The sequence below is a fragment of the Parablautia muri genome (assembly GCF_009917485.1).
Lineage (GTDB): Bacteria > Bacillota > Clostridia > Lachnospirales > Lachnospiraceae > Suilimivivens > Suilimivivens muri.
In genome coordinates this window covers 115,344-173,014 of the sequence record NZ_QZDT01000005.1, presented here as the reverse complement: position 1 = coordinate 173,014, position 57,671 = coordinate 115,344, and the positions used below count along the sequence as shown (strand labels likewise).

General features: G+C 42.4%; 52 protein-coding genes and 1 pseudogene (2 of these 53 cut by a window edge). 45 read left to right on the top strand and 8 right to left on the bottom strand.

Going from position 1 to position 57,671, the window contains the following annotated elements:
• The 8 genes from D5281_RS05540 to D5281_RS05510 all read left to right on the top strand — a co-directional run.
• Nucleotides 1–502: the 3' portion of an ATP-binding cassette domain-containing protein gene (locus D5281_RS05540; protein WP_330584856.1), read on the top strand. The gene continues 227 nt to the left of window position 1, outside the view; 502 of the gene's 729 nt are visible here — the last part of the coding sequence; the start codon falls outside the window, past its left edge; its stop codon occupies nucleotides 500–502.
• 14 nt (nucleotides 503–516) lie between these two features.
• Nucleotides 517–1,179, top strand: a complete 663-nt coding sequence (locus tag D5281_RS05535) for a hypothetical protein (RefSeq protein ID WP_277935190.1) — start codon at nucleotides 517–519, stop codon at nucleotides 1,177–1,179.
• 145 nt (nucleotides 1,180–1,324) lie between these two features.
• Nucleotides 1,325–2,359 (top strand): S66 family peptidase, encoded by a 1,035-nt coding sequence (locus D5281_RS05530; protein WP_160559134.1) that lies wholly within the window; start codon nucleotides 1,325–1,327, stop codon nucleotides 2,357–2,359.
• A 63-nt stretch (nucleotides 2,360–2,422) separates the two neighbouring features.
• On the top strand, nucleotides 2,423–2,968 hold the full coding sequence (locus D5281_RS05525; protein ID WP_160559133.1) for a DUF2441 domain-containing protein: 546 nt from the start codon (nucleotides 2,423–2,425) through the stop codon (nucleotides 2,966–2,968).
• Nucleotides 2,969–3,214: 246 nt separating this feature from the next.
• Nucleotides 3,215–3,409 (top strand): hypothetical protein, encoded by a 195-nt coding sequence (locus D5281_RS25470; RefSeq protein WP_277935189.1) that lies wholly within the window; start codon nucleotides 3,215–3,217, stop codon nucleotides 3,407–3,409.
• Nucleotides 3,388–3,672 carry a M20/M25/M40 family metallo-hydrolase gene (locus tag D5281_RS25465; protein ID WP_277935188.1) on the top strand — a complete coding sequence of 95 codons (285 nt, stop codon included), beginning with the start codon at nucleotides 3,388–3,390 and terminating at the stop codon, nucleotides 3,670–3,672. The genes D5281_RS25470 and D5281_RS25465 overlap by 22 nt, the downstream gene beginning before the upstream one ends.
• A 424-nt stretch (nucleotides 3,673–4,096) precedes the next feature.
• A complete protein-coding gene (locus D5281_RS05515) occupies nucleotides 4,097–5,140 on the top strand; it encodes a helix-turn-helix domain-containing protein (RefSeq protein WP_160559132.1) in 1,044 nt (347 codons plus the stop codon).
• Nucleotides 5,141–5,176: 36 nt separating this feature from the next.
• Nucleotides 5,177–6,532 (top strand): MATE family efflux transporter, encoded by a 1,356-nt coding sequence (locus D5281_RS05510; RefSeq protein ID WP_330584855.1) that lies wholly within the window; start codon nucleotides 5,177–5,179, stop codon nucleotides 6,530–6,532.
• A 163-nt stretch (nucleotides 6,533–6,695) separates the two neighbouring features.
• Here the strand turns inward: D5281_RS05510 and D5281_RS05505 are convergent, their stop codons facing one another.
• A complete protein-coding gene (locus D5281_RS05505; RefSeq protein WP_160559131.1) occupies nucleotides 6,696–6,989 on the bottom strand; it encodes a helix-turn-helix domain-containing protein in 294 nt (97 codons plus the stop codon).
• A gap of 352 nt (nucleotides 6,990–7,341) precedes the next feature.
• Here D5281_RS05505 and D5281_RS05500 point away from each other — a divergent pair, with 352 nt between their 5' ends.
• The 15 genes from D5281_RS05500 (at nucleotide 7,342) to D5281_RS05430 (ending at nucleotide 23,375) form a co-directional block, all read left to right on the top strand.
• The gene (locus D5281_RS05500) at nucleotides 7,342–7,929 is read left to right on the top strand and encodes a D-glycero-alpha-D-manno-heptose-1,7-bisphosphate 7-phosphatase (RefSeq protein WP_160559130.1); all 588 of its coding nucleotides are present in this window, start codon (nucleotides 7,342–7,344) and stop codon (nucleotides 7,927–7,929) included.
• Nucleotides 7,901–8,473, top strand: a complete 573-nt coding sequence (locus D5281_RS05495) for a D-sedoheptulose-7-phosphate isomerase (protein ID WP_277935187.1) — start codon at nucleotides 7,901–7,903, stop codon at nucleotides 8,471–8,473. The genes D5281_RS05500 and D5281_RS05495 overlap by 29 nt, the downstream gene beginning before the upstream one ends.
• The gene (locus D5281_RS05490; RefSeq protein ID WP_160559128.1) at nucleotides 8,470–9,462 is read left to right on the top strand and encodes a bifunctional heptose 7-phosphate kinase/heptose 1-phosphate adenyltransferase; all 993 of its coding nucleotides are present in this window, start codon (nucleotides 8,470–8,472) and stop codon (nucleotides 9,460–9,462) included. The genes D5281_RS05495 and D5281_RS05490 overlap by 4 nt, the downstream gene beginning before the upstream one ends.
• Complete coding sequence (locus D5281_RS05485; RefSeq protein WP_160559127.1) at nucleotides 9,452–9,928, top strand: adenylyltransferase/cytidyltransferase family protein; 477 nt, start codon at nucleotides 9,452–9,454, stop codon at nucleotides 9,926–9,928. Before D5281_RS05490 ends, D5281_RS05485 begins: the two co-directional genes overlap by 11 nt.
• Nucleotides 9,929–10,069: 141 nt before the next feature.
• On the top strand, nucleotides 10,070–11,137 hold the full coding sequence (locus tag D5281_RS05480; RefSeq protein WP_160559126.1) for a glycosyltransferase family 9 protein: 1,068 nt from the start codon (nucleotides 10,070–10,072) through the stop codon (nucleotides 11,135–11,137).
• A gap of 16 nt (nucleotides 11,138–11,153) precedes the next feature.
• Nucleotides 11,154–12,131 carry an ADP-glyceromanno-heptose 6-epimerase gene (gene rfaD, locus D5281_RS05475; protein ID WP_160559125.1) on the top strand — a complete coding sequence of 326 codons (978 nt, stop codon included), beginning with the start codon at nucleotides 11,154–11,156 and terminating at the stop codon, nucleotides 12,129–12,131.
• 17 nt (nucleotides 12,132–12,148) lie between these two features.
• Nucleotides 12,149–13,384: a glycosyltransferase family 9 protein gene (locus tag D5281_RS05470; RefSeq protein WP_160559124.1), complete on the top strand. Its 1,236-nt coding sequence runs from the start codon at nucleotides 12,149–12,151 to the stop codon at nucleotides 13,382–13,384.
• A 36-nt stretch (nucleotides 13,385–13,420) separates the two neighbouring features.
• Nucleotides 13,421–14,206, top strand: a complete 786-nt coding sequence (locus D5281_RS05465) for an ABC transporter permease (RefSeq protein ID WP_160559123.1) — start codon at nucleotides 13,421–13,423, stop codon at nucleotides 14,204–14,206.
• The gene (locus D5281_RS05460) at nucleotides 14,207–15,490 is read left to right on the top strand and encodes an ABC transporter ATP-binding protein (protein ID WP_160559122.1); all 1,284 of its coding nucleotides are present in this window, start codon (nucleotides 14,207–14,209) and stop codon (nucleotides 15,488–15,490) included.
• A gap of 27 nt (nucleotides 15,491–15,517) precedes the next feature.
• Complete coding sequence (locus D5281_RS05455) at nucleotides 15,518–17,164, top strand: glycosyltransferase family 9 protein (RefSeq protein ID WP_160559121.1); 1,647 nt, start codon at nucleotides 15,518–15,520, stop codon at nucleotides 17,162–17,164.
• A 24-nt stretch (nucleotides 17,165–17,188) separates the two neighbouring features.
• Nucleotides 17,189–18,157, top strand: coding sequence for an FkbM family methyltransferase (locus tag D5281_RS05450; RefSeq protein ID WP_160559120.1), 969 nt, complete (start codon nucleotides 17,189–17,191; stop codon nucleotides 18,155–18,157).
• Nucleotides 18,154–19,260: an acyltransferase family protein gene (locus D5281_RS05445; RefSeq protein ID WP_160559119.1), complete on the top strand. Its 1,107-nt coding sequence runs from the start codon at nucleotides 18,154–18,156 to the stop codon at nucleotides 19,258–19,260. Before D5281_RS05450 ends, D5281_RS05445 begins: the two co-directional genes overlap by 4 nt.
• A gap of 267 nt (nucleotides 19,261–19,527) precedes the next feature.
• Nucleotides 19,528–22,308, top strand: coding sequence for a glycoside hydrolase family 3 protein (locus D5281_RS05440; RefSeq protein ID WP_160559118.1), 2,781 nt, complete (start codon nucleotides 19,528–19,530; stop codon nucleotides 22,306–22,308).
• A gap of 27 nt (nucleotides 22,309–22,335) precedes the next feature.
• A complete protein-coding gene (locus tag D5281_RS05435) occupies nucleotides 22,336–22,839 on the top strand; it encodes a GNAT family N-acetyltransferase (protein WP_330584854.1) in 504 nt (167 codons plus the stop codon).
• A gap of 167 nt (nucleotides 22,840–23,006) precedes the next feature.
• Nucleotides 23,007–23,375, top strand: a complete 369-nt coding sequence (locus D5281_RS05430; RefSeq protein ID WP_160559117.1) for a RidA family protein — start codon at nucleotides 23,007–23,009, stop codon at nucleotides 23,373–23,375.
• A 45-nt stretch (nucleotides 23,376–23,420) separates the two neighbouring features.
• On the opposite strand, the gene D5281_RS05425 is transcribed toward D5281_RS05430, so the two are convergent.
• Complete coding sequence (locus tag D5281_RS05425; protein ID WP_160559116.1) at nucleotides 23,421–23,963, bottom strand: Uma2 family endonuclease; 543 nt, start codon at nucleotides 23,961–23,963, stop codon at nucleotides 23,421–23,423.
• A gap of 223 nt (nucleotides 23,964–24,186) precedes the next feature.
• Here D5281_RS05425 and D5281_RS05420 point away from each other — a divergent pair, with 223 nt between their 5' ends.
• Complete coding sequence (locus D5281_RS05420; protein ID WP_330584853.1) at nucleotides 24,187–26,511, top strand: hybrid sensor histidine kinase/response regulator; 2,325 nt, start codon at nucleotides 24,187–24,189, stop codon at nucleotides 26,509–26,511.
• 56 nt (nucleotides 26,512–26,567) lie between these two features.
• Nucleotides 26,568–27,617, top strand: a complete 1,050-nt coding sequence (locus D5281_RS05415) for an NAD(P)-dependent alcohol dehydrogenase (protein ID WP_160559115.1) — start codon at nucleotides 26,568–26,570, stop codon at nucleotides 27,615–27,617.
• 154 nt (nucleotides 27,618–27,771) lie between these two features.
• On the opposite strand, the gene D5281_RS26880 is transcribed toward D5281_RS05415, so the two are convergent.
• The 3 genes from D5281_RS26880 to D5281_RS05405 are packed head-to-tail and all read right to left on the bottom strand — an operon-like array spanning nucleotide 27,772 to nucleotide 29,384.
• Nucleotides 27,772–28,620, bottom strand: a complete 849-nt coding sequence (locus D5281_RS26880) for a 4Fe-4S binding protein (protein WP_160559114.1) — start codon at nucleotides 28,618–28,620, stop codon at nucleotides 27,772–27,774.
• A 13-nt stretch (nucleotides 28,621–28,633) separates the two neighbouring features.
• Nucleotides 28,634–28,801, bottom strand: a complete 168-nt coding sequence (locus tag D5281_RS25460) for a CD1871A family CXXC motif-containing protein (RefSeq protein WP_277935186.1) — start codon at nucleotides 28,799–28,801, stop codon at nucleotides 28,634–28,636.
• Nucleotides 28,779–29,384 carry a TlpA family protein disulfide reductase gene (locus tag D5281_RS05405; RefSeq protein ID WP_160559113.1) on the bottom strand — a complete coding sequence of 202 codons (606 nt, stop codon included), beginning with the start codon at nucleotides 29,382–29,384 and terminating at the stop codon, nucleotides 28,779–28,781. The genes D5281_RS25460 and D5281_RS05405 overlap by 23 nt, the downstream gene beginning before the upstream one ends.
• Nucleotides 29,385–29,671: 287 nt before the next feature.
• Between D5281_RS05405 and D5281_RS05400 the strand changes: the two genes are divergently transcribed.
• The 6 genes from D5281_RS05400 to D5281_RS05375 all read left to right on the top strand — a co-directional run bounded on the left by D5281_RS05400 (nucleotide 29,672) and on the right by D5281_RS05375 (nucleotide 37,052).
• On the top strand, nucleotides 29,672–31,054 hold the full coding sequence (locus D5281_RS05400; RefSeq protein WP_160559112.1) for an MATE family efflux transporter: 1,383 nt from the start codon (nucleotides 29,672–29,674) through the stop codon (nucleotides 31,052–31,054).
• Nucleotides 31,055–31,252: 198 nt separating this feature from the next.
• Nucleotides 31,253–32,611, top strand: coding sequence for a sodium-dependent transporter (locus tag D5281_RS05395; protein ID WP_330584852.1), 1,359 nt, complete (start codon nucleotides 31,253–31,255; stop codon nucleotides 32,609–32,611).
• Nucleotides 32,612–32,655: 44 nt separating this feature from the next.
• Nucleotides 32,656–33,261: a protein adenylyltransferase Fic gene (fic, locus tag D5281_RS05390; protein ID WP_160559149.1), complete on the top strand. Its 606-nt coding sequence runs from the start codon at nucleotides 32,656–32,658 to the stop codon at nucleotides 33,259–33,261.
• A 276-nt stretch (nucleotides 33,262–33,537) separates the two neighbouring features.
• Nucleotides 33,538–34,578 (top strand): AraC family transcriptional regulator, encoded by a 1,041-nt coding sequence (locus D5281_RS05385; protein WP_160559111.1) that lies wholly within the window; start codon nucleotides 33,538–33,540, stop codon nucleotides 34,576–34,578.
• A gap of 134 nt (nucleotides 34,579–34,712) precedes the next feature.
• On the top strand, nucleotides 34,713–36,059 hold the full coding sequence (locus D5281_RS05380) for an MATE family efflux transporter (RefSeq protein WP_160559110.1): 1,347 nt from the start codon (nucleotides 34,713–34,715) through the stop codon (nucleotides 36,057–36,059).
• A 36-nt stretch (nucleotides 36,060–36,095) separates the two neighbouring features.
• Entirely contained in the window at nucleotides 36,096–37,052 is a 957-nt protein-coding gene (locus tag D5281_RS05375) for a phosphotransferase family protein (protein ID WP_160559109.1), read from the top strand.
• Between the two features lie 25 nt (nucleotides 37,053–37,077).
• Here D5281_RS05375 and yaaA read toward each other — a convergent pair whose 3' ends face one another.
• On the bottom strand, nucleotides 37,078–37,368 hold the full coding sequence (gene yaaA, locus D5281_RS26875; protein ID WP_160559108.1) for a peroxide stress protein YaaA: 291 nt from the start codon (nucleotides 37,366–37,368) through the stop codon (nucleotides 37,078–37,080).
• 208 nt (nucleotides 37,369–37,576) lie between these two features.
• On the opposite strand from yaaA, the gene D5281_RS05365 reads away from it, so the two are divergent.
• The 10 genes and pseudogenes from D5281_RS05365 to D5281_RS05320 all read left to right on the top strand — a co-directional run bounded on the left by D5281_RS05365 (nucleotide 37,577) and on the right by D5281_RS05320 (nucleotide 51,453).
• Nucleotides 37,577–38,998, top strand: coding sequence for an ABC transporter substrate-binding protein (locus D5281_RS05365; RefSeq protein WP_160559107.1), 1,422 nt, complete (start codon nucleotides 37,577–37,579; stop codon nucleotides 38,996–38,998).
• 167 nt (nucleotides 38,999–39,165) lie between these two features.
• The gene (locus D5281_RS05360; RefSeq protein ID WP_160559106.1) at nucleotides 39,166–40,062 is read left to right on the top strand and encodes a carbohydrate ABC transporter permease; all 897 of its coding nucleotides are present in this window, start codon (nucleotides 39,166–39,168) and stop codon (nucleotides 40,060–40,062) included.
• On the top strand, nucleotides 40,055–40,903 hold the full coding sequence (locus D5281_RS05355; RefSeq protein WP_330584851.1) for a carbohydrate ABC transporter permease: 849 nt from the start codon (nucleotides 40,055–40,057) through the stop codon (nucleotides 40,901–40,903). Before D5281_RS05360 ends, D5281_RS05355 begins: the two co-directional genes overlap by 8 nt.
• Nucleotides 40,904–40,962: 59 nt before the next feature.
• Nucleotides 40,963–41,871, top strand: coding sequence for a helix-turn-helix transcriptional regulator (locus D5281_RS05350; protein ID WP_160559105.1), 909 nt, complete (start codon nucleotides 40,963–40,965; stop codon nucleotides 41,869–41,871).
• Complete coding sequence (locus tag D5281_RS05345) at nucleotides 41,861–43,909, top strand: alpha-L-fucosidase (protein ID WP_160559104.1); 2,049 nt, start codon at nucleotides 41,861–41,863, stop codon at nucleotides 43,907–43,909. The genes D5281_RS05350 and D5281_RS05345 overlap by 11 nt, the downstream gene beginning before the upstream one ends.
• Before the next feature lie 67 nt (nucleotides 43,910–43,976).
• Entirely contained in the window at nucleotides 43,977–44,888 is a 912-nt protein-coding gene (locus tag D5281_RS05340; protein WP_160559103.1) for a D-psicose 3-epimerase, read from the top strand.
• A gap of 25 nt (nucleotides 44,889–44,913) precedes the next feature.
• On the top strand, nucleotides 44,914–46,683 hold the full coding sequence (locus D5281_RS05335) for an L-fucose isomerase (RefSeq protein WP_160559102.1): 1,770 nt from the start codon (nucleotides 44,914–44,916) through the stop codon (nucleotides 46,681–46,683).
• A 270-nt stretch (nucleotides 46,684–46,953) separates the two neighbouring features.
• A pseudogene (locus tag D5281_RS26870) lies at nucleotides 46,954–47,955 on the top strand (ABC transporter ATP-binding protein); the annotation flags it as partial.
• A gap of 751 nt (nucleotides 47,956–48,706) precedes the next feature.
• On the top strand, nucleotides 48,707–49,546 hold the full coding sequence (locus tag D5281_RS05325) for an ABC transporter permease (protein ID WP_160559100.1): 840 nt from the start codon (nucleotides 48,707–48,709) through the stop codon (nucleotides 49,544–49,546).
• A gap of 5 nt (nucleotides 49,547–49,551) precedes the next feature.
• The gene (locus tag D5281_RS05320; protein ID WP_160559099.1) at nucleotides 49,552–51,453 is read left to right on the top strand and encodes an extracellular solute-binding protein; all 1,902 of its coding nucleotides are present in this window, start codon (nucleotides 49,552–49,554) and stop codon (nucleotides 51,451–51,453) included.
• 166 nt (nucleotides 51,454–51,619) lie between these two features.
• Here the strand turns inward: D5281_RS05320 and D5281_RS05315 are convergent, their stop codons facing one another.
• Together D5281_RS05315 and D5281_RS05310 are read right to left on the bottom strand one after the other, a co-directional pair.
• Nucleotides 51,620–52,186, bottom strand: a complete 567-nt coding sequence (locus tag D5281_RS05315; protein ID WP_160559098.1) for a GNAT family N-acetyltransferase — start codon at nucleotides 52,184–52,186, stop codon at nucleotides 51,620–51,622.
• A 91-nt stretch (nucleotides 52,187–52,277) separates the two neighbouring features.
• Nucleotides 52,278–53,696 carry an alanine/glycine:cation symporter family protein gene (locus D5281_RS05310; RefSeq protein ID WP_160559097.1) on the bottom strand — a complete coding sequence of 473 codons (1,419 nt, stop codon included), beginning with the start codon at nucleotides 53,694–53,696 and terminating at the stop codon, nucleotides 52,278–52,280.
• A gap of 378 nt (nucleotides 53,697–54,074) precedes the next feature.
• Here D5281_RS05310 and D5281_RS05305 point away from each other — a divergent pair, with 378 nt between their 5' ends.
• The 4 genes from D5281_RS05305 to D5281_RS05290 form a co-directional block, all read left to right on the top strand.
• Nucleotides 54,075–54,344, top strand: coding sequence for an AlbA family DNA-binding domain-containing protein (locus D5281_RS05305; protein ID WP_160559096.1), 270 nt, complete (start codon nucleotides 54,075–54,077; stop codon nucleotides 54,342–54,344).
• A gap of 11 nt (nucleotides 54,345–54,355) precedes the next feature.
• Nucleotides 54,356–55,879: an ATP-binding protein gene (locus tag D5281_RS05300; RefSeq protein ID WP_160559095.1), complete on the top strand. Its 1,524-nt coding sequence runs from the start codon at nucleotides 54,356–54,358 to the stop codon at nucleotides 55,877–55,879.
• A 193-nt stretch (nucleotides 55,880–56,072) separates the two neighbouring features.
• Nucleotides 56,073–57,446 carry a hypothetical protein gene (locus tag D5281_RS05295; RefSeq protein ID WP_160559094.1) on the top strand — a complete coding sequence of 458 codons (1,374 nt, stop codon included), beginning with the start codon at nucleotides 56,073–56,075 and terminating at the stop codon, nucleotides 57,444–57,446.
• Nucleotides 57,447–57,616: 170 nt separating this feature from the next.
• Nucleotides 57,617–57,671 carry the beginning of a type II toxin-antitoxin system Phd/YefM family antitoxin gene (locus D5281_RS05290; protein ID WP_160559093.1) on the top strand. 197 nt of this gene lie beyond the right edge of the window, so 55 of the gene's 252 nt are visible here — the first part of the coding sequence; the start codon lies at nucleotides 57,617–57,619; its stop codon lies off the right edge, out of view.

The window sequence follows — 57,671 nt, the reverse complement described above, 5'->3', positions numbered from 1 at the left end:
TGAGGCAGTGGAGCTATACAAAGAAGGCAGGCATAAAATAAAAACCTTTTCCGGTGGGATGAAGCAGCGCCTGGGTATTGCCCAGGCACTGCTGAACGAACCACATATTTTGATTCTTGATGAGCCGACCACAGGACTTGACCCGAAGGAGAGAGTGCGGTTCCGCAATTTGCTCAGCTCCTTTTCAAAGGACAGAATTGCAATTCTTTCTACCCATATTGTGTCAGATGTTGCTTTTATTGCGGAGAAAATAGTGATGATGAAGTTCGGCCGGATTGTACAGTTTGGAAGTCCTCATGGGATTACTTCTGCAATAGATGGTATGGTGTGGGAATGCATGGTTCCCACAGAATGGGCACAGGAGTATGCAAAAGGAGTGAATGTGAACAATATCAGAAATGAAGGAGACGGCAGGAGTATAGAGCATGCACCGGGAGGACAAGCTGTCCGGGTAACGCCTAACTTGGAGGATTTATATTTATTTTATTTCCGGGAGCAATAGAGGATAAAATTTTCATGGAGATATTAACACAGTATCGCAAGCGCAGCTTGCGGTATAGAACAATAGGCAAAGGGATTGTATGCAGGAGGTGTAAGGTTGAAAAAATTAATACAGTTGAACATAAGAAAATATATGGAAGGCGCATAACACAGGTAGCGCTTATAGCGGTTTTGTTATTGTCAGGCTTGCTTTCTTTTTCCACTTATCAGAATCAGTATTGCTTTGATGGGCAGCACCAGGCTTGTGGAGGAGAGGCGGTAAAGTTGGATAAGGCGATTGCGGCAAAATATGAAGGTTTGCTGACGGATGAAAAAGTAAGGCAGATGCTGGCGGAGCTTGTGCCAGTTGCTAAAATACTTGCATTTGTGATGTATGGCAAAGAGGCGCTTGCTTGTAGTATTTTATTTGCATCAGTTACATTTACCGAAGGTTATATTCCCTTCAATCTGACCTGTAGGGCTCTGCTTGCATACCAAATCCTGTTAGCTTTTACGGGGGGAATTAGGGGGACGGGAATTACGCTGGTGATATCGGCTGTCAGTAAGCATCAGATGACAGCTTTTGCAGTTTCTGCTGCAGTCTATCTATTGCCGGTTTTTTTGCCGGTGGCGCTTGTTTTTCTGGTATGCGGCTGCGCGGCTTCCCACAAGATTTTTGCAGCACATCAGATTGTATGAAATTTTACACTGAGTTGATTATGAAACAGGTATGAGCTTGTCAAAGAGAGTTTTCGTGTGTTAGTATAGGTTTGGAAGTAAACTATCAGACTTTTAATTGGTGCAGTATCACAGGCACAGCCTGCGATATACAGGAGGTATAAGAATGAGATATCCTGATTCTTTAAAGAAAAACATAGGATTTGTGGCGCCTTCCTTTGGTTGTGCTACGGATCCTTACAAAACGGCTTTTGAAAACGCCCAAAAGAAATGGAAGGCTATGGGCTATCATCTGGAACTTGGGCCGAATTGTTATGTAGAGAAAGGGGTTGGTATCAGCAATACGCCGGAAAAATGCGGAAAGGAACTGACAGAATATTATTTGAGTCAGAAAAATGAGTGCCTGATTTCCTGCGGCGGCGGTGAGATGATGTGTGAAATTCTGGAGCATGTGGATTTTGAAGCAATTAAAAAGGCTCCTGCTAAGTGGTATATGGGTTTTTCGGATAATACGAATGTGACCTTTTTGCTGGCTACCCTGTGCGATACGGCTGCCGTTTATGGGCCCTGCGCGGCGGCATTTGGGATGGAGCCATGGCACCCGGCCCTTATGGAAGCTATGGAGATTTTGCAGGGAAAAAGAAAAGTGGTGGGCAGCTATGGAAAGTGGGAAAAAGAAGGATTAGAGGATGCCTTGGCGCCTTATCAGTGTACAGAGGATCTTAAGCTGAAGCTTTATCGACCGGACGCATCGGGAAATATGGAAAAGACCGACAGTATTTCCATGGAAGGCCGTCTGGTAGGAGGCTGCATGGACTGTCTGGTGAATCTTCTGGGAACCCGCTTTGATGGGGTGAAGGCATTTCATGAAAAATATAAGGAAGATGGAATCATCTGGTTCCTGGAATCCTGCGATTTAAATGTTTTCAGTATCAGGCGCGCTATGTGGCAGATGGAGCAGGCAGGATGGTTTGAACATGTGAAAGGATTTTTAATTGGCCGACCTCTGTGCTTTGGACAGGAGATGATGGGACTTGATCAGTATCAGGCAATTTTGCCTACGGTGCAAAGGCATAAGGTGCCTGTGATAATGGATGCGGATATAGGACATTTGCCGCCTATGATGCCGCTTGTGACAGGAAGCATGGCCCAGGTTGAGGCAAAGGATGGGAAAATGGAAGTGAGAATGCGGTTTGAATAATGAAAGGTAAGCTGTAAACCTTTTGGTTTGCGGCTTTTCTTTCAGGTAAAGGAAATTTTTCATATGTATGTATATCATGTTGTTACGGAGAAGCCAATGAAGGCAGGACAGGTGATACTCTTTGATGAGACACACCACAACGGTGTATATCAAAGAGTGATGGAAAAAAAGAATATCGTGGATGAAATCTATGCCAATCCGGGGAAATATGAAGGTAAGGAGCTGGAGCACCACACATCGGTGGCACTGCGGGAATTAGCCCTTGAGGAGGTCAGGCAGAAAAAGTACCCTTCCCGCCCTTCAAGAATGAACTGTCTGTATGTTTCCAGGACTTTTGAGGAAGCGGACAAATGGGGACAATTTTTTTCTAAGATTGGGCGGCCTACTTACCATATTGTGAAGATGGAAGCGGAAGGCAATTTCTTTGTAGGGGACGCTGCAAAATGCTTTGACGGCCGGATACATAAGGAGGAAAACTTAAGACTTGCAAAGCGGTATTGGGAAAATAAGGCTGAGGATGAGGGAGAAATACCGATTTATGAGATGCTGGTGGACGGCCGGATTCGCGTAGTTGAAATTGTGAAAGAGATTGGCAGTCATATAGGATGAAGCTTGGTTGGGATAGGAATAGAAAATAAATGCAACAGAAAGAATATGGAAATATAGACCATAAAGAATAGCGGATAGAGGTTATGAGAAAGGAAAGTGATAAGGATGTTATCAGAACAACTGTTAAAAGAAGCGGAACAGATGAAGGAGAGCATTGTTTCTGATAGAAGGTATTTACATGCGCATGCAGAGACAGGTTTCGGTTTGCGGTAAACCTGCGCTTATATGAAAAAGGCGCTGACAGATATGGGATATGAACCGGTAGAATGTGGAAAGGCCGGCTTGATTGCCCTGGCAGGAGGGAAAAAGGAAGGGAAGGTTATATTAGTCCGTGCAGATATGGATGCACTGCCAATAAAAGAGGAATCCGGGGTGGATTTTTCCTGTGGGAATGGCAACATCACGCATACGGGCACGATATGCATACGGCAATGCTCTTAGGAGCGGCAAAGCTGTTAAAGAAGCACGAGGATGAAATACAAGGAACGGTAAAGCTTATGTTCCAACCGGCGGAGGAAATCTTTGAAGGATCCCAGGATATGATAGAGAACGGTTTATTAAAAGCGCCAAAGGTGGACGCGGCGTTTATGATTCATGTTATGGCAGGGATGCCCTTCCAAGCGGGAACCATTATCGTATCTGCTGCCGGTGTGGGTGCTCCGGCCGTGGATTATTTTGAATTCAAAGTGCAGGGAACAGGCTGACATGGCTCAATGCCCAATACCGGTGTGGATCCCTTAAATGCAGCCACACATATTTTGATAGATCTTCAGGAAATTCATGTGAGAGAACTGGCATTGGGGGAGAAGGCTGTTTAACCGTGGGAACCATGCATGCCGGAGGGGCAGGCAATGCGATGGCTGGAGGAACAGGTTTGAAATCGGCCACGGGAGGATGTAAGGTTGAAAGAATTGCATTCTTTCAACCGCAAATTTGTGCTTGAGCGCACAAATTCGCACGTTGAGAAAGGAGCATGGTTATAAAAATGAGCAGGAGTTAATTTTTTTGAGAATTATTTAACAACACTTCAGTTGAAAGACCTGTGTCGGTTTGATATGCTTATTTCAGGAAGAATGTTTTTCCACCAAGATGAGAGCGGCCGCGAAGATAACAATATGGAGGATGGATATGTCAGTAGGAAAAGTAATCAGAAAGTATCGGAAGGCAAAAAACATGACACAGGAGGAAATGGCCGGACGGCTGGGGGTGAGTGCACCGGCCGTGAATAAGTGGGAAAATGAAAATTCTTTACCGGATATTACCCTTTTGGCGCCGATTGCAAGATTATTGGACATTTCGCCGGATACACTGCTGTCGTTTCGGGAGGATCTGACACAGGAGGAAATACACCAAATGGTCTGCGAAGCAGATGCCATGCTGAAAGAAAAGCCCTATGACGAGGCTTTAGCGTGGGCAAAGAAAAAGATGGCGCAATATCCCAACTGCGAACAGCTGATTTTGAATATGGCAGTGATTTTTAATGCACAGCGCCTGGTACAGGAGATTCCGAATGCGGAGGAATATGATGATTATTTATGTTCTCTCTATATCCGTGTATTAGGAAGCGATGAGGAAGCAACCCGGATAAGGGCTGCCGACTCTCTCATTGGTTTTTATATGAGGAAAAAGCAGTATGATAAAGCGGAGGAGTATCTGCAATATTTATCTGTCCAAAATCCGGAAAGAAAAAGAAGGCAGGCAGAGATATATGCTGAAACGGATAGGGAAAAGGAAGCTTATAAAGTTTATGAGGAGCTTTTGTTCTTCGACTATCAAAGGGCAAGTGCAGAGCTTCATGGAATGTATTTGCTGGCGCTTAAAAGCAAGGACATGGAAAGAGCGCACATGCTGGTGAATAAGCAAAGAGAACTGGCGCAATGCTTTGAGATGGGAGAACTTCACGAGATAGTAAGTGGGCTCGAGATAGCATCACTGGAAAAGGATGCGGATGAGATGCTGGCAATCATGGAAGGAATGCTTGCAAGTCTTGGGCAGATTAGTGCTTTCCGAAAATCGCCTCTTTATGAACATATGGAGTTTAGGGCGGAGAGCGAGGAATTTTTGGAAGAATTTAAAAAGAAGGTGCTGGAAGGCTTTCGGGATGGGGAAGATTATGCATTTCTGAAAGGTAACAAAAGATGGCAGGAATTAATGGGAGCTGAAATAATTTAAATACTAGTTTTGATGAAAGAATGGAGACGAACGAATATGAAAATACTGACTGACAGGAAATCTACCGTGGATTTGCTTCAAGGCCCTATTTTAAAATCGCTGATTATTTTTGCAATACCGCTTTTATTTTCTAATATTTTTCAACAGCTTTATAATACAATGGATACGGTCATCATAGGGCATACGCTGGGAGATGAAGCGCTGGCAGCTATGGGCGCCGCAGGGGCGGTTTATGATCTTTTGATGGGATTTTGCTTCGGTATCGGTAACGGACTGGCCATTGTGACGGCCCGCAGCTTTGGAAGCGGTGATATGGGGCAGTTGAAAAAATCGGTGGCTGCCGCGATTGTGATTGGCGCAAGTACGATGGCAATTATCACTTTGCTTGCAAGGTTTATTCTTCACCCTTTCTTACAGGTACTGCATACGCCACCGGAAATCATTGAGCAGTCTTATGCATATGTTTCCACCATAACATTGTTTATTGCGGTTATGTTTGCATACAATCTGTGCTCCGGGCTCCTTCGAGCAATCGGAAACAGTGTGATGCCTTTGGTGTTTTTGATTCTGTCATCGGTGATAAATATTGTGCTGGATTTCTTTTTTATTACCGGACTGGGGATGGGCGTTAAGGGCGCTGCGGTGGCAACGGTGATAGCTCAGGGAGTTTCGGTGCTTTGCTGTCTTGTCTACATAGGGTTTAAGGTAAAAATTTTGATTCCCCGGAGAATGCATTTTACCCGGGACAGGGAGCTGTATAAAGAGATGATAGCCCAGGGACTTTCCATGGGATTTATGAACTGTGTTGTCAGTGCAGGTACAGCGATATTGCAGTCCGGTATTAACAGTCTGGGATATCTGGTGATTGCAGGACACACGGCAGCCAGGAAACTGTATCAGTTTTTGAATATGCCCTTCGTTTCCATGAGCCATGCTATGAGTACCTTTATCTCTCAAAATTATGGAGCCAGGCAGATTGGGCGGATTCGGAAGGCAATGAAGTGTGCCTACCTCTATGGGGCGGTGCTGTCTATTGGGGCTGCGGCGCTGATGCTTTTCTTTGCACCCACGGCAGTGCGGCTGCTTTCCGGTTCTTCGGAGCGTATGGTGATTGAAAACGGGGCACTGTATCTGCGTGTGGTGGCGCCTTTCTTGGCGATTTTAGGAATGATTAATCCTACCAGATTTGGACTGCAGGCGATTGGACAGAAAATGCTTCCTATTTTTTCCAGCGTAATTGAGCTGATTGGGAAGATTCTGTTTGTGGCAATTTTGATACCGAGATTTCAGTATATGGCAGTTATCTTTTGCGAACCGGTGATATGGTGTTTCATGGTGACGGAGCTTTTGATTGCTTTTTGGAGAAATCCGGTTATCAGAGAAGGGAAATAACGATAAACCCTATATAAAAGATTTTATTTTAAGAGAAAGGACTCTTTTTTGATAAGAATCAAGTTCGGAAGTAATAAACTTCCGGATTCTTATCAAAAAGGAGTATTTTTTTGCCATCAATATACATAATCTTTTACAACAACAGGATACGGATATTCGAATATTATCCTTTCATGGTTTCTATCAATGCCTGTAATGCAAGGATCTGCCTGTTTGATAAACCGGTAGTATCAAGTATGATGTCCTTATTTTGGATATTGTTTCCTAAGAGATAGTCAGTAGTACAATGATAAAGATGGGCCAGCGCAAGTATATTTTCTGTGCTGGGAGTCCGTTCACCTGTCTCGTACCCGGAGATAATAGAGGATGATACATAGAGCTTATCAGCAACTTCTCTCTGAGACAAATTGTACTTCGAGCGTAGCATTTTTAATTTTTCGGGTAAGCCTTTAATCATGATTCAATACACCTCCTACATTTATTGTAAAGGGACTATGAACACAGTAGGAGCAGACGAAACGCTCAAAGTGTTGACAAAAACACTTATTGTGGTATAATAAAACCTGCTACAATAGTCTGTACATTCTGTGCAGCGATATACCTGTGGAAAATAAGCGTTTTAGAAGATGATGATAGTGTGAAAAATAAATTTTTCACACAACAAATTTGTGTTTACGCCCAAATTTGCGGGGGTGTTGGCAAGAATGGGGATTAATATGTGAAGACAGAAATAAATTTCTGAAAATTTTCTACGAAAAATTTGTACTTACGCCCCAATTTGTGGGTTATTGGAAGTATGGGGGATTAAGATGCAAAGAAAGGCAATCTTTTTTGATCGTGACGGAACTATCAATGTTGAAAAGCATTATTTATACAAAATAGAAGATTTTGAATACTTACAAGGCGCAAAAGAGGGGTTGAAACTTTTGCAGGATGCAGGATATTTATTGGTTATAATTACGAATCAGTCCGGAATTGCTAAGGGATTTTATACGGAAGAAGACTTCAAAAAACTGAATGTATGGATGCTGAATGATTTAGCAGCAGATAGAATTGATATTGCGGCATGTTATTATTGTCCTCATCATCCGGATGCCCTGATAGAAAAATACAGAAAAGATTGTAGCTGCCGTAAGCCGGGAGTGAAGCTTTTCATGCAGGCTGTCAGAGCATTGCATATAGATTTGGAAGGATCCTATGCCGTAGGTGATAAAATGCGGGATTTAGAAATCTGCAAAAGAAGCGCAGTAAAAGGATTTCTTTTATACAGCAATTCAAAAGAGGGAAAACAAGCTGACGAAATGAATATCAAAAGAATTCAGGGAGGCATTTTAGAAGCAGCAGAAGATATACAAAAGGAGAATGAACATGCAGCATTGGATAAAGGACAATATTAGCCAGAAAGAAGATTTACTAAAAAAGTTGGAAATAGACGGATATATGTCAGTGCTGGAGGATGCAGGGACCGCCATGATAGAAACACTAAAAGGCGGAAACAAAATTATGATTGCAGGGAATGGAGGCAGCGCGGCAGATGCACAGCACTTTGCAGGTGAAATATTAGGAAGATTTGAGCTGGAAAGAGCTCCCCTTCCAGCTATATCACTGTGTGTGGATCCTTCCGTAGTTACAAGTATTGCCAATGATTATAGCTATCAGGAAGTATTTTCAAGACAGATCGAGGGCATCGGGAGAGAGGGAGATTTATTTGCAGCTATTTCTACAAGTGGGAATTCAGAGAATTTGATTTATGCCATAAGGGCAGCAAAGAAAAAGAAAATTAAAGTAATTGGATTTCTGGGAAAAGATGGCGGTAGAATGAAAGAATTGTGTGATTGCGCACTGATTGTGCCTTCTGACGCAACGCCAAGAATTCAGGAAATACATATATGGAGCATCCATCTGCTGTGCGAAATGATAGAAAAGGAATTATTCACATGAGCGGATGGAGAGAATTATATAAAAAAACAGTCATGAGAGAATTTGCACACAAAAAGGCCTTGATTATTGGAGACTTAATGGTTGATGAGTATATTACTGGCATGGTCTGTCGAATTTCACCTGAAGCACCGGTTCCAATCCTCGACTTTGAAGAAAGACGCCTGGAAGCAGGCGGAGCCAGTAACGTGGCACATAATATCAGATGCCTTGGAGCAGAAACGGCTGTAGCAGGAACCGCTGCGGAAGATGAGATGGGGAATTGGCTTAGAAATCATTTTCAGGAAATGGGAATTGCAACTCAAGGAATGATAGCGGAAGTGGGGAGAACTACAACAGTTAAGACCAGGTACGCAACAAAAGGCCAGCAATTACTGCGAATAGATAATGAAGACGATAGAGAGATAGCAGATTCGACCAAAGAAAAAATTTACGGTTATCTGGTAAAAATGATTAGTACTCTGGATTTGGTAGTGCTTTCTGATTATAAAAAAGGCGTTTTAAATGATGCGGGCTTTGTCCAAAGAATTATCAAATTGTGCAGGAAATATCATGTCTTGATTTCCATAGATTCAAAGAGCCGGAATATATCAGCCTTTGAAAATGCTGATTTTGTAAAACCTAATAATCAAGAACTGGCGGAAGCAGTTGGAATTAGAATTGAGGATGACAAAGCCCTGAACCTTGCAGGTAAAAAATATCTTGAAGAATCCGGTGCAAGAGCACTTGTTGTTACAAGAGGAAGCAAAGGGATATCCGTGTTTACTGCTAGTGGCGGACGCAAAGATTACACGGCAAAAGATGTACAGGTATATGATGTGTGCGGTGCAGGCGATACGGTAATCAGTGCCATTTCGCTAGCGCTGGTCAGCGGTCTGGCGATAGCGGATGCCGTAAAACTTGCCAATCTGGCGGCAGGTGTGGTGATTACCAGAATAGGAACAGTGGCGGTGACACCGGAAGAATTGGTGAGGAGCATTGATGAAGAATAAGATTTTGGGACATGAGGAATTGCGCAGCATATGTAATTGTTTAAAAAAGGAAGGTAAAAAGATTGCGGCAACAAGCGGATGCTTTGATCTTCTGCATGCAGGTCATGTTATTTATTTGGAAGAGGCAAGACAAAAAGCAGATGTATTGGTGCTGCTTCTAAACTCAGATGCCTCAGTCAGAGAATTGAAAGGAATGGAACGCCCGATTGTTCCGCAAAAAGAGCGCGCCATAGTGGCGGCGGGGTTGAAGTGTGTGGATTATGTTTGTTTATTTGATGAACTGACGCCTTGCGAGAGAATTGCAGAATTCCAACCGGATATCTGGGTGAAAGGTGGTGATTATGCCGGCAAGTATATTCCTGAAATAGATGTTTTGACGCCATATGGCGGCAGGGTAGAATATGTGGAATTTGTGGATGGATGTTCCAGTACAGATATGATTGAGAAAATCAAAGGAATGTTATAGATGTCTTTGTTTCATAGAATTGTACAGTTAATGCTGAGGGTACCGGCGTTACAAAAGATAAGAATTTTCTTTTATTTTTATGATACTTTCTTGCTCCGCTTTATCCCAAAACCAAAGCGGAAAAACAAAAAGCAAGAAAATTTGGAAAGGCCGGAGAAGAAAAAAGTGCTGGTTGTTTTTACCCATGCCCTTGGGGATGCCGTGATATTTTATGGTTCCATTTCATATATCTTTCAGTTATATCCTAAGGAAGAATATGAAGTTTTCTTAACATGTCATAAGGAGTACGAAGAACTGTTTAAAAGTCAGTTTCATGGAATTGTACCGATTGACTATCGCAGGGCAAACATTAGTTTGAAATACCGTATTACTTTTTTAAAAAGGATGAGGGGAGAGTACTATGATATCGCAATTGATCCGATTGGATGTGAAGAATGCTCTCCTAATGTATATGTGATGAATGCGGTATGCGCTGATAAAAAGATAGGGATTTTGCCGAAGCAGGATAAGAAATATCAGTGTCCTAAGTGGATTAGAAACAATATATATGATGTATTGCTGGAAGAAGGTAAAAACGTACATAAAACAAAACATTATGCAAAAGTCTGGTCTGTATTAGCAAACCAGGATTTTAAACCTCTTATTGCCCAATTGCCTGTTGGGAAGACAAAATTGCTGCCAGCTCATTTTTTTGTTGTATACCCATCTGCATCCATTCCGGTTAAAAGATGGCCGGCAGAACGATTTGGCAAGATAGCCCAGCGAATTTATCAGGAGAAAAAATGGCATCTTGTAGTGTGCGGGACTGAACAGGACAGGGAGGTAACAGAACAATTTTTGAATTTTGCAGCAGATATTCCGGTATGTAATCTGCTTGGAAAAACAACGGTTTTGGAACTGGTGGAGGTCATTGGAAGATCTCAGATGGTGTTGACGAATGATACATCCATTTATCATATAGCGGTAGGAACCGGAAGGAAAACCTGCGTAGTATCGGGGGGTTATGTATATGATTTATTTCTGAATTACCTGTCAATCGGATATGAGCTAAAATCAGATATTCGGATTGCGATACATAAAAGAAGCTGTATGAATTGTAGTAATGAATGTATTTATAAGGTAGAAACTGTTTATCCCTGTGTACTTGAAAATACGGTAGAAGAGGTGTGGGAAAAAGTTTCGCTGCTAATATCTGAAAAGGAAGAATGAGAGGGGATGAAAACAAATGATGATTGTAACTGGCGGTGCAGGATTTATCGGCAGCTGTATGGTCAGAACCTTAAATGACATGGGAATAGAGGATATAGTCATTGTTGACAACATAAAAGAAACCGATAAATGGATGAATATGAGAAATAAGAGATATAGGGAATATATTAGCCGGGATGAGTTTCTGAGCCGATTACAGGATTTTTCAGGAAAAATTACCCATGTCATCCATATGGGAGCGTGTTCTGCAACTACAGAACGGAATTTTGATTTCCTATATAAAAATAATTTTGAATATACGAAAACACTGTGGAACTTCTGCGCTGATCATGGAATCAGTTTTCTTTATGCAAGTAGTGCGGCAACTTACGGAGCTGGGAACCAGGGGTTTGATGACAAAGGGGATATCAATAGACTGTGCCCATTAAATGGATATGGTTATTCCAAACAATTATTTGACTTATGGGCTGAAAAGGAGATTGCTGTTGGCGGTAAAACGCCAAAACAACATGTGGGATTTAAATTTTTTAATGTGTATGGTCCAAATGAGTATTTCAAGAAGAATATGGCAAGCGTTATCTTCCATACTTTTAACGAAGTAACAAAAACCGGAAAAAAGGGTTTATTTCAATCCTATAGAAAAGATTATGACGATGGCTGTCAGATGAGGGATTTTATTTATGTGAAGGATATATGCAAAGTAATGAAATATATGATAGAACGACCGGATATCAGCGGTTTATTTAATTTAGGAACGGGAAAGGCAAGAACTTTTTATGACTTGGTATTGGCGACTTTCGATAGCATGAATGTGAGCCCTGTCATTGAATTTATTAAGATGCCGGAAGAACTCAGGGAAAAGTACCAATACTATACACAGGCCAGCATGGATAAATTGCGTGAAGCAGGATATTGGGGTGAATTTTATAGCCTGGAAGCCGGAATAAAGGATTATGTTCAAAATTATTTGATGAAGGGATTTCAGATTTATTAAACAATATGGAGGAGTAAATGCTTTGGATCATAATCAGCCTGATTCTATTTTTGTGCTGTTTGCTGGAGGTATTTTTGCTTTTGCTTGATCATGGTATTGCGGCACAATTGATAATTACTGCTAAAAATATGGCGGCGATACAAGGATGGAAAGCAGTCGGCGCGTCTATCCTCTCTTTTGTAATTGGCAAAATTCGTGATGTTACAGGATCTTCAAAAAGGAGTAAACATTTTGCTGATGACAGTGTGTATATTGCATTTTGCCCGTCAGGCGGTTTGGGAGATTACATCATCAGTGCTAAGGTTTTAGAAAATATACAACAGATATGCAAGTGTTCAATAGATGTATTTTGTGAAAAGCAGCAATTTGGAAGTGCTGTTTATGGAAGCAGGGAAGATGTTTGTCTAAGAGATTATAGAGAGTTTGAAAAAAGCAGGAATTCCTATGATTTAGGACTTCTGGTGGAGCATTTTGTACATGTAAAAAACTATAACGGCAGGAGACTGCGGGAGCTGTCTCCGGTTCTATATGAAAAAGTTCAATATATTGTTACGCATTGGAACCAGCTTTATGTAAATATTCCACAACAGCATTGGAGGGAAAGGATACAGTTTGAAAGATGCAGGGTACTTGGACTTGACAGGTGGACCCAGCTTCGTATGGGAGAGGCTTTTGAAATTGCGGATAAGAATGTGTTTATTCCAATGGACAAGTCTTTCCTTGAGAAATGGAAACAGGAGGGATTTGCAAAAGGCGAGTATTTGACAATCAATTATGGTGCAGATGTTATGAGAGCCGGATTTAACCAGTTGAAAATGTGGTATAGGGAATATTATGTTAAATTGGTAAAACTTATCCACTTAGAATTTCCAAACATGAAGGTTGTACAACTTGGCGGAGCTGATACGGAGGCGGTGGAAGGGTGTGATAAATATGTTTTGGGAGAAAGCATTGAGCAGACGAAATGGATTTTGAAAAGCAGTCAGGTGCATATTGATTGTGAAGGCGGACTGGTTCATCTTGCTACGCAGCTTGGTACAAAGTGTATTGTTATTTTTGGACCAACGCCCCTTCATATGTATGGATATGAGGAAAACATTAATTTGCAGAGTGAAGGATGCCATAATTGTATGGGGGTGTATGGTGATTGGGCGTACCAGTGTTTCAAGACAGGCTCTTACACACAGTGTATGGCAGACATTACGCCGGAAATGGTTTTAAAATCCGTTAAGAGGGTTTGCCAGAGAGAATAGGTTGACATTGGATTATGAAAGACATGGAGACTTAAGATGCTTGAGAAAATGAAAATAGTAGTTTCTTATAAAGACATGATTCGCCGGTTAGTGATTAGGGATCTGAGGGGAAGGTATAAAGGCTCTGTTTTTGGTTTTTTGTGGAATCTGATTAATCCGCTTGCACAGATTATTGTATACACAATTGTGTTTTCCTTTTTTTTCAAAAGCGGGATAGAAAAATATTATTTGTATTTAGGAATTGGAATGATAGCGTGGAATATGTTTCAGGAATCCCTGACCCAGGGAACGGGAAGTATTGTCGCTAATTCCGGTATGGTAAGTAAAATATATTTCCCAAGAGAAATTCTGCCTATCTCTGCGGCAACAAGCCGTTTTATTAATATGCTGCTAGCAGAGATGATTATGATTTTGATTATTTTGTTATCAGGACACGGAATTAGAATCAGTTTATTTCCGTATCTTTTAGTGGTCTTTTTACTGGAATATTTTTTAGTGATTGGAATAACGATCATTTTATCGGGATTAAATGTATATCTGCGAGATATGGAATATATTGTGTCTATCGTAATGTTTGCATGGATATGGATTACGCCTGTCATGTATGAATCCAGAGATATGCAGATGCATTTTCTATTACGTTTTATTCTTAATTTAAATCCCATGACGGCGATTATCAATGCGCTGCATGATATTCTTTATTACCAGTCTGTGCCAGATGCCGAGGCATTAGGGCGGGTGCTGATTTTTACTATATTCATGATGATTATTTCTGAAACAATATTTATAAGGCTGGAAGAACGCTTTGTGGAGGAACTGTAAGTGGGACAAAAGACAATCTGCGTTCATAACGTATATAAAAAATACAGAATATACAATGATAAGAGCAATACTTTGAAAGAAAAGCTATTGCACTGGAATTTTAAATACAGGATAGAGGAGGTCTTGCAAGGAATAAATTTTGAGATCAAAAAGGGAGAAGCCGTGGCATTGATTGGCAAGAACGGTTGCGGGAAAAGCACCATATTAAAAATGCTCTCGCACATTTTAAAGCCTGATTTAGGGGAAATCAAAGTACAGGGCAGGGTATCAAGCATAATTGAACTTGGTACCGGATTTCACCCCGATATGACGGGAAGAGAAAATGCATATATGAACGCATCGATTTACGGTATTAAAGAAAAAGAAATGAAAAGTAAAATGGACGAAATCATACAGTTTGCCGAATTGGAAGAATATATTGATAATCCGGTTCGAACCTATTCTTCAGGGATGTATATGCGGCTTGCATTTTCTGTGGCGATTAACGTAGATGCGGATATTTTGTTAATTGATGAAATATTGGCGGTGGGAGATGCCTCTTTTCAGATAAAGTGTTTTGGCAAATTACAGGAATTAAAGAGAAAGGGGACTACCATTGTACTTGTGACGCATTCTTTAGGCCAGATAGAAGGGCTATGTGAAAGGGCAATTTGGATAAGCGGGGGCAGAATAAGAGAAGACGGCGCTGCAAAACAGGTCTGTGAACATTATCTGGATGAAATGAACCATGTCCGTCAAAAAAGAAAGGTATATGAGAATCAGGTTGTAAGGACACAAAAGATAGAAAATGAAGGCCAAAAGGGGATTCAAAGAACTTGTCTGGAATTAATGGATGAATTCAACACGGATGCGAGCAGAGAGGGGAATTTTGCAGTTTATTTTACAAAAGCAGAGGTCAGAAATGAAGATGGGCATGTCGCTAAAATGTTTGCAACAGGAGATACCATTATTGTGCATTTGGAATATTCCTGTCAGGAACGGATGGCCGGCAATAAGATTGTTTTTCGGGTAAATCTATTACGCTCAGATTATATCATTTGTTATTCTGTTGATTCTATAGAGATTGGAAAAGATATATATGCGCAGGAAAGTGGAGAAATTGATTTGGTTATGAAAGATATTCATCTGCTGGATGCTTATTATTTGCTATGTATTGAAATCACGGATGAAATGGGGATTTTGTATGATAAAGTATCAGCGGTAAAAAAAATAGGTATTCGTAACCGGGAAAGAACAGAAGTAGGAATTGTACATATAGAACATGATTGGAATACGAAAACTTGATAAAAATTTCATAATAGGAGCGCTTTCATGAAAAAAATTGTGGTATGTATCACACTGATGCTGGATTATCTTATTTATTTTTTGAAAAGCAGGATAAATGCAATTTTAAAGTTATCAAACAAGGTTGAGGTTATGCCTCACAAGGAGTATTTGCAGATTGCGGTAAAACCTACGGGAGGATTAGGAGATTATATAGTCAGTTCTAAATTTATGGATGAATTATTTACTTATGCGCCCTGCAAAATTGATGTTTATTGCGAAAAGATGGAATTTGGAGAAGCAATTTTTGCAAAAAGACCATTTATGCGCGTTTTACCCATATCTATGTATGATAATTCTGCCTATCAATATGACTTGGCAATGGAAGTGGAGCATTTTATACATGTGCAGCATTATAATGCCAAAAGAGTATATGTTTTTAGTCCCCATTTGTTCAGAATTGTTGAGAAAATACGTTTGAAATGGAATGAGATATATCTTATGATACCACAGCAGTGTTATCGGGAAAGGATTCATTTTCAACAGATGGAAATGCAGGGGTTGAATCGCTATTCAGAGTTGAGAATGCAGGGATGCTTTCGAATCAGCGATCGGTGGAGTGGTATCTTTATGGATCAGGAGGCCTATGAAGCATATGTTTCCTTGGGATTGAAAAAGAAAGAATATATTACATGCAATTACGGTGCAGACAGAATGGGCAAGAAAAAGCATCAAATAAAAATGTGGCCGAAAGAATATTTTGAAACATTATTTGAAATGATTCATAAAGAATATCCGAATATTCGCATCATACAAATTGGAGATGCCAAGTGCGATGCGCTGTTCGGGGCGGATGCGCATATATTGGGGGAAAATTTAGAAGTGACCAAGTGGATATTAAAACAATCGCTCTTACATATTGACTGCGAGGGTGGGCTGGTTCATATGGCAACTCAGTTAGGAACACCCTGTGAAGTTATTTTTGGTCCTACGCCGCTTACGATATATTCTTATCCACAAAATAGAAATCTTGTAAATCCATCCTGTAATGGCTGCATGGGAATCCATGAAAACTGGGCTTTCCAATGCTATAAGAATGAAGAACAGCCTGCCTGTATCTATGGTGTTACGCCGTTAATTGTCTGGAAAGATATCAAACAGTATATGGAGACAAAGGAAGTACTTCAGGATAAGAAATATGTGATAAAAGAAAATTGTGAAAAGGAATCTTATAAAAATGAATTTTGTGAAGATGAGCTCAACCATTATCAGTCATTATGTTTTAGGGATAATCAAAAATTACTGACCTGGGATGAAGGTTGGACCATGTTTTACCGTAATGCAATTAGTGCGGTGAAAGAGAGGAGGGCATGTAAGATTGCTTTGATAAATCCTAAAAGAGACTGGCTTCCGTTCATACTGGCTAAAATGGGACTTGAGGTGTTTACCTTTGATGCTGATTATGGATGTGGTAATGATGTCGTACTTTTTGGATCTCTTATGCAGTATGGAATAGAAAGCGGGGTAGATATGAGGCTTGCATCTGATTTCAGTATTCCATACGGAAATGAATCTGTTGATTTTGTTATTATTTTTTCAATGGGAAACAAGCATATAGAATATCTGGTCCGCGAAGCAAATCGGATTTTATGCAAAGAAGGATATTATTTAACGAACGATATGTATCTAAACTAGAAACAATCATGTGGATGGAGGTTAATGATGATGCTGAGAAAAAGAATAAAAAGCTGGATGACGGATGAAACAAAACAGCCTAAAGCTGCGAGTGAGAATAAGGGGGATAAGTATGCCATGGAAAAACGACTTAAGAAAATGGAAAATATGTTGAATGAGATAAGAACAAATGAATTCAATTTTTTCTATACGCTGCTACGCATGAACCTTTCCATGGAAAACCGATTAAATGATATGAGCAATATTATGTTGGGAAATAAAACGAATCATATTGAACATATTTTAAGGATTTGGAAACTGCTTCGCATTAAAAGAGTTAAAGATACTCCATTTATCCGAGTAGGAGCTCCCCATGACGGTGGATACGTCATGCTGGATGATTTAAAAGGCAGCGTTGCGTATTCCTTTGGAATAAGCAATGATGTATCGTGGGATGATGCAATGACGGAACATGGGTATGATATTTATATGTATGATTTCTCCATTAAAGAGCTGCCCTATAAAAAGAAGCAATTCCATTTTTTTAAAAAGGGAATTGCAAGCAGCATTCCTTATGATACATACTTGAATACACTGGAAAATTTTATGGAAAAAAATGGACATAGAAATCATAAAAACATGATATTGAAAATGGATGTGGAGGGAGCGGAATGGGGCTTTTTCAATATGGTAAAAGAAGAAACACTGTGCCAATTCGACCAAATTGTTATGGAATGGCATAATCTAAACAGCAATGACTGGACGGAGAACATTATAAAAGGCATGGAGAAAGTATATCGGACACATACATTAGTACATGTTCACGCCAATAATTACTGTAATGTTACATATTATGATGGGAAGGCCTATCCGGATACCATAGAAATTGTTTTGGCTAACAATGCTCAGTATGATTTTGAAGAAATCGAGGTAGCACATCTTCCTATTCCGGAGGATGCGCCTAACTGGATGGAACGAAGCGACATTATTTTAGGAAATGTAAATGAGCCATGAAGAAAAATGACATTTTAGAGCCTTTGAACGGTATCAAAGGAATAGGAGCTGTGATCATTGCCTTTTTCTTTCATTATGGGAATTTCTTAAGCGTGGATCTATCTCCATTATATTGCACTTTGACCAGGAATTTATGCGAAAACGGATGGCTGATGGTAGAATTATTTTTTATGCTGTCAGGGATTGTGTTTACACTCTTATATTATCCTCAGATTAACAGCGGTATGAAGGGGATAGAATTTACAGTTTTGAGGATTTCCCGGTTATATCCCATGCATTTGTTTACTTTGTGTATGGTGGCGGTGGTTCAGGCGATCCGCAATACGTGTAATCTTGGGCAGTGGTGCTTTATCAAAAACGATTTATATCATTTTATACTACATATATTTATGATACATCAATTTGGATTTCAAAGTGATAACAGTTTTAACCAGGTTTCATGGACAGTCAGTATCAGTGTAGTTTTGTATTTTGTTTTTTTCTGGATTAGTAGAAAATCAATTCAAAAATCAGGATTTCTTATGTGCTGTCTATTGATGCTTGTTGCAGGTTTTGCAATGATACAAAGTAATTTATATGTTTTCTTAAACTGGCCTTGGATAGGACGAGGCATGATAGCTTTTTTCACGGGATGTATATTTGACGTAGTAGTATCATATGAAAAAATAAATATAAAAATACTTGATATTGTGTTTATATGTGTACTGTTGATTTGGATCTTGTTTCGTGCTTGTTTGTGGATGAGCATGGATAATAATGGGTGGCTTGTGGCATGTTGCTATTCAATCATTTTATTTCCGGCGTTAGTTTATTTTTCTATTCGTATCCGTGTAATTCGGAAAATACTTTCCGGTAAGGCGATGAAGGCGTTAGGAAAGCTTTCCTTTTCTTTATTTATGATTCATTATCCGATTCAGCTTATCCTTGTAACGTTTAACGAAATTTTTTCTTTGGAGTGGAATTATGAGACAGGAAGATTCTGTATGCTTTATATTTTCTGCTCGATGACAGCGGCATATGTGGCGCTTCATTATGTTGAGGAATCTATATCGGGAAAGATTAGAAAATATTATTATGATACTATGGCAGCGGCAGGTAAATGAAAATTGGATATACAACCATTATGTTTAACCGCGAAAGCCGGGATAGCGGAAGATACTGTTATACTTGAAGATAGAAGCGGACGTGGCCCATTACAAAATGCAAGGAACCTTTTTCCTGTTTAAAATGATCAAATATACAAATATCTATGGAAAAAGCATATAGAATATTATATGATGAAACCAAAGGTATTTGCCAAAAGGATTAAAATTCCGTAATGGTTTAGATGCTCTAAGCCATTATATAATTTTGAAAGGAGAATGGGATTTATGGCCAATTATACACTGGACATGGAGAAGTACTGCGCATTGGCGCGCCAGGTTGCAGCTGAGAGCTGTGTGCTTTTAAAAAATGATAACCATACACTTCCGGTTCGCAAGGGAAACAGGGTTTCCGTTTTCGGAAGAATTGCGCTTCACTATTATAAGAGCGGAACAGGCTCAGGAGGCCTGGTAAATGTGAAGCGTGCTATTGGTATTTTGGATGCGCTGGAAGAAAGCGAAGATATTTTGCTTAATGAGAAGCTGGCGGATGTTTACAAGGCCTGGGTGAAGGAGCATCCCTTTGATAAAGGAGCGGGATGGGGGCAGGAACCCTGGAGTCAGGAGGAAATGCCACTGACGGAAGAACTTGTAGCGGAGGCGGCAAGGGAATCTGAGCTTGCGATTGTGGTGATTGGGCGGACAGCAGGCGAGGATCAGGATGCGAAGGCGATACCGGGAAGCTATCTGCTCACTGAGGCGGAGGAGGACATGCTTAAAAAGGTATGCGGCGCCTTTGAAAAGGTGGCAGTGCTTTTAAATGTAGGAAATATCATTGATATGAAATGGGTAGAGAGGTACAATCCTTCGGCTGTCATGTATGTATGGCAGGGCGGACAGGAAGGCGGCAACGGTGTGCTGGATGTTTTAAACGGCAAGGTACCGCCTTGTGGAAAGCTTTCAGATACCATTGCAGGGGATATTGAAGATTATCCTTCTACGAAGAATTTTGGGGACGCCAAAGAGAATTTGTACCAGGAAGATATTTATGTAGGGTACCGTTATTTTGAGACCTTTGCCAAGGATAAAGTGCTCTATCCTTTTGGATATGGCTTATCCTACACCAGCTTTCAGATAAAGACGATGGATTTCAAGGAGAAAGAAGAGGAGATTTACGCCAAGGTGGAGGTAAAGAATACAGGCGCATCTGCCGGAAAAGAAGTGGTGCAGCTTTACGTATCGGCGCCTCAGGGAGCTTTGGGAAAACCGGTAAGGGAACTGAAAGCCTATGAAAAGACAAAGGAGCTTGAACCAGGTGAAGCTTGTATTCTTAAGATTTCCGTGTCAAAAGCGGACATGGCATCTTATGATGATGGAGGATGTACGGGATATAAATCCTGTTATGTTTTAGAGGCTGGTACCTATGGCATTTACATAGGAGCGGATGTACAAAGCGCTGCGCTTGCAGGCGAGTTTGAAGTGAAAGAAACGGTGATAATAAATCAGCTGGAGGAAGCAATGGCGCCGGTTTTGGAATTTTCCCGTTTCCACCCGCAGGCAGATGGAGCAGGATACCGGGTGGACTATGAGGCAGTACCCCTAAGAACCATAAGCCCCATGGATAAAATTGTGAAAAGGCGCCAGGCAGATATTCCCTACAGCGGCGATCAGGGCTATCAGCTTGCAGATGTCTATGAGAACCGCATCAGCATGGAAACCTTTCTTGCACAGTTAAGCGATGAAGACCTTGCCTGCATTGTCCGCGGGGAAGGTATGTGCAGCCCCAAAGTGACACCGGGAACAGCGGCAGCCTTTGGGGGAGTAACGGATCGGCTTAAGAAATTTGGTATTCCGGTCGGCTGCTGCGCGGATGGGCCTTCTGGTATACGTATGGACTGCGGTACCAGAGCCTTCTCACTTCCAAACGGCACGGCCCTTGGGTGTACCTATAATATGCCCTTGGTGGAAGAACTTTATCAGATGGAAGGCATGGAACTTCGCAAAAATAAGATTGATACCCTTTTAGGTCCTGGAATCAACATTCACCGCAACCCCTTAAACGGACGTAATTTTGAATATATCTCGGAGGATCCTTATCTCACAGGAACTATGGCGGCAGCGCAGATTAAGGGTATGGGTTATGCAAAGGTCACCGGAACGATTAAGCATTATACTGCCAATAATCAGGAATTCCACCGTCATGACTGTAACAGCGTTGTGTCGGAGAGGGCATTGCGGGAAATTTACTTAAAGGGCTTTGAAATTGCGGTAAAGGATGGCGGCGCTTATTCAATCATGACCACCTATGGCGCGGTAAACGGTATCTGGACCGCAGGTAATTACGACCTTGTGACGGCTATTTTACGTGATGAGTGGGGCTTTGATGGTATTGTGATGACAGACTGGTGGGCTAAGATGAATGAGGAAGGACAGGAACCGGCAATCCAAAACACAGGAGTTATGGTGCGTGCGCAGAACGACTTGTTTATGGTAACCTCCGACTCTGCGTCCAATGCAACCCACGATAATTCTATGGAATCCATTGCAGAGGGTAAAACAACCAGAGGAGAGTATCAGCGGTGTGCGGATAATATCTGTCGGATGCTCATGCGTTCACCTGTGATGGACCGTTTCCTTGGAAAGACGCCGGAGGATGATTTGGTGGTTATTGGAAATGAAGATGATGCAGATGAAGAAGTGCAGAACATTGTATACCATGTTATTGAGAAGGACACGACTCTGGATATGAGCAAGGTGAATACGGAGCGCGGAAATAGTGAGATTTTTGGAATCCAGATGAAGGAACCGGGCATCTATGGGCTTTGTGTAAACATGCGGGCCGATGCAGATGCGCCGGAGCTTTCACAGCTGTCTATGTCGGTATTTGTGGACAATCAGCTTAAGGGAACCTTCCAGATTAACGGTTCTGATAAGGAGTGGACGAAGCAGTCGCTGGATTTGGGATTTGTTATGGGAAATCATTATATTAAGCTTTATTTCTCTGTAAGTGGAATGCAGCTTGACGTACTTAAAATCGAAAAGATAGGGGAGACGAAAATGCCGTTTTAATCTACAGCGGCAGCGTGGAGACTGATTATGGAAATGATAATACAGCATGGGACAGAAAAAGATTTTTCCCGCATCATGGAGATTTATAAGCATGCCCGCCATTTCATGGCAGAGCATGGCAATCCAAATCAATGGGGGCCTACAAAATGGCCCCCGGATGAGCTGATTCATTCCGATATTGCGGAGGGCAGTTGCTATGTTTGTGTCTGTGAAGAACGAATTGTGGGTACATTTTTCTATACACAGGGTAAGGACATAGAGCCAACTTACCAGGTGATCGAAGGCGGTGAATGGATAGGCGGTGATACATACGGTGTGGTTCACAGGCTGGCCGGAGATGGAAGCGAAAAAGGGATTGGGAAATTCTGCATTGACTGGGCTTTTAAACAATGTGGGCATCTACGGATGGATACCCATGGAGACAACTATGTGATGCAGGGCTTGTTGAAAAAAAGCGGTTTTATTTTTTGTGGAACCATATATGTAACAGAGGATGCTTACCCAAGACTGGCATATGAGAAAATAGATTGAGCAAGCAAAGAAGTTTCAATCTGTCTATTGGAAACTTAAAAATAAGATTTATCAAAGGAACTATGACATGATGTTGTCATAGTTCCTTTGTTATAATACTAAAAATGAAGTCAGGAAGCTGAAACCAGATCAAATGGACTGGTAAAATGCTTCGGAATGGAGGAAAAATGAAAGAAATAGAAAGATTGGATGTACATGAGCAGTGGGCCCATGCAGGAATGATTAAAGCCGGAGGCTTTTGCTTTTTAAGCTACTGCGTTGGGAACATAGGCGGCAGCATAGAGCAGCAGATTAACGGCGCCTTTGATGAGATGGAAAAAAGGCTGGCCATGGCAGGCTTAACGCTGGAGAATGTGGTACAGATGGACTGTCTGTTTCGGGATATCTGGAATATTCCGGTCATGGAAAAGGTGATCAAAGAAAGGTTCAAGGGGAAATATCCTGTGCGAAAGTCTATTCAAACCGAATTTGCACATGCAGGCGGAGAGAATGGCTTGCAGTTTCAGGCGGATGCGGTTGCATATTGTCCGAAGTAAAATTGACGCCGTCCAGGTGAGCTCAATCACCAGGGCGGCTTTTGTTTACCAAAAATCCGAAATCCGTATGCTTAAGTTATGGAAAATACACACCGGAATTTCATCATGAAAATGATATTGACATATTCCAATTTCATTTTCGAAATCATATACATTCACGATATTTGTTGTGGGGTTGACAATCCAGTACTCCCTTACTCCTGCGGTACGATATTTGAAAAGTTTTATGCCATGGTCCACTTGTTGGGTTTTCGGCGAAACAATCTCAATGATCAGATCCAGGGCTCCGCTGCATCCTTTGTCTGTTAGCTTGCTCTTGTCATATATTATGGAAATATCAGGCTCGACATAGTTTCGGTTATCTTCATTTAAAAATACCGCAAACGGAGCGGGGTAAACCTCACACTGGCCAGTATTATTTTTGATATGAGAGTGGAGAACAGAGACAAATTCCGTTATTAATTTCTGGTGAATTCTCACAGGCGGCGCCATATCATAAATACGCCCATCGATCAGCTCTGCTCTTTTTCCATCCGGGAGAGTGTAGATATCATCAACGGTATATCCCCTTTCCTGTTGTAATGCCATGTTCGATTACCTTTCTATCATCCATAAAATTTCTTGTAATTTTCAGCTTATAATGACTATAGTATAAAAAAACAAATGAAACTATTTTTACAGGTTAACCTTATAAACCTGGTTTTGTCAGGGGATATTTTGACTTTTGGTGGATCCTGTGATACAATGTAAAAGATTTTCAAGTTCGGACATATGAAATGAGACTAGCTTAAACCACAGGGGGATAAAAATAGTGCAATCCAACAAGAAGAAACAGCCTGGCGTTTTTATTATAGGAGGCGGAATCGCGCTGGCGGTGCTTCTTGTTCTTGTGATTATATGTGGGACAGAAGTTTCCAAAACAGGTCAGGCAATTTATATGCTGCAAGAAATAGGTGTAGAATCTCCTGAGGCTTTTCAAAGGTTCCTGATGCAAGCGACTGTTGCGGCAATTGTAGTGTTTCTGGTATTTGTGATGCTGGTTCATCAGTATAGGAAAAATGAGAAAGCAATTCTGAATCAGGAAAAGGCTGACAAGGATCGGCTCATAGCGGCGCTTGCCCAGATCGAGCGGGAGAGGGCTGCCATGGAAAATATTCAAGCGGCTTTGGGTTCCGGTCCCTGGAGTATGGAATTTAACGAGCGCGGAGAGATGGTCTCTTGTATCTGGACCGATGTGTTTCGAAAGATGCTGGGATACAAAAGCGTAGAGGATTTCCCTAACAAGCTGGAATCCTGGTCAGATTTGCTGCATGAAGAAGATAAAGCGTATGTGATAAAGGAATACTGGGACACGGTAAAGGACTATACCGGTCAGAAGACCTATGATGTGCAATACCGCCTTCTCACCCAAAATGCAGGCTGGAGATGGTTCCATGCGGCCGGCCGGCTGTCCAGGAGGGAGGATGGTTCTCCGATCACCTTTGTAGGTTTTTTTATAGACATTGATGATAAGAAGAAGATGGCAGCGCAGCTGGAAGCGCAGAGAGCGGATCTTCAGGACGCGCTGGCTGCGGCACAGCATGCCAACCGGGCGAAAACCACGTTTCTTAACAATATGTCCCATGATATTCGGACTCCCATGAATGCTATCATAGGCTTTACATCGCTTGCCGCCGCTCATATCGACAATAAAGAGCAGGTACAGGACTATCTGACAAAGATTACGACCTCCAGCAATCATTTGCTGAGCCTTATTAACGATGTGTTGGATATGAGCCGGATTGAAAGCGGAAAGGTGAAAATCGAAGAAAAAGAAAGCTCCCTTCCGGAGATTTTGCATGACTTAAAGACCATTGTCCAGGCGGATATTATGTCAAAGCGGCTGGATTTTTATATTGATACAGTGGACGTGGTAAACGAACATATTTTGTGCGACAAACTCAGGTTAAATCAGATCTTGCTGAACCTGTTGAGTAATGCAATGAAGTTTACAAAGCCGGGTGGGATGATAAGCGTTCGGATTTTGCAGAAGAAAAATACGCCGGAGGGTTATGCCGCTTATGAATTCCAGGTAAAAGATACGGGGATTGGAATGAGCCCAGAGTTTTTAAAGCATGTTTTTGATCCCTTTGAGCGCGAGAGAACAAGTACGGCCAGCGGAATTCAGGGAACCGGACTTGGTATGGCGATAACCAAGAACATTGTGGATATGATGGGCGGTACTGTTTCTGTGGAAAGTGAGTTGGGAAAGGGTACCACGTTTGTGGTATCCCTGCAGTTTAAGACCTGTTCCGGACCGGTAAGGAAGGAAACGATCCCCGAGCTTACGGGGCTCAGGGCGCTTGTGGTAGATGATGATTTTAATACCTGTTCCAGCGTAACTAAAATGCTGGCTGATATCGGTATGCGTCCGGACTGGACCACATCTGGCAAGGAGGCAGTGCTTCGCGTAAAGCTTGCATGGGAACAGGAGGACGTGTATGCCGTGTATATCATAGACTGGCTCATGCCAGATATGAACGGGGTTGAGGTGGTACGGCAGATTCGAAGGCTGATCGGAGAAGAAACACCGATTATCATTCTGACAGCCTATGATTGGGCGGATATTGAAGAAGAAGCAAGAAAAGCAGGCGTCACTGCTTTTTGCTCAAAACCTATCTTTTTATCGGAGCTTAGAGAGATACTGGAGTCGCCATTTACAGACAAAAACACAGAAGAAAAATTGCAGAAAACAGTTTCCTTCCAGGGAAAGAAAATTCTTTTGGTGGAGGATAATGAACTGAATCAGGAGATTGCCGAGGAGCTCCTTAAGCAAGTCGGCTTTGCTGTGGATGTTGCGAACGATGGCGCTGTTGCGGTAGAGAGGATGAGGGAAGCGGAACCCGGGCGGTATGATCTGATTTTAATGGATATTCAGATGCCGGTTATGGATGGATATGAAGCAACAAAACAGATTCGGGCGCTGGAAAATCGAGATAGTTCCGGTATTCCAATCATCGCTATGACAGCCAACGCTTTTGATGAAGATAAAAAAGCGGCTCTGGAGGCCGGCATGAACGGTCATATTGCAAAACCCATTGATATATCCAAGCTGCTGGAGGTTTTGGAGGAAATTGTAAAAAGGTCAGCAGATTAAACAGGCACATTTACTGTCACTAATATTGGGATAAAGGGCGAAAGGAGGAAACGGGTATGGAAGGTAAAATGAAAGTAGCTGTAATGCTGGGGATTGGAAAGATGGGATTTGAGGAGCGAGACATTCCCAAAGCAAAGGACAATGAGGTGTTAGTCAAGTTAGAGTATGTAGGTATCTGTGGCAGCGATTTACATTATTATGAGTCGGGGGCAATCGGAGATTATGTGGTAGAGCCGCCTTTTGTACTTGGACATGAGCCGGGTGGAACGGTTGTAGAAGTAGGAAAGGATGTAAAGCACTTAAAGGTTGGCGACAGAGTAGCGTTAGAACCAGGAAAGACCTGTGGACACTGCGAATACTGTAAGAGTGGCCGTTATAATCTTTGCCCGGACGTAGTCTTTTTTGCAACGCCGCCGGTAGATGGGGTGTTCCAGGAATATGTGGCCCATGAAGCCGATTTATGTTTTAAGCTGCCGGATAATGTAAGCACCATGGAAGGCGCCTTGATTGAGCCTTTGGCGGTAGGCTTTCATGCCGCGATGCAGGGCGGTGCAAGAGCTGGGCAGACAGCGGTGGTTATGGGAGCAGGCTGTATAGGTCTTGTGTCCATGATGGCTTTGAAGGCCATGGGTGTTTCTAAAGTATACGTAGTGGATATTATGGAGAAACGTTTGCAAAAAGCCTTGGAATTAGGTGCGGACGGCGTAATCAACGGCAGTAAGAAGGACGCAGTGGAGGAAGTAAGGAAGCTGACAGAGGGGAAAGGCTGCGATTTGGCAATCGAGACAGCAGGAACACAGGCGACAACGGTTCAGACAATCCATATGACCAAAAAGGGTGCAACGATTGTGTTAGTTGGCTATAGCAAGAGCGGAGAGATGACGCTGCCTATGAGCCTTGCGCTTGATAAAGAGCTGACCTTTAAGACAGTGTTCCGCTATCGTCATATTTATCCTATGGCAATTGACGCAGTGGCAGCAGGCAAGGTAAATTTGAAAGGGATTGTGACGAATATCTTCGAGCTTGATGAAGCGCAGAATGCAATGGATTACAGTGCAAACAATAAGGCGGATATTGTGAAAGCAGTTATCCACATTGCAGGATAGGGAAAGGAAGAAAGAAAAATATGTTGCCCGATCCTGTGTTGTAATAAAGTGAAAAAGATACGGCGTCTTTCAAAACAGAGCGAACAGTCTGTTTTTGAAGGCGCCGTATTTTGTATGTCCTGTGCCGTATTATGCTTATGATGATTATCCACTGCTATTTATGACTATCCTCATTGCTCTTCATGGTAAAATGCAGGCAGCGATTTGGGCAAGCCTGTGTGCATTTACCACACCGTATACATTCCGGGGAACAGGATATTTCCTGAACAGAGAGGGAGAGCGGACATGCTTTTTCACAGGCCCCACAGGAAGTGCACCGCTCATTTTCTAGGTGGATTTGGAGAAGGCTAAAACGGTTAAACCACCCATAGATTGCACCTAAAGGGCATAAATATTGGCAAAAAGGGCGATAAACTTTGATGGACAAAAATAGAATCAGAAGTAATATTCCCAATTTCCAGAGAAATAACCCGCCCGCCTGAGAGCGAAGCAAAGGGTTGGTACTTAGCAGCGGCAAAGCGCCAAAGAGGGTGCCTGATGGGCACAAATATTTGCAGAATGCAGGAACTTTGGCAAATCCTCCGAACAGGAACAGGGAGCCGACACAAACCAACAGAAATAAAACAGCGTATTTGCCATATTTCAATATAGGGTGTAAAGGCAGCCGTTTCCTTTTGCGGAAAATAGGAATTTTATGCAAAAGATCCTGTACCAGCCCAAAAGGACATAACCAGCCGCAGACAAAACGGCCTAAAAGGCTTCCAAATAAAAAGAAAAATCCGAGGGCGCTAAAGGGAATATGAAATCCCTGCTGGTTCAGCAAAGCTTGAAGGGCTCCAATGGGGCAGGAGGCAACTGCGCCAGGACAGGAATAGCAATTAAGTCCCGGAACGCAAGTATACTTGAAAGGGCCCTGGTATATTTTTCCTTTTAAAAATCCATAAACATATCCGTTTGTAAAGATAGTAAAAAGAATTTGTACGCTGAAACGCAATTTATTCATAAATATAGTTCCCCTATCCAATCCCAATACATTCCATGCAGATCATCACAGCTTTTCTCCACATTACAGAAAACTGACCGCGGGCAGATCCAATGCCCAGAAATAAAATGCCTGCCAGGAATCCCCACAGCCAAAGGGAGCTTCTGGATAGCCATCGCTTACGATTCTTGTAAAAGTCCATTAATTTTTTCCTCCCATGCCGATTTATCCATAGCGCCAATTGCGATATCCACAATTGTTCCGCTTTCGTCAATAAAAAAAGTGGTGGGAACGGCTGTCACATCTGTAAGGAGAGCATGAAAGATAGATTGATTCAAAAGCAAATGCGTATAATTGGCGCCCGTCTGTTCAATCAGATTTGCGGCAAGGTCTATTGCCTTCTGATCTCCGCCCTCCAATACATCGCTGATCACGCCAATAATCTGGAATTGGTCGGGCTCATATTCGCCGGCCAGCTCACCAAGTACGGGCATCTCGCTTAAACATGGATTGCAGTAGGTGGCCCATACATTTACCATTGTAAGTTTTGAACTGGAAAAAATAGCGGAAGAAACCGGATTTCCCTCTATGTCCTGGCCCTCAAAGACAATTTGGGAAGATGCGCTTTCGCCCTCTGTCTCTGTTTCGGATTGGAACTCAGTTTCCATCTCAGACTCAGCTTCAACATTATTTTCCGGTTCAGCCTGAGAGGAATTGGAACAACCGGTTAATAAAATGGCTAGTATCAACAATACAAAAAGACGTTTGTTATCGCTTTTTTTCATAATTTACCTCCTGCATATAGAATATTTTTTATGCGCAAACGTGCTCTAGATAAAGAATACGTCTATTTTGAGAATTTGTCTAATACTTTTCGTAAAATTTAAAATAAATTGATAGCTGTTGAACCTTCGGCTTCCTTGCTGCTTCGGGGCGATATTTCGTAAATAAGGCTATTGTATTTTTCAAATAAAGGAGATATAATAGGCGATACGCCGCCCTCGAACAGGGCGGTTAAAAGTCGCTTTATAGCGTAAGGCGTTTCATTGAAAAGGGGTACAGGAGGGTACATATGAAAACAAACAGGTATAAGCTTTCCAATCAGATTACAGAAGGAGTTATCTGGAAGCAGCTTCTTTTCTTCTTCTTTCCGATTTTGTTCGGTACTTTTTTTCAGCAGCTTTACAATACAACGGATGCCGTGATTGTGGGAAAGTTTGTGGGAAAAGAAGCATTAGCAGCAGTAGGCGGTCCGGCAGCTACGTTAATTAATCTGTTGATTGGATTTTTCACCGGTCTTTCTTCCGGCGCAACCGTAATTATTTCTCAATATTATGGTGCGAAGAAAGAAGATGATGTGCGTAAAACCGTACATACTGCAATGGCGCTTTCTGTGGCAGGGGGCGCTGTTATTATGGTGCTGGGACTTCTTTTTTCCGGGGCTGCACTACGCGCTATGAATACGCCGGAGGATATTTTGAAGATGTCCGTTGTATATATGCGGGTTTATTTCCTTGGTGTGATTCCCGCTCTCATATACAATATGGGTTCAGGTATTTTGAGGGCGGTAGGGGACTCGAAACGTCCGCTTTACTTTTTAATATTATCCTGTATTACGAATATCATACTGGATTTCCTTTTTGTGACAGGGCTGAAAATGGGCGTGGCAGGTGTAGCGGTGGCTACCTCATTGTCCCAGGTGATCAGTGCCCTTATGGTATGTATTGCATTGATGAAGGCGGAGGATTCCTACAGGCTGTATATAAAGGAAATACGCTTTCACCCTATGCTTTTGCACAGCATTGTACGGATTGGACTGCCGGCAGGGATTCAGTCTACCATGTACTCTCTTTCGAACCTGATTATCCAGTCAAGTATTAACTCTTTTGGTACGGATACCATTGCGGCATGGACCGCCTATGGGAAGATAGACGGTATTTTCTGGATGATTATGGGGGCATACGGTGTGTCGATTACCACCTTTGCAGGACAAAACTTTGGGGCGGGCAAATACGACCGAATCAGAAAAAGCGTGCGTATCTGCCTTGGGATGGCAGCATTTACAAGCTTTTTGCTGAGCTTTGTGGTGCTTGCAGGAGGCCATGTGTTCTTTAGGATGTTTACGGATGATGCGAATGTGGTTTCGATTGGACTTGGTATGATGCGTGTGATTTCGCCAAGCTATGTGACTTTTATCTGTATTGAGATATTGGGCGGTACAACCAGAGGATGCGGTGATGCGGTTTTACCTACGGTGATGACCGGGATTGGGGTGTGTGCGCTGCGTGTGATATGGACCTGGGTGGTGGTTCCTTTAAGGCCGGAAGTTTCCACCGTGGCGTTCAGCTATCCGCTGACCTGGGTTGTGACTTCTATTTTCTTTATTATTTATTACTTAAGGGGCAACTGGTTAAAGCGCTGTCGGAGAATGGGGTATTCATCTAACAGAAATTGATAAGATGAAAGAATAAGCAGCCATACCTATTATAAGGTGTAAAGTCTATGATACGATAGATTTTACACCTTTTTTGGGGAGTTTTGGCAGCACTGAACTGTTTCCAAAATAGAAAAGACAGATATTTCAGGAGTGCACAAGTTATCAATCATGTGATATACTGAAAACACCTGTGAATAAATTTAGGAGGAATAGAATGTGGAAAGAGAAAAATTAGGTTCACGGATGGGATTTATTTTACTATCGGCTGGCTGCGCAATTGGAATTGGGAATGTGTGGAGATTTCCTTATATTACAGGACTGTACGGTGGGGGTGTGTTTGTGCTCTTTTATCTGTTTTTCCTGATTCTTATGGGTGTGCCTGTGATGACAATGGAATTTGCAGTGGGACGTGCCAGCAGAAAAAGTATTATCAAAAGCTATACTGAGTTAGAAAAACCGGGACAAAAGTGGCATCTTCATGGATATCTGGGTATGGCCGGTAATTATCTTTTGATGATGTTTTATACGACTGTGGCGGGATGGATGCTGTATTACTTCTTTCAAATGCTGACAGGTAAGTTTGTGGGAAAAGATTTGGAGCAGGTGGGCGGCATGTTTCAGGAAATGCTGGACAGCCCTGGTGTGCTGATTACTGTGATGGTGATGATCGTAGTGGCAGGCATTCTTATTTGCTCTATGGGCCTTCAAAATGGTGTTGAGAGAATTACAAAGGTTATGATGAGTCTTCTGCTGCTCATAATCGTTGTTCTTGCTGTACATAGTTTGATGCTGGAAGGCGGTATGGAAGGATTGAAATTTTATCTGTATCCTGACTGGCAGAGGATGAGGGAAGTAGGCGTCTTCGAGACGATTACAGCGGCTATGAATCAGGCCTTTTTTACCCTTAGCCTGGGCATTGGCGCTATGGCAATCTTTGGAAGCTATATTGATAAGAAACGTACTTTGCTTGGAGAATCGGTGAATATTGCCATTTTGGATACCTTTGTGGCGATTGTATCGGGGCTGATTATTTTTCCCAGCTGCTTTGCTTTTGGAATCAGCCCGGATATGGGACCAAGCCTTATTTTTATTACACTGCCCAATGTATTTAACAGCATGACAGGGGGAAGAATCTGGGGGACGCTGTTTTTTATCTTTATGACATTTGCGGCATTTTCCACTATACTTGCCGTGTTTGAGAATATTATTTCCTGTGGCATGGACTTATTTCACTGGAGCAGGAAGAAATCCTGTGTGGTTAATTTGGCTGCACTGATTGTACTGTCGCTTCCCTGTGCGCTTGGCTATAATTTATGGTCAGGGATTCAGCCTTTAGGAGAGGGAAGTACGATTCTGGATTTGGAGGATTTTCTGGTCAGCAATGTAATTTTGCCGATTGGATCGCTGTGGTATCTGCTCTTTAGCGTTTCAAGACTTGGCTGGGGATTTGATAAATACCGTGAAGAAGCGAATATTGGAGAAGGACTTAAGATACCTAAACAGATTCGGGTTTATGTGACCTATATTTTGCCGGTGTTGTTACTGCTTCTTATTATTTTAGGATGGATTGGGTAATGGTTGCGGAATGCGGAAATGTCGGGAAAGGCAGGGGAGCGGCTATGGCAGTTGAAAATAAGCTTAATATAACGGATTCGGCGGAGCTTGCCCGTATGGAGGAAAAAATCAGCAAGAAAAAAGCGGCACAGCTTTTTGAAAGCGGCTATTTATTTACTTTAAAGCCAGGGACGACCAAGAGCCTTCGGAGCATACACAAATATCTTTTTGACGAAATTTATCATTTTGCAGGTGAGATCAGGACAGTCAATATTGCAAAAGGGAATTTCAGGTTTGCGCCTGTTATGTATTTGCAGGTGGCGTTGGAGCATATCGAGAAAATGCCCCAGACAACCTTTGATGAGATTGTTGAAAAGTATGTAGAAATGAACGTTGCACATCCATTTAGAGAAGGCAATGGGAGAAGCATGAGAATTTGGCTGGATTTGATGCTTGGTAAGGAGCTTTCGGTGGTAGTAGATTGGAGCAGAATCGATAAAGATGATTATCTGCTTGCAATGGAGAGAAGCCCTATTAAAGATGTTGAGATAAAGTATTTGCTAAAGAGGGCGCTGACAGATAGGGTAAACGACAGGGAAATATATATGAAAGGGATTGACAACAGCTACTATTATGAGGGTTATATATCTTATAAAATGGAAGAACTTTGACCTGCAGCTTTATCTGCCAGACGGGAGGGAACAAACACTGATGTGCTTAGCAGCACTGCAGGTTTGATGTATCATCTCTTGCGGCGGGAGTGCTGATTCAGACTGTTGTAAAAATGAAAACATACCGGCAATTCCAGCATCTTATGATAATAAGCTGGCTCGCGAAGCGTGACAGTGTTTGTTATTTAGATGGAGATTTGGAAAAATGCCGGTATATTTTTTGGGGATAAGCTGAGCTTGAAGTGTGATGGCGCCTGATGAAAGGAAGTAAAAGAATTGGATAAAAAGAAGCAACCGGCTTTTGCGGATATTTTGTTACGCTCAAGACAAATGGAATATGAACGGCTTACCAGAGAATTAAACGAGCTGCTTACGGATGAATTTGTGATAGACGGAAAAATGCGGGGAGAAATGGAAGATGGGAAATTTATTTTTCCGGATGTAGCTATCATCCAAACGGATAAGCGTGTGTTAACCAGACAGCAGAGTTATTTTTCTGCCAAAATACATCTCTGGGAGAGTGCGCTATATTTCCACAGGCATAATTTTGTGGAGCTGCTTTATGTGTATAAAGGGCGCTGCCAGCAGTTTATTGAAAATCTGCATCAAATGGTGACGCTTGAGGAGGGGGATTTGTTTGTGTTAAACCAGAATGTAGTTCATGGATTACTTCAGAAGGAAAAAGAGGCGGTTCTGATAAAGATAATTATTCCTGCTAATTTATTGGCACATGAATTTATTAGAAATTTGGATAAAAACAGTGAGATAGCTGATTTCTGGACCAACGCAAAATCCCGTAAGAATGAAAATTATCATTACATGCATTATACGGGATGCACAAGGGATGCAAAATTGTTTGTTGAAAAAATGATGATGGAATATTATCTTCATCAGCATAAGAGCGAGGAGGCAATCAGGAGTTATTTGCAGCTTTTACTGATCTGCCTGGAACGTGAGGGTGAGAACTACGACCAGTGTAAATATAAAATATCACAGAATGCAGCAGATATCGGTAAGATGACAGAATACATTTATGAAAATAGCGCTACTGTCACATTAGAAGAATTAGCAAAGGTATTTTCTTTTAATTCCAGTTATTTAAGCAGAATGATTCGAAAAAACTGTGGAATGAGTTTTTTGGAGCTGGTAAGGGAAAGCCGTTTGGAGAAGGCGGCTATGCTTTTGGTAAGTACCAGGGACACGGTGGAGGAAATTGCGCGCATGGTAGGATACCGCAATTCAACCCCAATCTATCAGGGAATACGGGAGAAATTTGGAATGTCCCCAACGGAATATCGCAGCTATATAAAAAAATGACTTTTGTGTTGCCGCGAAGCGGCAGCATGGGGAACATGGAGAAAGTCAAATGAGTATAGATGGGAGATAAAACCGGCAGATAGAAAACCTCTCATGAAAGGGATACAATGGAGAAAGGGAGGAGGTTTTTATAAATGCCAAAGCGGCCAAAAGGCAATAAGTTAGAGCAGGAGACGGTGGGGAAGCTGATGGTGGAATTGTGCCTGCAAACTACTTTTTCTATTATGCTCTTTCACTTTTATACGATTACGGATACCTTTTTTGTGGTCAGAGGTGTGGGGATGAGCGCCGGCGGTGCGATTGGAATCTTTTCCCCTTTTTTGATTCTGATAAACGGAATCAGCTCGACCCTGGGCACAGGAGGTGGCAGCGTTATTGCAAGAAAAATGGGTGAAGGTGACTGGGAGAAAGGAAAAAAGGTAGTGGGATGTGTAATGTGGGTGTGGATTGTGAGCTCACTATTGATAACGGCGGCAGGACTTATGGGGTTAAAGCCTCTGCTTCGTCTTCTGGGATGTACCCGGGAGCTTTATCCGTATGCCAGGGAATATGGGCAGATTATGCTGGTGGGAATTATAACAAGCACAGGATTTTCCGGTATTATGAGGGCGGAGGGGGACAGTACATTTTCAACCTTCCAATGGTGCTTTCCGGTTTTGGTTAATCTGATTTTGGACCCACTGTTTATCTTCCTATTTAAATGGGGAATTGTCGGGGCGGCTATGGCTACATTGGCATCTCAGGTATGCTCCATGTGCAGCAGCATATATTATTTCTTTTTCCGGACAAGAACCCGGTGCAAAATTAAGCCTGGTCAGATTCGTTTTGACGCGGATATTGGGAAAGAAATCTTTTCCGTTGGAATACCGGCGTTTTTGAATCATTTAGGCAGCAGCCTGGTAGGAATATTGGGAAACCAGATCATCGGAAATGTGGGAGGAACCGTGGCAATCAGCGCATATGCAGTTGTCTCCCGTATACAGGGATTTGCATCGACACCATTTTCGGGCATCATGCAGGGAATACAGCCCATGCTGGGATTTGACTATGGAGGAAAAAGAAGACAGCGAATGGATAAGACAATCCGATATGCGGTCAGGTTTGTTGTAACCTATGGGTGTCTGGCGGCGTTTTGCCTCTTTTTAGGAGCAGAGTATATCTTTGGATTTTTTGAGCCTGCGGACACGGTTGCAGATAGCGGAATTATGGCGCTGCGGATACTTTGCTGGGGGCTGGCTTTTGGAGGAATCATGCCGATCACACAGGCCTTTTATCAGGCAGTGGGGAAGGGAAAAACAGTTTTAATTTTGTTTCTTTGCAGCATTCTTTTGATTAGAATACCATTATTGCTTTTGGCTGGCGCCACAAAAAGCCTGCCTGGATTATGGTTTACACTTATGATAATGGAATGGCTGGTTGCAGGAGGCGCGTATTATTTTTTATGTGGGGCTTACACAAAAATGGATGTAAAGCGATATTAGTACATGTCTTGCATATACTTTAGGAGGGTAGGATATATGGAGAGCTTAACAAAAAACAGGCAGGATAAACAAACGTTGGAGCAGATGACAGCGAAATTTTTTGCTCCGGAGCATATGGTGGATGTGGAGGAATTAACAGAAGGATATTTCAGCGCAGCGTATCAAATTTCCCTGAGCAGTGGGAGAAAAGTGATTTTAAAAGTGGCGCCCTTAAAGGAAGTCCGCATTATGACATATGAAAAGAACATCATACAAAGTGAAGTAAAGGCTATGAAAATGGTGGAAGACGTGGATGGCATTTTGGCGCCTAAAGTACTGGGCTTTGATGATAGCTACCAGATTTGTAATTCGCCATATTTTTTCATGGAGATGCTGCCGGGGGCAAGTCTTAGCACAAGGAAAGATACTTTAACAGAAGAACAGATACGGAAAATTTACATGAAGACGGGGCAGATTATCAATCAAGTAAATCAAATACATTGTCCCTGCTTTGGGTATCCGGCCCAGCAGGAATTTCAGGGAAAAGAATGGTTCCCAACTTTTCAGAAAATGTTAAAAGCAGGGGTGGATGATGCAGACAGGGGAGGAGTTGACCTGAAAATATGGACAGGGGATTTGTGGCGGCTTTTAGAGAAGGACAAAGCAATTTTTGCGGAAGTGACAGAGCCACATCTGGTTCATTGGGACTGCTGGGACGGAAATATTTTTGTTAAAGACGGGGAAGTTACGGGCATCATAGACTGGGAGCGCTGTCTTGGTGCAGACCCTTTGATGGAGGTGAATTTCCGCAGCTATGGGGATAATATGTGGTTTTTAAAGGGATATGGTAAGGAACAGCTTACAGAGAATGAAAAGCGCAGAGCTTTGTGGTACGACATTTACTTGCTGATTTTAATGTCGTTAGAATGTGAATACCGGAAATATGACACGATGGATATGTATCACTGGACCACAGGGCTTTTGCAGGAACAGTTACATAAGCTGGAAAAATAACTTTGTGCATAGAATTTTAGACATGTCAGCCATAAATCCTACTATCTAGCCTCTGGCCATTTTGGCCAGAGTTTCTTTTTGCTTTATTTTCCACGGATGAATTATCCAAATACAAGGATAAGAAATCATCTAAATCCTGATTTCCGTTTACAGACAATTTGGCCTGCATTTCCAAGCGGTAGGGCGTTACCGCATTAAAAGACTTTAACAGTTCATAAAAACCGGACAAAATGTGAAGAACAAGAAAGGGTGAGTTAAAGTCTGCCGGGATGTTAGATGCCATATCAATTTGTTTAAATATTTTTGCAATAAGCATTTGGCGAGGAAATTTTCAAATTTTAGCAGAATGTCGTTGAAAATGACAAATAATAATTAGAATAAACAAAGACAGATAGTAAAAACTATAATAAAATAAAAGCAGAAACAAGAGAAAAATTGTCTATTGTGTCGAAAAAATAAAGAATTTTAATCGATTTATTTCGGTAGAAGTGGACAAAATAAAACAGGAAAGGCAGGAGGTTTTTATGAGAAAGAAATATTTAGCGATTCTCTTAGCAACAGCTATGACGGTATCCTTAGCGGGATGCGGCGGTCCATCGGATAAGGGATCAGATCCGGCCCAGGATGAAAGTACACAGTCACAGGAAAGTACACCGGCTCAGGATGAAGGTGCAGATGAAGGCCAGGAAACAGATACAGGCTCATCAGAATCAGAAGGAAGTGGCGCAGGGCTTTCCGGTTCGTTCTCCATTTATCATATGCATGGTGAGGACGATACCACAGGAACTGCAGCAGCATTCTGGAAAGCAGCAGAAAAGTTCCAGGAAGAAAATCCTGACGTGAACATTGAATTTGTTTTCACTGCACATGACGGATATCAGCAAAAGTTGACAACCATGATGGCAGGCGATGAGCTGACAGACGTGTGGATGACAAAGGGTGATATGCTTCCTTCCTTTGCAGATACCGGTACAATTCAGGCAGCGGACCAGTACATCAAGCAGGATTCAGAATGGGCAAATGCTTATTTAGATGGCGCGTTTGCAGACTGTACATATGATGGAACCGAGTGGGGCGTTCCCATGCAGATGCAGGCAAATACCATCGGCATTTACAATGAAGCTATTTTTGAAGAATGTGGAATTGACAAATGGCCGGAAACATGGACAGAGCTGATAGAGGATTGTGAGAAAATTAAGGCAAAAGGCTATATTCCGATTGCAATGGGAAATAAAGAACAATGGGTTGCAGAATCTACCGTTTTCAATACCTATGCTTACAAATATGTAGATCAGGAATGGTTTAACAGCCTTGCCAACAACCAGGGGGCTAAATTTACGGATGAAGCGTTTGTGAGAGCGCTTCAGGGATTCCAGGATATTGCACAGTATTTTAATGAGGATATGAATTCCCTTGATCAGGATGAAATGTATGCTCTTTATTACAACAAACAGGCAGCTATGTTTTTTAACGGAGCATGGGGCGTAGGCAATGTAATTGGCAATTGTCCTGAGGATGTGCTTTCAACCACACATGTGGGCCTGATGCCGGCAGTGGAAGGTGAAGCAGGCACGAAATATGATACGGCGGCAGGCGCAGGCTGGAACTATGTGATTCATAGCAGGCTGCAGGGGGATGATCTTGAAGCATGTCTTGCTTTCCTGAAAGCTGTGTCAACTGGAGATTATGCAAATGATGCGTTACAGCTTGGATTTATTTCTTCAGGTAAGACAACAGATGTAGACGTTTCCACATTGCATCCGCTGTTTGCAGAGTACTATGAACTGGCTGCAACTATGAATAACTGCTCTATCTTTGATGTGGTACTTCCTGCTGAGGTTGGCTCAGGCGTCCTTTATGCAGATACCCAGCAGCTGATTGCCGGAACCATGACACCGGAAGATATGGCGGCTGACTGCCAGGCAGTTATGGAAGCAAATTATTAATTGGATAAAATAGTACTGTAGATTTTTATAATAATTAAGCCGGTGAGCCATTGCGAATCTACTGAAAGTCAGTAGGAGCAATGGCTCCGGTTTTATAGATTTATGTGGATGATGGAGTACTTGGTACGCATCTGATTTACGGGTATTGGCAGGAATGGGGGATTGCAATGAACATTCGTGAAATGCGAAATAAGAAACAAAAAATTGGAATCTATTTATTAGTCATGATTCCATTTATCTATTTTATATATGTTATGATCGTTCCCTTGGGTACTTCGGTTTACTATAGCCTGACAAAGTGGAAAGGAATCGGGGAGGCGCAGTTTGTGGGCCTTAGCAATTATGCCACCTTATTAAAAACAGGTGATTTTTGGCTTGTAACAAAAAATACATTGTTCTTAAGCCTGGCGTGCACCATAGGACAGGTGGGAATTGCGCTGCTGATCGCGTTTCTTATGACAATCCGAAGACTTAAGCTGAAAGCTTTTCACCGGGCAGTTATTTTCTTCCCGGTAGTAATGGCTCCTATTGTAGTTGGATATGTATGGCGCTTTATTTATAATTCCAATTACGGCCTTTTAAATGCATTTTTAAGGGCGATTGGACGGGAAGACTGGATTCGGTTTTGGTTAGATGACCAGAGTATTGTCCTAAAGGTGGTATCCATTCCAGTCATTTGGCAGTATATTGGTCTTTACATGGTTATCCTTATGAGCGCTATTTCAGCGATTCCCCAGGAGGTTTTTGAATGTGCGGAGATTGATGGGGCAACCGGGGTTAAAAAGTCGATTTATATCACCCTTCCAATGGTATGGGATACCCTGAAAATCTGTATTATTCTATGTGCAGGGGGAACCATGAAGATTTATGACCACCTTGTTGCACTTACAAACGGTGGCCCGGGAAGGGCAACGGAATCACTGGCAATGTATTCTTACGAGTATACCTTTAAGTTTGGCAACTTTGGAATGGGTGCGACAATTGCCGTCTCAATTTTAGTTCTTGCACTATTGATAAGCGCACTGGTACAGATTTTGATGGGAAGGAGGAATAAGGGTGAATAAAATCAAACCAGATAAAATAAAACGATATGCTGCTAACTTTATTGTAAATGTACCGATTATGATATTATCCCTTACCTGCATTTTTCCTGTAGTGTGGCTGTTGTATTCTTCTTTAAAAACAGATGTGGAATTTAACAGAAGTCCGGTGAGCCTTCCAACCCAAATCCATTGGGATAATTATATAGAGGCGTTTCATAAAGCAAGCTTTGGGACATTTACTTTTAACAGTTTTTTTAACAGTGTGGCATCGCTGATTCTGGTGCTTGTTATTTCATTTGTAATGGGGTATCTTTTATCCAGATATCGATTTAAAGGGAGAAATCTGATTTATGGGGCATTGATGGCGGCAATGATGATTCCCATTTATGCGCTGCTGGTTCCGGTTTTTATTCAGGAAAAGCAGTTGGGAATTTTAAATACGCGTTTTTCGCTGGTTCCTATTTATGTGGCGATGGAGCTGCCCACGGCAGTCTTTTTGATTGACAGCTATATCAAAGGGATTTCGGTGGATATGGAGGATGCCGCATCTATTGACGGTGCGAGCCTTCCACGCATTATGTTTACAATTATCATGCCAATTTGTAAGCCCATATTATCTACGATTGTGATTCTTACTTTTATGCATGTGTGGAATGAATTTGCATTTGCACAAGTGCTGATTTCAAAAGAGGCATTAAAGACCATTCCGATTGGTTTAACGTATTTTACAACACAGTATTCTACCAGCTATACGCTTTTGCTGGCAGCGTTGGCGATGGCAACCATACCGGTGATTGTGATCTATCTCTTTTTCTATAATAAGATTATGGAAGGAATGATGGCAGGAGCAATCAAAGGTTAATGTGAAGAAATGCTTCACATTGGGTTAGGCAGCTGCTAAGCGATTGTTTAGGAGTAAATATGATTGATATATCACGACTTTCACCAATCAACCCTTATGTGAGAATGATGAAGCTGCAAAAAGAAGTGTCTTTTTCAGGGAAATGGGAAGATGTTGACAATGTGTTTACGTATATTGCTGTGGGAAACGCTGATTTTATCGTGAATGGAATCAGCTATCATCTTCATGCGGGAAATATTATTATTATTCCACCCTATATGACGCATGTAATCATATCAAACAGTATGGAACCTTTTGTCGAGTATATTATGCATTTTGATTTTTATGAGAGCGCGGAGCGCAAAGAACTGGTGCATAAAAATATGCTGGAGGAGCAGCAGCCTGTTATTCCGGAAAGGGAATGTGTTTTGGATGATACTGTTATTATTTCTGAAATACCAGAGGCGGAGCGCAACCAAATTGTCTCGCGCTATTTAATTTTGTTACAGGAATTTAACGAAAAAAGGCCGGGAAGAAACTTGATTTTGAAGTCCGGTTGTATGGAGCTTTTAGTAAACGCGCTCAGAAACCGGGTGGAGGTCAAAGAAAAGAGCAGCAGGAAAAAGTCAAAGTCATGGATTCATATTGAAAATGCAATGGAATACATTATGAGTGTGGATTTGTCACAGGAGTTGACAAATGAATCAATTGCAGGGGCAATTGGTGTATCGGCAAATTACCTCACCAGTATTTTCCAGATGTATCTGGGAATTTCATTACACAAATATATTGTGAATGTGAGAATCGAACATGCGCAGCAACTGCTTTTATCCGGGAAGGTAAACGTGACGGAGGCAGCGGATTTAACAGGATTTTCAAGTATTCACGTATTTAGCAAAACGTTTAAAAGCATTATGGGCATTTCGCCCAGTCAGTTTATGAATGAAACTGTAACCAAAAAGAAGGAGGTAAATTTTTATGTGGATTGAGGGAAATTACAGACGAAACCTGATGGACATGCACATTGATGACTGGAATCCGGAATTTTTAAGTCGTCTCAATGTGGATGAGTATGTGGAGGCTTTAAAGGATGCGGGGATTCAGGCAGCCATGGTAAAGGGAAGGCCACATACAGGTCTGGCTTATTACCCTACAAAGGTAGGAAGAATGCATAAGGGTTTAAAGGGATTTGATTTCCTTGGGACAATGGTTCAAAAATGTCATGAAAATGGGATTGCGGTGGTGACATATTTTACCCAGATTTTTGACAATTGGGCTTATGAGAATCATCCTGAATGGCGGATTATAACCGCAGAGGGAAAAGGCATGCGGGAGTACCATGAAAAGGAAAACATGAAAACAGGCCGTTATGGTATTGTATGTCCCAATAACGAAGGCTACAGAGAGTATGTAAAAGCCTGCCTTACGGAAATGAATGAGCTGTATGACTTTGATGGCATGTTTTTGGATATGACTTTTTTCCCGGAAGTATGCTATTGCCCCAGCTGTCGGAAAAGGTATATGGATGAGACCGGCAAGGAGCTTCCAAGGGTAATGGACTGGAAGAATCCGGATTGGCTGGAATATGTCTATAAACGGGATGAGTGGATGGCGGATTATGCCAGATTTGCAACGGGATGCGTTAAGAAAATAAAACCCCACGTAACCATTGAGCACCAGTTTTCCAGCATAGCAGCTTCCTGGATTTCCGCTAACTCAGAGCTTTTATTAGATGCCATTGACTGTGCCAGCGGCGATTATTATGGCGGATTTTTGCAGCAGACATTTATCAACAAATATTATAAAAATGTTTCCCCAAATCTTCCTTTTGTATATCACACCTCAAGGTGTGACCCGGAATTATTATACCATACCACAACGAAGACCGAAGAAGAAATGCTGTTACACGTGATCACAGCGCTTGTACATAATGGAGCCTTCTTGCTTGTGGATGCAATCAATCCGGATGGCAGTATTGTGCCCCAGGTTTATCACGGGTTAATGAAACGGATTTATGAAAATACCAAGCGGTTTGAAAAGTATGTCAGTGGAGATTTATACCATGATGCGGCAATCTGGTTTGCTACCCATGCCAAATATGATCCCAATGAAACTGAAATAGAAGTTACGGAAAAGAGTTTCCACCCTGCTTATTATATGGAAGCGCCTGTAGCGGCATCCTCTGTCCTTCGGGAATACAATGTACCCTTTGAGGTAATCGGGACGAAGAATATCAGAGAGGAAAAAGCAAAGGTATTGGTTCTTTCCCATGTTGCGAATATCAGAGAGGAGGAGATGGATGAAATAGAGGCTTTCCTTGCAAAGGGAGGTAATCTGCTTATTAGCGGACCAGTCGGAAATGAGAGGTTGCAAAAGCTTCTTGGAATCAAGGTGAGCGGACGGACTGAGCATAACTTTACTTATATGAGCCCTACCAAAGAAGGAGAAAGGTTCTTCGAGGGATTTTCACATTTAGTACCGCTTACCATAGACGGGCACCAGATGGAAGCGGAAATTGTAGATGACAAAAATCTTACGGTGCTTGCCACAAAGACCCTGCCTTATACCATGACAGGGCGCTGCGAATTTGCGGCGATTCATTCCAATCCGCCTGGTATTTATACCAACAGCCCATGCGCGGTTTTAAAGGATGTAGGGAAAAGCAAGATAATCTGGACGGCAGCGCCCGTTGAAATGTCAAGGCCTTATATGAGCCGGAAGGTATTTTTCCGTATGATTGATTTTTTGCGCGGGGAAGCATCCTTTACTTCCAATGCGCCTAAATTTGTGGAGGTGATTGGATGGCAGAAGGATGGGACAGACTATTTTGCAGCAATCAATCAACAGGAGGAATCTCCGGTTGCCCCTATGTACGATATCACCATTGATGTCAAAGGAAAGGCAGATAAAAAGGCATATCTTCTTCCGGAAAGGACGGAATTAAAGACAGAAATAACAGGGGGAGATACGCTGAGAATCTATTTGCCTAAATTAGAAATCTTCCATATACTTTGCTTAGAATCATAAATTTATCAATGAAGAAAGCCTGTTGTAAGAATCATTTTTACAGCAGGCAGCAGAATGGAGGTTTTTTATGAAGTATGGGATTTATTTTGCTTATTGGGAGCAGGAATGGGATGTTGACCAGAAGCAGTATATTGAAAAGGTAAAGAAGTTGGGGTTTGATGTTCTGGAAATTTCCTGCGCCATGTTAAAGAAAGCAGGCAAAGAAGAATTATCGGAAATAAAGAAAAGAGCGGAGGATGCGGGAATCATTTTGACGGCTGGTTATGGGCCTGCTGCAAATGAGAACCTTGCAAGTCAGGAACCGGATGTGATAAAGAATGCAATCGCTTTTTACACAGATATCTTAAGGAAGCTTGAGATGCTTGACATTCACACCCTGGGGGGCGGCGTTTATTCCTACTGGCCGGTTGATTATACGAAGCCTATTGACAAGGCGGGAGACTGGGCAAGAAGCGTGGAAAACGTGCGAAAGGTCGGAAAGATTGCGGGTGAGTGCGGCGTAGATTACTGCTTAGAGGTACTGAACCGGTTTGAAGGATATCTGCTCAATACCTGTGAGGAATGCAGGAAATTTGTAGAAGAAGTAGATGTGGATGCAGTAAAGATTATGCTGGATACCTTCCATATGAATATTGAGGAGGATAGCATGGTGGAGGCAATTTTACTGGCAGGAGAAAAGCTGGGGCATTTCCATGTGGGAGAAAATAACAGACGGCTGCCAGGTAAAGGAGGCTTCCCATGGTATGAAATTGGCATGGCACTGCGTGCAATTGGATATGAGAAAAACATTGTGATGGAGCCCTTTGTTAGAAGTGGAGGCGGCGTAGGAAGCGATATTAAGGTGTGGCGTGATTTAAGCCGCGGCGCATCTATCGCGCAGCTTGATGAGGATGCAAGAAATTCAGTGAATTATCTGCGCTATGTATTTGGCGGCCCTAATTCTGATAACAGGAGCGTGCTTAGATCTTTCTTAGAATAAAATGCTCTAAGGGAATGGAGGAAATATGAAGAATTATCCGGCAATAGGAATACGGCCTATCGTGGATTCCAGAAGACTTGGTATTCGAGATGCATTAGAAGGAAAGGTTAGGGAGATGGCAGAGTCAGCAAAGAAGCTGATTCAGGAGAATGTATTTTATGCAGACGGCACTCCTGTCCGTGTTGTGATTTTTTCCGGAAGTATTGCAGGGGGAGAGGAGGCGGCAAGGTGTGAGGCAGAGTTTTTTGGAGAACACGTAACAGCCACCTTAAGTGTGACACCAAGCTGGTGTTATCCTCTTGAGACCATTGATATGAATCCCCTTACCATTAAGGCAATTTGGGGATTTAACGGAACAGAGCGTCCGGGAGCCGTGTATTTAGCTTCCGCCATGGCAGCGCATAATCAGATGCGCAGGCCCTGCTTTTCTATTTATGGCAGAGATGTACAGGATATGGAGGAGCAGGAAATTCCCAATGATGTACAGGAAAAAATACTGCGGTTTGCCAGATGTGCAACAGCGGTAGGCCAGATGCAGAATAAGTCTTATGTGGGATTTGGCGCGGTCTCCATGGGGATTATGGGTTCCTTTTTAGATCCGTCCTTCTATGCACAGTATCTTGGGATGCGCTCTGAATGGGTGGATATGACAGAAATTCTGCGCCGTATGGAACTGGAAATTTATGATAAGGAGGAGTTTAAAGATGCGCTTGCCTGGGCTCGCAAGAATTGTAAGGAGGGCTATGACCCCAATCCGGAGCAGAGGGCCCACAGCAGGCAGCAGAAGGATGAGGAATGGGAATTTGTGGTAAAGATGACCATGATTGTCCGCGATGTAATGCTTGGAAATGAAAGGCTGGCAGAACTGGGCTTTACAGAGGAAGCCCTTGGAAGAAACGGCATCTTTGGCGGTTTTCAGGGACAGCGTATGTGGACAGACTATAAGCCCAATGCAGATTTTACTGAGGCGATACTGAATTCATCCTTTGACTGGAATGGAAAACGCCAGCCCCTTATTTTTGCAACGGAAAATGATAATTTAAATGGTCTTTCCATGCTTTTTGGCAATCTGTTGACCGGAAAAGCAAGCGGATTTTCGGATGTGAGATGCTTTTGGAGCCCAGAGGCCATAAAGAGGGTGAGCGGTTGGGAACCTGTCGGAAAAGCTGCGAAAGGATTGATACATTTAATCAATTCCGGCTCCACTTGCCTGGATGCAACTGGAAAAGCAACGAATGAAGCAGGAGCAGGGGTGATGAAGCCCTGGTGGGAGATGAAGGATGCGGACATAAAAGCGTGCCTTGAAGCCACAGACTGGTGTCCTGCGGAGCTGTGCCAGTTCAGAGGGGGCGGGTATTCGTCCCATTTTAAAACGGATGCCGAGATGCCGCTTACTATGGTGAGAATGAATCTGGTGGATGGAATCGGCCCTGTGATGCAGATTGCGGAAGGATGGAGCGTAGTACTGCCAGAGGAAGTACACGATAAAATTGACATCCGCACAGATCCCACCTGGCCCACCACCTGGTTCGTACCAAGAACCAATGGAAGCAAGGCGTTCCGGGATGTTTACAGCGTAATGGCAAACTGGGGAGCCAACCATGGCGCTTTTATACATGGACATGTAGGAGCTGACCTTATCACCCTTTCTTCCATGCTCCGCATTCCGGTAACCATGCACAACATAGAAGAAGAAAAGATTTTCCGTCCCCATGTATGGTCTTCATTTGGAACAAACGATTTAGAATCTGCTGATCGGGAGGCATGCAGAGCTTTTGGCCCCTTATACAGATAAAAGCTTGTACCAATCAAGAAAAGACCTTATAAACGTTTAGGTTTTCCCTATGGGAAAATCGTTTCAATATAAGACGGTATAGCCCGAATGATAAGGGTTATACCGTCTTTTTAAAATACATTGACATTGTAATTATTCGGAAGTCTGTATATAATTATGAATCATCAATATTTGGAAATCTATATATTTCCGATTGCGGTTTAGCCGGAACATAGATATAATGGCTTTAAATGCTCAGGGAATGAGCGTGCTTTAGAGGAGAAGGTGATAATGGAAGAAAAGAAGTTGATTGAGTTTCGGAATATCGTGAAAAGCTTTGACGGTCAGATTGTATTAAAGGGAGTAAATCTTGATATATATGAGAATGAATTTGTTACACTTCTTGGCCCAAGCGGCTGTGGGAAGACAACGCTGCTTAGGATTCTGGGCGGTTTTATAGATGCGGATGAGGGAAAGATTATTTTTAAGGGGGAGGAAATCAATCATAAGCCTCCTTACAAGCGAGAGTTAAATACAGTGTTCCAAAAATATGCATTGTTTCCCCATTTGAATGTATATGAAAATATTGCTTTTGGGCTTAAAATCAATAAAATCAGCAAGGATGTGATTGACCAGAAGGTTATGAAAATGCTGAAGCTGATTGGCCTTGAGGGGTTTGAAGGGAAGAATATCACGTTATTATCCGGGGGACAGCAGCAGAGGGTTGCCATCGCCAGGGCTCTTGTAAATGAGCCTAAGGTTTTACTACTGGATGAACCCCTTGCCGCTCTTGACCTTAAACTGCGCCAGGAGATGCAGTATGAGCTTAAGCGTATTCAGCAGGAGGTGGGCATCACGTTTATTTTTGTAACCCATGACCAGGAAGAAGCGCTGACGATGTCGGATAAAATTGTGGTGATGAAGAACGGGGAAATCCAGCAGGTGGGTACCCCCCAGGAGATTTATAATGAGCCGGCGAACCGTTATGTGGCGAATTTTATCGGCGAGAGTAATATTATTTCGGGGGTGATGCTGGAAGACTACAAGGTTTGGTTTGACGACCTTGTGTTTGACTGCGTGGATTTTGGCTTCAAGAAAAGGGAACAGGTGGATGTGGTAATCCGTCCGGAGGATATTGATATTGTGGGGAAAGAAAAGGGGAAGATGACCGGAGAGGTGCGCAGTGTTCTGTTTAAGGGTGTGCATTATGAGGTTATGGTGGAAACCATACCCGGTACCCAGGTAACCGTCAATATGCAGGTGATCCGCAGCCATGATGCGGTCAGCGAGGATGGAAAAGAAAAAATCAGTGCAACCAATTTCTACGTGGATTTGGAGGATGTAAAAAGCTTGGACGATAAGGAAGTGGTGGCCCGCTCCAACGCCCAGGCATGGAATCCTGAGACGGACGACTACATATCTATTTCCAGAATTGAATTTGACGTAAGAGAGGAAGAAGGCCAGTATCCGGTTTTATTTTCCACTTCTAACGGAACCAGTATCGAGCGGACGATTTTCGTGGTCAATCAGCCCTTTGTGAGCAATGAAAAAGCAAACGAAGCGGTTATGGCGTTCAACTTCCAGACTACGGCGGAGGAAATCAGGGAGTCCCAGGCCCTGGATACGGATATGAAAACCTGGGCCAGCGCCCAGGCATGGAAATTAAGCGATGAGAGCCAAAGTGTGGATATCAGTGTGGACTATGATTTTGAACCTGAAAATGTGGCGGAGGGAGTCTACCGGATCACCTTTTCCACAATGGGGCGGGAATTTAAAATCCACACCACAGACTATATTAAAGAGGGGCAGGAGGTTGGACTGACCTTCTTCCCGGAAGACATTCATGTAATGTCTAGGATGGTGTATTAAGTTTTTAGGCAAAAAATGCCTGGAAACGGCTGAAAAGGCGGGTGTTTTTTATCCGGATTTATGATTCTGCAAAGAGGAAGCATGGAGGTTAGATTGAAAAATCAGAGATTTTTCAATCAACAAATTTGTGCTTGCGCCCAAATTTGCGGGGTATTGGCAAGAATGGAGGGGTAGAATGAAAAAATTTTCACAGATGGCAATTCCCTATATTGTCTGGTCCATACTGATGCTGGTGCTGCCTATGGCTTTGATTGCATTTTATTCGGTTACCCAGCCGGGAAACAGTATTATTTCTTTTTCCGTTACATTGGAACACTATGTTAAATTTTTTACCGATGCGGATTTTTTGATTATTCTTTGGCGTTCTCTTTGGATCGCCTTTAAAACCACAATTATCTGTCTGTTGATAGGATATCCGGTGGCGTATTATATTTCACATTGTCAGGAGCGGGTACAGAATATTCTGGTATTTTGTATCACCATGCCTATGTGGATCAATATGCTGGTGAGAACTTATGCATGGATTGGACTTTTAAGCCAGGACGGACTTATACAGCGGCTTCTTAAGATGTTGGGATTGGGAAATACGGAACTTTTATACACCGAAGGGGCGGTGCTTTTAGGGATGGTGTATAACTTTATTCCGTTTATGATTTTGCAGATCAATACAACTCTTTGCAAAATGGATGATTCCCTTTTGGAGGCGGCTGCCGATTTGGGGGCGGATTCCATACAGGCTTTTGGGCGGGTTACGCTGCCCCTTTCGATTCCGGGCGTCGTCAATGGAATTACGCTGGTGTTTTTGCCTGCGGTCAGTTCTTTTTTCATCCCCAAGCTCTTAGGGGGAGGCAAATATTTTTTGATTGGAAATGTAATTGAAAATCAGTTTATTACCGTAGGAGAATGGAATTTTGGCAGTGCAATATCTATGATTATTGCGGTGATTATGATGCTTCTTATGATGTGTGTACATAAGGCGGAGGCGCGTAATCAGGGCGGAAAGGAGGAGGCATAGCTGTCATGAAAAAAAGAAAACGTCCGGTTTTAAAAGCGTTGATGGCTTTGATGATTGTCTTTTTCTACCTTCCGATTATTTATATGATTGTATTTTCATTTAATGAGGGAAAATCTCTGACCGTCTTTACAGGTTTATCACTCCGCTGGTATCAGCATATGCTGGAAACAGGGGGGATGCTGGAGGCGCTCTATACCACGTTCAGTGTTGCGGTTATCGCCTCCTTCATTTCTACTGTGGTGGGCACGTTTACGGCCATAGGGCTTAGCAAATCCAAAAAGCTTATCCGGGATTTGATGGAGCAGGTGGACAATCTGCCTATGATGAATCCGGAAATTGTGACGGCCATAGGGCTTATGCTGTTATTTATTACCTTTCGGGTGGAAAAGGGATATATCACCATGCTGCTTGCCCATATTGCCTTCTGCATTCCCTATGTCATTCTTTCCGTTATGCCAAAGATACGTTCTTTAGACCCTGACCTTGCGGATGCGGCTATGGATTTGGGAGCCACTCCCTGGCAGGCTCTTATGAAGGTCATCATCCCTCAGATTATGCCGGGAATTGTATCAGGAGGGCTGATTGCCTTTACAATGTCGGTGGATGACTTTATTATTTCCTACTTTGTTACAGGAGGCGGGGTAAAAAACTTAAGTATTATGGTTTACACCATGAGCAGACGGATAAACCCCAGCATCAATGCGGCGTCTACTTTGATGATAGGCATAATCACCATTGTGCTTTTGATCATTAACGTAGGGCCCCTCTTTGCTGCCAAAAGGCAGAAAAGGGAGAAAGAGAGAAAGAAAATTTTACTTCCCGCCGCACTGGCAGCTGTCTGTGCGGCAGGATGTATCGTTTTTGTCCGGTTTGGCGATATGCAGGAGAAAAGGCCCTTTGAGGGGGAAATACTGCATATTTATAATTGGGGCGAGTACACCGGAGAGAACATTATAGGCGATTTTGAGGAAGATACCGGCGCGAAAGTCATTCTGGAGAATTATGATTCAAACGAGCAGATGTATATCAAGGTGGCAAACGGAGAGTCTTATGATATCCTTGTGCCAAGCGATTATATGATTCAGAGGCTGATTTTGGAGGAATATTTGCAGAAATTAGACCATACAAAGCTGACCTGTATGGATAAATTGACGGATGCGGTGAAGGGGCTTTCCTATGACCCGGAAAATGCGTACTCTATTCCATATTTCTGGGGAACGGTGGGGATTGTATATGACAAAAATAAGGTAGATGTAGAGAGTCTTGAGCAGGAGGGATTCAATATCTTTTTGAACGAAAAGTACCAGGGGGATATTTATTTATATGATTCCGAACGGGACAGCTTTATGATGGCCCTTAAGGCTTTGGGATATTCTATGAACACAGAAGATGCTAAGGAGCTGGACGAGGCATATGAATGGCTGGTAAGATGCGTTGAGACCATGGAGCCTGAAATTGTCACTGATGAAATTATCGATAATATGGCCCAGGGAAGAAGGGCGCTAGGGCTTATGTATTCTGGTGATGCGGCCTATGTTATGGCCGAAAATGAGAACATGGGCTTCTACCTTCCCAAAACAGGGACCAATTTATGGTCCGATGCCATGGTGATTCCTAAAAATGCGAAAAATCCTGAGCTGGCCCATGCGTTTATTAATTTTGCCAGCGATTATGAGGGGGCTTATGATAACTCCAGCTATGTGGGCTATACTTCGGCCAACCAGGAGGTTATGGACGTGCTTTCCGGCCCAGGGGGTGATTTTGAGGGAATCAGCGCTTATATTCCCAGAACGGATTGCGAATTTGACGAGGTGTTTGTTTATAACGAGAAAACCAGAAAGGAAATCAGCAATATGTGGAGCAGGGTGAAAATTGTGGCAAGCAATGCGAATCCTTCCAAGCATTAAAAGGTTCACTAACCGTTATGTGGTTCCCAAGAAAGAGAGTTTCGTAACTTTCCTGTTCAACAGGAAGATTTTATGCCGATATAATAGGTGTATAATCAGAAATAATTGTGTAAGAGAACCCTGTGAGAATATGGGGCAGTGTATGGGCAGCGCAATTTTTACTTTTCTATGCATTATAATACATATCATACACCACATAACCGCTTACATCTTTCAAAGACCCTTCCGATGTTTCCATGCACATCATACATCTTGGCTCGGCCATTGGGATTCCGCTTGTAGGATAGATCCCAAATTCCGATGAAGTATGAAATCCCACACGGTTATAAAAATGGTAGTCTCCCTCTACGGTGATGCCCTTGGCCCCATATTCTTTCGCTTTTTGAATGCCCAGGTTTAACATGGTTGAACCGATATGTTGGTGAAAATGGTCTGCATGAACCGAAACAGGCGCCAGCATCAAAATACCGCCGTTGTGGATATGCTCGCCCTTAGGTGTCTGGGACAATGGAAAGTGTGAAAACAGGAAATGCCCGACAACTTCGCCCTTTAATTCGGCAACAAAGGATAAAGCCGGGATATAGTACTTAGACTGCCGTATTTCTTCAACTAAGGCAACTACGTCTGTACCGTCAGAATAATCTGTCCCCTCATGGAAGGAACGCAGAATCAAAGAAACAATAGCATGATAATCTTTCGCTGTTTCAGGACGAATTATAATATCTTCTCTCATATGGAACCTCCATTCTTGCAAGAAAGCCGCAAACGGTATGCAAAACATACTATGTGTACGAAACGAAGTACACTATGGGCAATCACAAATTCTACCTTAATATTTTGCTTTCATACTCCCGCAGGGACTGAATCGCCTGGGGCGCCAGAGGAATCAAGGCAATCATGTTAAAAACTGTCATCAGTCCAACGCCCATATCCCCCAAATCCCAGACAAATGTGTAAGCAGCCAGCCCGCCGATAAAGAGCATGACAAGGGCCAAAATCTTATAAAGGGTCTGGGAGAGCCAGTTGTCCCCAAATAGGTAGGCAATGTTCGGACGGGCGTAGAACAGAATGCCGATAAAAGTTGAAAAGCTAAAAAGCCAAAGTATGGCGGCAATAAAGATTACGCCGAACCCGCCCATGTGATGCTGCATAGCGGTCTGCAGAAGATCCATACCTTGAAGGCCGTCCGTAAGGTGGGCAGGGGCAAGGAGCATAATCATAGCAGAACAGCTGCAGATAACAATGGTGTCAATAAATACGCCCAGGGCCTGCAGAAGGCCTTCTTTGGCAGGATGGCTGATATCGGCAGCGGCAGCGGCGCAGGGCGCGGAGCCGGAACCGGCTTCATTGGAAAACAAGCCTCTTTTTGCACCGTTCATAATCACCGCCCCAAATCCGCCGGCCACAGCCTGACGCAGACCAAAGGCCTCGGCAAAAATACGCTGGAATACGGATGGCAGCAGTCCTATATTTTTGAAGATGATAAACAATGTAATCAAAAAATAACATGCGGCCATGATTGGCACCAGAATGTCAAGTACCTTTACGGTTGCGTTTTTACGCAGCACAATAATCGCAGAAATAATCACGAGGATGATTGTGGTATAAAGCGGCGGGATGCGGAACGCGTTTTCAAAAGCGGAGGAAACCGAATTGCCGATAACCTGGCTGATTCCGCACCAGCAAATCAGACCGGAGATTGCAAACAGCACGGCAATGAAAGAACGTTTACGGGCGTTGCTTTTCTTAAGAAAAAGGCAATGGATATAATAAGCCGGGCCGCCTCTGTATCCGCCGTAGAGCGGGTCCTTTTCTTTATAAAGCTGGGCCAGTGTTCCTTCGATAAAAGCAGTGGAGGAGCCTAACAGGGCAATCACCCACATCCAGAAAACAGCGCCTGCTCCGCCGGCGGAAATGGCAGCTACCACCCCTACCAGATTGCCCATACCAACCCGGGTGGCGGTGGATACAATCAGCGCCTGTAAGCCTGAAATGGCATCTTTTTGACTGACATTCCGCTTTTCCGCCATAATTTTTATCATTTCGGGGAACAGTCTGAAAGGAAGAAACCGGGTGCGCAGGGTAAAATATATTCCCGATGGAATCAAAATCAGAACAAGTAAAGATAAGCCGAGAGAGCTTCCGCCTGGCAAAGGAACCGTAATAAGATCGCCCCATAAGACATGGTATACGGCATAAAAAATAGTGACGATTAAGTCTGTTGCTTTGGTTAAAAAGTCCATATCAATAATCCTTGCTTTTTGTGTGGCAGCCCCTTCTATAGACAGTAGGACTATGTCGCACATCCGGTAGAAAAGATTTCGACATATCAGTACGTTTCAAGAGGCGTAAATAGGTTTTAACTCAGTATATCGTGTAAAAGAATAGATGTAAACAGGTATACGAAAATAAAATGACGGTAAAAATCGGATTTGGGAGAAGTTGAAAGAAAAGCAGGATTTTTTAAGATAAGAAATAAATATGTGATGGATTTTCATATGTGCGATCGGGCTGTATTATGATAGAATAAAAACAAGTTATCCACAATTAAGAAAGCGCTATAAAGGATGTCAGATATTACAAAATTGATATGTATGTGGGAAAGAGGGTGATAGGGTACTATGGACATGCAGGAATTAAAACAAATAATATATCAGGGAGAAAAAGTAGATATAGAATGTAAGGAAGCAGAGAGTAACGTGCCAAAATCTGTTTATGAGTCCTATTCTGCTTTTGCCAATACGAAAGGAGGTTATATTATTCTTGGGGTGAAGGAAGACAAACAGAAAACGCATTTTGAAGAACGATTTATCATACAGGGAATCGATAATCCCAAGAAACAGGTGGAGGATTTTTGGAATACAATTAACAGCAATACAGCAATAAGGTGAACATAAATATTTTGAAGGATGAAGATGTGTTTATTGTGGAGGAGTCGGAAGTTAGTTTAGTGGTAATCAAGGTGCCGAGAGCTGATTACAAAATGCGTCCGGTATATATTGGTGAAAATCCATATAAAGGTACATTTAAAAGAAATAACGAAGGTGATTATCATGCGGTAGACCTTGAAGTTGACGGTATGATTCGCGATAAAAATCCAGATGGAAGTGACGGCATGATTTTGGAATATTACACAATGGAGGACATTGATAAAGAAACTCTGCGGAAATATCGTCAGATTTTTGAGATTAGAAATGATGGGCATGTGTGGAACTCTCTTGATGACAAATCCTTTCTTGAAAGACTTGGTGGGTATAGAAAAGATAGAAGGGGAGGAAAAGAAGGTGTGACACTTGCCGGATTGATGATGTTTGGCAATGGACTTGCCATACGGGACGAATTTGATAATGTATTTATGGATTACCGGGATGAAAGTGAGATTACGCCGGAGGTTCGCTGGAATGACCGTATTACCTATGATGGAACATGGGAAAATAATTTATTTAATTTTTTTACCAGAGTAACACCAAAGCTGATTGCTGATTTGAAGAAGCCTTTTAAGTTAGAAGGAATGCAGCGTATTGATGAAACACCCGTTCACAAGGCTATTAGAGAAGCTTTTGTGAATTTGATTATACATGCAGATTACCTGTTGGATGCAGGAACTTTGAAAGTAATTAAACGTACTGATGGATTTGAATTTACCAATCCCGGAATATTGAAGCTTCCGATTGAAGATATTTACCGGGGAGGAAACTCAAAACCAAGAAATCCCCGTATGCAGACAATGCTTAGAATGATTGGTTTTGGCGATAATGCAGGCTCCGGTTTTCCGGCAATTTTATCTACATGGGAAAATGAAGGATGGATAAAGCCGGAACTAAAGGAAGATACAAGACTGAATCAGGTTACATTAACATTGAATATGATGCCGGGCTGGCTGGCTGCATTGCAGGAATTGTATGAGAAAATAATTGAAAATGTGAATGATTCGGAAATACAGGTTGAGAAAATAGCAGAAACATTTAATAGTTCAATAGAGGCAATTCCAATCTCAATAGAAAAGTCAGAGGGGATTGAGGGAGTGATAAAGAGGATAGTGGCATATATGAATACGTTCTCAAAAGAACAGATTGAGAAAATCAGCGAGACAGCCCAAAATTTAAGCAATCAAATGCAGGATAACAAAAGGCTTTCCGGTATGGCACAAAATCTGGCAGATAGTTTAGCAGAATCGGCAGAAAAATCGGCAGAAAAATCGGCAGAAAAATCAACAGCTCATACAATAGGCGTGCCAGGACTGTCAAAACGGCAAAAACAAATATTGGATTGTATGAAGCAGGGAATATCTTATAGTTCGGAGGAAATCGCACAAATGGTAGGTTTGAAAGGATCCAGAACAAGACAACTTTTAAATGAACTGGTTGCAATGAATTTCATTTCCTGTACGGCAGCAACCAAAAACAGAAGATATACGAAAGAGTAGAGGGCTGGGATAGAAATATGTGTTGAATGCTATGAAAAGAAACTGAGGATTGTGACAGTATCTCCTCATTGGTTGAATATACAGACATGACAGGCAATGCACAAAAAAGCATACAAAGCAGCATCGGGAACAATGTAAAGAATGGTACACAAAATGATGTATTTTCCAGAGATTTTGGAGGATTAAGAAGCATATGGAAAAAAGGATTGACAATCTGATAAAGAAAAAAGGAAAAAGAAACGGTATCTCCGGAATTTTAATGATAAGTATATTGATTATGGCGGTCAGCCTTCTTATATCATGTGGCGATAAACCAGAAGAAGGGAAAGGGGCGGAGGCAGATTCGGATATCCAGGGGAATTTGACCTCATCAAATGATTCTCCGGATGAAGGCATGCAGGACGCGGGGGATTTGAATGAATCATCAGAAGGCGGGGAACCGGAAGGCAATGGAGCGGAAAATCCAAAGGCAGAACAGGATTTTAATTACAATCATGAATATAATGAAATGCTTCGCTGTTACGAGGGAGATGTGTACCTGGCCAGAGAAGACGGCATCAGACGGGTGAAAGATGGGGAAGGAGAAGAAGAACTGATTTACGAAAATTCCTACAGGGCAAGAAGGGGAATGGAACTTTATCAGAATTATCTTTATTTTTGCGGGTCGGTGTCAAAAGAAGGACAGGAGGCGGCCACCGTTTACCGAATGGATTTAAATACCCTTGCGGTTGAAGATATGCTTGCGGATATCAGTACGCAATTTGACCTCTTGTATCGTGTTTCTATTTACGAAAGTAATCTATATGTGGCAAGGGATTACGGTGCAAGAATCGGATTTGAACTGAATGAAAAGGGAGCAATCACCGGCTGGTTGGACGATAAGGCGGATGATTTTCTCTACCGGGAGTACAATGATTACATGGAGCTGGAATGGCAGAAGATGAATGCCCGATCGGATGATGCGTATTGGGAAATGGTAGAGGAAACCGGAAAGAGATATCAGGCGATAATGGATGTTGCCGCCTGCAGAGAAATGCTTGAGGGAAACCAGGTGGTCAGCCAGTATAAGGATGAACTGCTAAGAAGCCTTTTTCTGGAAAAGGAAGATGGAACTTATGAGTATTTATGCGATATGGCAGACTATCCTGTGATTGTGACGGAAACAGGAATTTATTATGGAGCCAACGAAGGAGGAGATATTTGGTATGTGGATTATAACACAAAGGAGGCACGGCTCTTTTTTGAAAAGGATGCGGACGCGTGGGCGGAAATTTTGCTGGCAAATTATGATGCTGATTACGTTTACTTGCTGGAGAGCAGATATTTAGGTACGGAATCCCAGGGCTTTCCGGAAATGGAGCGGGAGCTGATTCGGGTCCCAAGACAGGGCGGAGCAGGAGAAACAGTTTATCGATTTGAGGAAGGATTTAATACAGTTGGGGGAACGGGGTTTTACATGCACTGCGGCGTATATGATAAGCGTATGTATTTTGAGGAACATGAGACAATCGGTCTTTTGCAGAATGCGGATGAAAAATCCGCCAAACCCACGAAAGAGGAAGGATAATTTTTTCAAAAAGTTAGCGGATGCGGACAGCCTTTACTGGAATTTTTCACGGTCTGTGCAGTAAATGCACAGGCCTGGTTGAATAGTTGCTTGAAACGTACAGAATATTGTACAAAATATTGATAATACTATGGGTGTAGAATATACTAATTTAAAGGGAGGGCGATTGTATGATAGCAACTAATTTTTCTAATGTAAGGAATAATTTTAAGGAAGTTTGCGATC

Excerpts from the sequence above, each read along its gene's own strand:
- D5281_RS05535 (WP_277935190.1), top strand. The coding sequence starts at position 517 with ATGGAGATATTAACACAGTATCGCAAGCGCAGCTTGCGGTATAGAACA.
- D5281_RS05530 (WP_160559134.1), top strand. The coding sequence starts at position 1,325 with ATGAGATATCCTGATTCTTTAAAGAAAAACATAGGATTTGTGGCGCCT.
- D5281_RS05525 (WP_160559133.1), top strand. The coding sequence starts at position 2,423 with ATGTATGTATATCATGTTGTTACGGAGAAGCCAATGAAGGCAGGACAG.
- D5281_RS25470 (WP_277935189.1), top strand. The coding sequence starts at position 3,215 with ATGGGATATGAACCGGTAGAATGTGGAAAGGCCGGCTTGATTGCCCTG.
- D5281_RS25465 (WP_277935188.1), top strand. The coding sequence starts at position 3,388 with ATGCATACGGCAATGCTCTTAGGAGCGGCAAAGCTGTTAAAGAAGCAC.
- D5281_RS05515 (WP_160559132.1), top strand. The coding sequence starts at position 4,097 with ATGTCAGTAGGAAAAGTAATCAGAAAGTATCGGAAGGCAAAAAACATG.
- D5281_RS05510 (WP_330584855.1), top strand. The coding sequence starts at position 5,177 with ATGAAAATACTGACTGACAGGAAATCTACCGTGGATTTGCTTCAAGGC.
- D5281_RS05505 (WP_160559131.1), bottom strand. The coding sequence starts at position 6,989 with ATGATTAAAGGCTTACCCGAAAAATTAAAAATGCTACGCTCGAAGTAC.
- D5281_RS05500 (WP_160559130.1), top strand. The coding sequence starts at position 7,342 with ATGCAAAGAAAGGCAATCTTTTTTGATCGTGACGGAACTATCAATGTT.
- D5281_RS05495 (WP_277935187.1), top strand. The coding sequence starts at position 7,901 with ATGCAGCATTGGATAAAGGACAATATTAGCCAGAAAGAAGATTTACTA.
- D5281_RS05490 (WP_160559128.1), top strand. The coding sequence starts at position 8,470 with ATGAGCGGATGGAGAGAATTATATAAAAAAACAGTCATGAGAGAATTT.
- D5281_RS05485 (WP_160559127.1), top strand. The coding sequence starts at position 9,452 with ATGAAGAATAAGATTTTGGGACATGAGGAATTGCGCAGCATATGTAAT.
- rfaD (WP_160559125.1), top strand. The coding sequence starts at position 11,154 with ATGATGATTGTAACTGGCGGTGCAGGATTTATCGGCAGCTGTATGGTC.
- D5281_RS05470 (WP_160559124.1), top strand. The coding sequence starts at position 12,149 with ATGCTTTGGATCATAATCAGCCTGATTCTATTTTTGTGCTGTTTGCTG.
- D5281_RS05465 (WP_160559123.1), top strand. The coding sequence starts at position 13,421 with ATGCTTGAGAAAATGAAAATAGTAGTTTCTTATAAAGACATGATTCGC.
- D5281_RS05455 (WP_160559121.1), top strand. The coding sequence starts at position 15,518 with ATGAAAAAAATTGTGGTATGTATCACACTGATGCTGGATTATCTTATT.
- D5281_RS05450 (WP_160559120.1), top strand. The coding sequence starts at position 17,189 with ATGATGATGCTGAGAAAAAGAATAAAAAGCTGGATGACGGATGAAACA.
- D5281_RS05445 (WP_160559119.1), top strand. The coding sequence starts at position 18,154 with ATGAAGAAAAATGACATTTTAGAGCCTTTGAACGGTATCAAAGGAATA.
- D5281_RS05440 (WP_160559118.1), top strand. The coding sequence starts at position 19,528 with ATGGCCAATTATACACTGGACATGGAGAAGTACTGCGCATTGGCGCGC.
- D5281_RS05435 (WP_330584854.1), top strand. The coding sequence starts at position 22,336 with ATGGAAATGATAATACAGCATGGGACAGAAAAAGATTTTTCCCGCATC.
- D5281_RS05430 (WP_160559117.1), top strand. The coding sequence starts at position 23,007 with ATGAAAGAAATAGAAAGATTGGATGTACATGAGCAGTGGGCCCATGCA.
- D5281_RS05425 (WP_160559116.1), bottom strand. The coding sequence starts at position 23,963 with ATGGCATTACAACAGGAAAGGGGATATACCGTTGATGATATCTACACT.
- D5281_RS05415 (WP_160559115.1), top strand. The coding sequence starts at position 26,568 with ATGGAAGGTAAAATGAAAGTAGCTGTAATGCTGGGGATTGGAAAGATG.
- D5281_RS26880 (WP_160559114.1), bottom strand. The coding sequence starts at position 28,620 with ATGAATAAATTGCGTTTCAGCGTACAAATTCTTTTTACTATCTTTACA.
- D5281_RS25460 (WP_277935186.1), bottom strand. The coding sequence starts at position 28,801 with ATGGACTTTTACAAGAATCGTAAGCGATGGCTATCCAGAAGCTCCCTT.
- D5281_RS05405 (WP_160559113.1), bottom strand. The coding sequence starts at position 29,384 with ATGAAAAAAAGCGATAACAAACGTCTTTTTGTATTGTTGATACTAGCC.
- D5281_RS05400 (WP_160559112.1), top strand. The coding sequence starts at position 29,672 with ATGAAAACAAACAGGTATAAGCTTTCCAATCAGATTACAGAAGGAGTT.
- fic (WP_160559149.1), top strand. The coding sequence starts at position 32,656 with ATGGCAGTTGAAAATAAGCTTAATATAACGGATTCGGCGGAGCTTGCC.
- D5281_RS05380 (WP_160559110.1), top strand. The coding sequence starts at position 34,713 with ATGCCAAAGCGGCCAAAAGGCAATAAGTTAGAGCAGGAGACGGTGGGG.
- D5281_RS05375 (WP_160559109.1), top strand. The coding sequence starts at position 36,096 with ATGGAGAGCTTAACAAAAAACAGGCAGGATAAACAAACGTTGGAGCAG.
- yaaA (WP_160559108.1), bottom strand. The coding sequence starts at position 37,368 with ATGCTTATTGCAAAAATATTTAAACAAATTGATATGGCATCTAACATC.
- D5281_RS05365 (WP_160559107.1), top strand. The coding sequence starts at position 37,577 with ATGAGAAAGAAATATTTAGCGATTCTCTTAGCAACAGCTATGACGGTA.
- D5281_RS05360 (WP_160559106.1), top strand. The coding sequence starts at position 39,166 with ATGAACATTCGTGAAATGCGAAATAAGAAACAAAAAATTGGAATCTAT.
- D5281_RS05350 (WP_160559105.1), top strand. The coding sequence starts at position 40,963 with ATGATTGATATATCACGACTTTCACCAATCAACCCTTATGTGAGAATG.
- D5281_RS05345 (WP_160559104.1), top strand. The coding sequence starts at position 41,861 with ATGTGGATTGAGGGAAATTACAGACGAAACCTGATGGACATGCACATT.
- D5281_RS05340 (WP_160559103.1), top strand. The coding sequence starts at position 43,977 with ATGAAGTATGGGATTTATTTTGCTTATTGGGAGCAGGAATGGGATGTT.
- D5281_RS05335 (WP_160559102.1), top strand. The coding sequence starts at position 44,914 with ATGAAGAATTATCCGGCAATAGGAATACGGCCTATCGTGGATTCCAGA.
- D5281_RS05325 (WP_160559100.1), top strand. The coding sequence starts at position 48,707 with ATGAAAAAATTTTCACAGATGGCAATTCCCTATATTGTCTGGTCCATA.
- D5281_RS05320 (WP_160559099.1), top strand. The coding sequence starts at position 49,552 with ATGAAAAAAAGAAAACGTCCGGTTTTAAAAGCGTTGATGGCTTTGATG.
- D5281_RS05315 (WP_160559098.1), bottom strand. The coding sequence starts at position 52,186 with ATGAGAGAAGATATTATAATTCGTCCTGAAACAGCGAAAGATTATCAT.
- D5281_RS05310 (WP_160559097.1), bottom strand. The coding sequence starts at position 53,696 with ATGGACTTTTTAACCAAAGCAACAGACTTAATCGTCACTATTTTTTAT.
- D5281_RS05305 (WP_160559096.1), top strand. The coding sequence starts at position 54,075 with ATGGACATGCAGGAATTAAAACAAATAATATATCAGGGAGAAAAAGTA.
- D5281_RS05295 (WP_160559094.1), top strand. The coding sequence starts at position 56,073 with ATGGAAAAAAGGATTGACAATCTGATAAAGAAAAAAGGAAAAAGAAAC.